Here is a 57,671-nt window from a genome sequence, read left to right as displayed (position 1 = left end):
CCACAAAACCAAGACTTATTAGTAAGATAGGACACTGGAATACGTTCATTGACACGACGCTCTACAAGTTCAACAACCCGGCGTCTTTCTCTATAAGTAAGTCGTCCATTAGACATATCTATATTACTATCTATCGGCAAAAACAGCATAGGTAAAACTAGTTGCACAGCTTCGTCCCAAGCATTATCTGTTCCGTGACCATACCAGAGATTAGCTTCCGAAAAACAACTGACTGACCAACGCAAAAAATCATTAATAGTCTTAAGCTCTTGAATTGCCTCATTAAAAATAATTTTCTCCACTTATCCCTCCAGAATCATTTAATTCATCTGCATCGTTAGATCATAGTAATCCACGAAAAATATGAATACAATCACATTCAAAGACAGTAAAATAACATTGTTAATCTTCATCACTCATTCCTTAATACTACGAATATCACAATTACATGATAACCAAAATACAATTACATATATATCTTATAAAGATAATGAGAATATAATTCATTCTCTTTCATGAATAATATGAATCATGTATAGAACAATTCAGAGTATATACTATAATGAGGTATAATATAGATAGACTTAATAATACAATTCTTGCTTTAGATACAAACTAAGAGATTAAGATATAGATATACAAATATTTAGCGCAGTTAGCACATGAATTAACGATTATAAAAAATATATGAAGAAACACAACAACACACATCTCTGATACAAAAAGAGACTAATCAATCTCATTTTGATCTTAACGATTGATGCCACATACCTTCTTATTAAATAATATTAAAAAACACAAGCGTTCTATCTTTGTAAAACAATTTCATTGTCATTGCCATCTACATATTATTCTCAACAAAATCTACAAACAGGATTTAAAACACGAAATCCACTTTTTTAATACAGGAACATGGTCTCAATGAAATTACAACCTGCAAAATCCATATCCTATATAAACCCTGCCGACTTATTCCCGCTATAATTTCTACCACGCCACAATAAACAATGCAAACACAAACATGACTACTCCTTTAGATTCTGTAAAAGAAGTGAAGGGTATCATAGTTAAAGAGTAATCATTTTTAGAAAAAATTAATGTAATTAATATTAAGACACAACGCTTCTTATATATCCTGAACCTTAATCTCCATCAATATAATTGAATACTATTCCAATAAAATGACTTAATATTATCAATCACTTATAATCTATACTATAATAAAAAACATATTGTATTATATAAATAATTAGATTTTTTATATAAGAAGAAACATTAGATTTTAAAAAATATTACTTGTAGATAAATATTATGATTTATATATCAAATCCATAACAGACAATTCTAACTACAAACATAATTCTATAAACATCGACATCAGCGATATAATTAGTTTTTCTTCTAAAAATTCATAACTAAGGTTATAATTTAAAGAAACCAACTTAACCCGATATAAAGATCTATATACCTATCCTCGGCCTATAACAAGCTGTTGCAACATGCAATGATTTTTGTTAAATAATAATATAAAGAATATTATCAGGTTGTCTGTTAAAACCAGTCTATATAAATAGAATCACTTAATAAAATAAACAGAACAAAGATAGCGTAATATCTCATCCTGTGCTATCTATAATCATCATATCTGTGCGATTTTATATAAAATGACTCTCATCCATAAAAATATTTATAAATCTTCTCATTGAGAAGAATAATACGCAAGAATCTTCATTTTAATCACAATTAAATTCAACAGGCTATTACTATTCTAATTTTAAAAATATAAAACCACTTAATTATAAAAAGGACACACCCTCTATATAGAAATAGCATAATATTATGCTATATCGAGGTACCAATATGACTAAATACTTACTAATTTTTAGTAGCACAGTTTTAATGAATAATTTTGTATTAGTCAAATTTCTTGGCCTGTGCCCCTTCATGGGAGTTTCTAAAAAATTAGAAGCCGCGATTGGTATGGGACTAGCAACAACATTTGTGATTACGCTTTCTTCAATGTTATCTTGGATAGTTAATTATCTTATTTTAATACCGCTGCATCTACATTATTTACGTACAATAACATATATTCTTCTTATTGCTAGCGTGGTTCAATTTACTGAACTTATGGTTCATAAAACTAGTCCCAATCTCTATCGAGTTCTAGGTATTTTTCTTCCTCTTATTACAACTAATTGTGCTGTTCTTGGTGTGCCATTATTAAGTATGAATCTCCACCATAGTTTTATGGAATCAGCTATCTACGGATTCAGTGCATCTATCAGCTTTTTATTAATTATAGTCTTATTTTCCGGAATGAGAGAACACTTAGCATTTGCAGACGTTCCAGAGCCATTTAAGGGATCATCTATTATGCTTATCACTGCTGGCTTGATGGCAATGTCATTTATGGGCTTTACTGGTCTCGTCAAGTCATGATCTATACACTGTGTGTAGCAATAGGAGCGCTGAGCGCATTGAGCTTAATATGTGGTGCTCTACTCGGTTACGCGTCAAAGTATTTTATAGTAAAAAAAGATCCGATTATCGATCAAATCGACAATTTACTTCCACAAAGTCAATGCGGACAATGTGGTTATCCCGGCTGCCTCCCCTATGCAAACGCCATTAGTGTTAATAATGAAAATATTAATAAATGTGTACCAGGTGGCACTGAGACCATGCTGCAAATAGCAGATATGCTTAATATTGAGCCACAACCTCTATCTAATAGCAGCACAGAAAAATACCAGAATATCGTTGCATGGATTAATGAGAATAACTGTATTGGCTGTACTAAATGCATTCATGTTTGCCCAGTAGATGCCATTATTGGATCCAAAAGGGTTATACATACAGTATTTAGCGATATCTGCACCGGATGTCAAAAATGTATATCTCATTGTCCCACGCAGTGTATTGAAATGCACCCACGGATTACAAAACCTCATTATTGGCAATAACAGCCCTTTTTTACTTACAAAATTACTTGGGTATAAACCATGTGGAATATTTTTAAAAAAATTAAAAAAAATAAAATATGGGATTTTCCTGGAGGAATTCATCCGCCAGCAATGAAAGAAAAATCTAGCAATATACCTATTCGCCAAATACCACTACCAAAAGAATTTATTATACCACTGAGACAACACCGCGGACCTGAAGGTGAACTTAGCATTCGACCTGGAGATACAGTATTGCGTGGCCAACCTCTGACAATCGGCCATGATCGATCTCTACCAGTACATGCTCCAACCTCTGGAACCATTATTAAAATACAAACACATACGACAGCGTTTCCCTCTCCTCGATCAGAAATGTGTATATTTATGGAATCAGATGGTCAAGATCGCTCGTGTCCGATGCATTCACTGAATAACTATCAAAAATTTAAGAGAGAAGAAATCATAACACGCCTGCATGAAGCAGGTATAGCTGGATTAGGAGGGGCTGGTTTTCCAACGGATAGAAAACTACGAAATAATATCAAAACAATTCATACATTAATTATTAACGCTGCCGAATGTGAACCATATATTACTTCTGATGACCGTTTAATACAGGAACATGCGCATGAAATCGTAGAAGGTATCCGTATATTGGCATGGATTTTACTTGCTAAAAAGGTCCTGATAGGAATAGAAGATAATAAATTAAAATCTATTACTTCCCTAAAAACCGCCATAAATAACAGTACCGATTTACATGTCTGCGTTATACCAACTAAATACCCATCAGGAGGAGCAAAACAAATTACAAAAATTCTAACCGGAAAAGAGGTTCCTCACACAAGTCACACCTCTGATATTGGTGTATTAGTACAAAATGTTGGCACTGTTTTTTCAATAAAAAGAGCCATAATAAATGGAGAGCCTCTAACAGAACGCGTTGTAACTCTTAGTGGAGAATCTCTGAGAAACCCAGGAAACATCTGGGCGCGACTTGGAACACCAATTAGCCACCTACTAAAATATACTGGCTTTACCCCTGAAAATAAACAGATAATAATCATAGGCGGCCCACTAATGGGATTTACTATACCTATTGATAACGTTCCACTAGTTAAGACAATAAATTGTATTGTTACTCCTTCTACTAACGAAATTGGTAAAGATAAAGTAGAAAAAAACTGCATTCGTTGTGGAATTTGTGCTGACGTTTGCCCCGCTTTATTATTACCACAGCAGCTATACTGGTTTAGTAGAGGAAAGGAACATGAGAAAGCCCGTCAATATCATATTAACGACTGTATTGAATGTGGCGCTTGTTCTTATGTATGTCCTAGCCAAATTCCATTAGTACGGTACTTCCGTCAGGAAAAAGAAGCTATTTGCACAATGCAATCAGAAAAAGAACGTACGGTACTTGCTAAAATCCGTTTTCTATCCCGCATACAACGAATAGAAAAGGAAAAATATCAAAATAAGAAGAATCTACGTCAGGTAGTTTATGATAAAAAAGTTGATTAACATCTCTTTGATAAAGAAATGTTAAGGTACTACAAAGCATTCAAGAAAATTTATTTTAAAATATATAAATATAGACTAAAATCAAATCATTACATAAAAACTTATTAAATATTTTACCTTTGACTAATCCATCTTCTATCCCCATGGTCAAGAACCCAAATCATCAACACATACAGACCCAATATTATAAACCCAACACAAAGAAACTAAGATCTAGCCTCTAAAATATAAAAATAAAAACAATGAAAATACCAATACAAGTAGAAAGATATTAATATAGCATCATTACTTTTTCTATAGATAGATAAATCAAAAGAACTATCCATATCTAAAACACTTAAACAATACTGAAATTAAATATCCTCTAGGACACTCAATTACATGGCTTTTCGTATTGTTAGCTCTCCTTATACACATAACCAAAACAGAACTAGCCGAATAATGCTATTTGTTCTGCTTGCTACACTACCTGGAATCATTACACAATACTACTTCTTCGGCTGGGGTAATCTTATACAAATATTGATTTCCAGTATCATTGCAACTATAGCAGAGGCAGTTATTCTTTACCTACGTCAATATCCAATTATTGAGACATTAAAAGACAATTCAGCGCTCCTCACCGCTTTACTACTTGGTATAAGTATCCCACCCTTAGCCCCATGGTGGGTCATAACTATTGGTACACTATGCGCTATAGTCATTGCTAAACACCTTTATGGCGGTCTCGGCCAGAATCCATTTAATCCTGCCATGGTTGGTTATGTCATACTATTGATCTCATTTCCTGTACAAATGACCAATTGGTTACCCTTTAAGAACACGCATAATATCACAGGTAGTTTTATTGAAAGTCTAGATATAATTTTTCATTTTGATACTATTTATGCCCCAAGTATCACACCAAAATTTCAGTTAAATATTGATGGGTTTAGTCAGGCAACACCATTAGACAGCTTTAAAACCAATCTCCATTCTAAACATACCCAGGAACAACTTTTAACAGATTCGATGAATAAACAAAAAATGGAAGTTAATTTAGAATATAGATGGATAAATGCTGCTTTCTTATGTGGAGGCCTTTTCTTATTAATAACACGCATAATCTACTGGCAAATTCCAGCGGGATTTATTGGATCACTCACCCTCTTTTCTGCACTAGGATACTTTTATGACCCAGAAATTTTACTACCCCCAATTACACACCTCTTTTCTGGCGCCACAATGCTAGGTGCATTCTTCATTGCCACTGATCCAGTTACTGCTTCTACTACTAATTACGGTCGATTGATCTACGCTATATTAATTGGCTTAATGACATGGCTAATTCGCAGTTATGGAGGATATCCAGATGGTGTAGCCTTTGCAGTATTATTAGCAAATATTTGTGTACCTTTACTTGATTATTACACAAAACCTCGCGCTTTCGGGCGCGCTCGAAAGAAATAAAATCATGCTAAATACTATAAGAAAAAACAGCCTCACATTAGCAATTTTTGCTGCAATCACTACAGGGATGACAACCATGATTCACGAATTAACTTATACTATTATTCAGAATCAAAAAATTCTCAAACAACAACACCTTCTAGATCAAGTCATCCCCCCTGCACTATATAATAATCATTTACAAAAGACCTGTTATTTTGTTTCCAACCCCGCGTTAGGAAATAATGAATCACACCGTTTATATATAGCGCGCATGAATTCCATACCTGTTGCTGTAGCAATTGAAACAACCGCTCCCAACGGTTATTCAGGCAATATTAAAATGATTATAGGAGCTAGTTTTGAAGGCGTTATATACGGAACTCGCGTGATAGAACATCATGAAACACCAGGACTAGGTGATAAAATTGAACTACGTATTTCTAATTGGATTACCAGCTTTAATGGTAAAAAAGTCTTTGATGATAACAACAATCGGTTTGCAATAAAAAAAGACGGAGGCGATTTTGATCAATTCACTGGAGCTACAATTACCCCTCGCGCCGTTTTAAATTCAGTCAAAAAAACAACTATTTACATTAAAACCTTACCAGCTCAACTTAATTCACTGCCCAGGTGCCCCGAGACACAACAGTAAAAAATCAAATAATTATATCATAGATACTTATTTGTGCTGACTAATTCTAGTAATTCTTTCGCGATTGATAAAATTCACTAAAATAAGGATATTTTTATGAAAAAATGATATCCTAACTATTTTGATATGATAAAAATAAACGTACAATATATAATATATTTAGTAAATATAAAATTTACTTAATATTTCATATATCTATACTATACGAATGATCAGTAATCACCATTTATTATTAATTTTATCTATCTATTCTACAGTAATTTAGCAAAAACTATATTACACGCAGTACACAAAATGTGTATTTTGTAAAATAATTTGATATAGATCAAATTGTTTTGATCATAATTATCCGTAATAACTCTGTGTTAAAAATAAATCTATCAATCTATCCTATAACTCATATCATAATACACTAAGCTTAATTCATTAGTTAGTCTAATCTATTCAATATATACCAATAGATACAGCCTGTTCTGATCTATGCATAAAATTACTATTATTAATTCTAATAAACGTTTAACCCAATATATGACACTGGGACACCATCTCTATATCTAGCATGCATATCTAAAATACATACGAATCACAATAAGAAATAATAGTGACAATAAAAAAACCATTGTTAATACAATATTAAAAAAATAATTAAGATAGTTAAAGTTATCTATATCAATCTTAGATGTACAATCTCGTTTATATAATTAAATATTTAAAAACACTAGCGTCTCTTAGAACTGATCATTGATCATTGTATCATATGATATATTATTAAAATCAGCATCTAATTACAATTTCATGCCTTTCTCGCCTAAATTGAGATCATTTTTTTAAAAAATAAATATTAAATAATCATTCCTTCAAATTAATTCTAAACTGATACTCACAAAAAAACAAAACAGTCCTTCTCTAAAATTCAGCAATATTTTTACCATCCAACTCTTTTATGAAAAAAACCAAAAAGCAATCACACCAACCATCGACCCAACCAGTCCTAAGATAGTTTCCATGACAGTCCATGTGATTAATGTTTCTCCTTCAGTAGCACCAGTAAAGCGAGAAAATAACCAAAAACCGGCATCATTGACATGACTACACACAATCGAACCACCTGCTATACAAATAGCCAAAGCTGCCATTTGTGCGCCAGAATAATGTAATAATTCAATTACCGGCATAAGCAGACCCACTGCAGTGAGGCATGCAACTGTCGCAGAACCTTGAATAATTCGCACTGCACCAGCTAACACAACACATGATATTGACACTGGTAGCCCAATACCAGTTAATAAATTACCTAATTCTGGACCAACGCCAGAATCTATCAATATCTGCTTAAATACACCACCAGCCCCAATCACTAAGAGGATCACACCAGCAGGTTGTAGTGCTGTAGTGCAAATCTGCATGATCTTTTCTTTTCTGATCCCTTGATAAGGAGCTAATCCGTAAATAGCTACTAAACAAGAAAGTAAAATAGCTGTAAATGGATGACCAATGAGCTGAAACCACGCATACAAATTAGTACCAGAAGCAGCCCAATGTAAACCACAAGTTTTAATAGCCACTAAAATAAGAGGAAATAAAAGTAATGCTATACTCCACCCAAATGAAGGAAGTCTTTTAACATCTATCTGAGATTTGTTATCTAGATCTAACTGCATAAACTTAACACGTTGACTAATATAACGACCAAATACAGGGCCTGCAATTAACATACCCGGAACTGCTGCGCACAAACCTAATAAGAACATCCAGCTCAAATCTACATGCATTTGTGATGCTAATAACATTGGAGCAGGACCTGGAACAAGAAAGGCAGCAGCAGCAGCAACCCCAGCAAACAAAGGAATAACTAACTTCACCAAGTTTTCACCAGTACGGTTTGCCACTGCAAATGCAATACTGATTAATAGTACCACTGCAACTTCAAAAAATAACGGAAGAGCGCAAATTAATCCAGCACAACCCATAGCATAAGGTGAGTGACGTGCACCAAACCTCTTTAATATATACAATGCAATTTGATTAACCGCACCACCTTCATATAATATTTTTCCAAACATCGCGCCTAAGGCTACAACAATAGACAGAAAACCAAGGGTACCACCCATACCTTTTTGCATAGTATTGCCAATTTGTTCTAATGGCATACCAGACAAAACCCCTGCACAAAACGATACAAGTATTAATGCTACAAAAGCATGCATACGTGCTTTCATAACTAAAAAAAATAAAAGAAACACTGAACCAACTGAAGTTAATAGTAAACTAAATATATTCATGCAACCCCACTTATATTATGATTTTTAATCACTTTTTCTATAGTTTTTAATGTAATAGAAATCACTTCATCTATAGGTGGATAAATATCAATAGAGAATACATCTTTTTCTTCAGCTTCAGGCGGCTCTAAAACAGCAAATTGAGTGCGGAGCATCTGTGGTTGAAAAAAGTGCCCTTTTCGCGCCTGAAGACGTGACTTTATGATATTAAAATCACCCCTAAGATAAATAAAAAAAAGATTGGAATGACCAGATCGTAAAATATTGCGATAACTTTTTTTTAATGCAGAGCAGACAATTAATGAAACCTGATTCGTGCACTGCATGGCAAAGGCAGCAGCGTTTATGGATTCTAACCATGGACGTCGATCATCATCATTAAGCGGGCAACCCGAAGCCATTTTTTTTATATTAGATCGAGGATGAAGAAAGTCACCGTCAAGCACAGCAGCTTGTAGCTTATAAGCAACTGTATTTGCAACAGTTGATTTACCACTGCCAGATACACCCATAAAAACAAAAAGATAATGATGTAAAGAGACTGTATGCATTAATATTGCTCCGGTATGATTCTCGACTACATGCTCGAAGATACTACCGATTATAATGTTTAGGGTAAAATTAAGAATATAAGGATATAATAAAAACTTATATATCAAGACAAATTAAAATTAAAATAACAAATAAAATGAAAGATTAAAAGATAAATTAAAATAATAAAAATTGTGTTTCATTATTAAAATAAATCATGAGTCTATATCCATATATACTGATGATAAATGATAAATTAATAAACAAACACCATTTACCATCAACCGATAAAATATGTTTTCTAAACATCTACAGTTACCATATAGATAATTAATAATCCTCAATCAAATTTTTAACAATGTTATGTTTTTCAAGTTTTATAATATTTTATATCCTCAATATTATATCCTAAATACTCATGTATAGTTAAGTTTAAGCTTACTTAAGACAAGCGTCTTAGATAAATTAAAGATATCAAATCAAAGGTTATATCCTCAATAACCAATTCAAGATACATGCATGTTCTGTCTAATCCATGCCAAAAATACATAAATAATGTATATACTATAGTAATTTACTAATTTTCAGCTAAATAATTTACACCGTATTTATGCAATATTAAAGACAGGTTATAGTATGAAGCAATAAAAAAATTAAAAAATAATCTAATCAAGACACTTCTCTTTATATGATTAATTCATCAATCTAAAATTGAGTCGATATGCGTTAGTTAAGCTGAAAATATTGAAATTTACTAGCCTAATACCACTAATTATAGACTACATAGACAATAATCTTCTCAAAAATGGAAGAATTATTATTAATCACCCTCGCTTTACTGGATAAAGAGATTTGGAATTGAATGAATATAATTAGATTACCATTATCAAGATACAGACCACATCAAGATACAGACCACAAAAACAATATACACATTATTAATTAGATCAAACTAAACATTATTCAATTAATACCTTAAAACAAACTAAACAAATTCAATCGCTCTTTGCAAAAATACAGAAAAGAATAAATCATATACAAATCAGATGATAATCAAATCATCGATCCAACTTGATAACTTAGACAAGTAAGGTTCATATGAATTATGATAAAATAATTGAATTATGATAAAATAACATTTAACTTAGTACTTAAAAACGTCATAATAAACATTATCTTCTTGAATAAACAAACAATTTACTACTAATCACTATCTCAATACACAGTCTACATATAAAAATAATTGAGTAATACCTCTAATCTAGACTCTTCCTTCTGTTGAAATATAACAATAGTTAAAAAAATTATTCTATAAAACTTTACTAGTTTCAAATAGAGCTACTTTAAAACCGCTTCTAGCTGCATGAAATTAAATCTCACTTAAAAACTAGAACATACTTTGTTCTACTTAAAAAGTTTGTTATGCTTAAATTTTCGTCAAATATAATAATAGTTTCAGAAAAAAGAAATAATAATTGCTACACTAAAAACTAAATAAATAATAAATTATAAACTACTTATTAATAGACTTCTCAGAAACTATGGTTAAAAACCATGACTAATTATCTTTTAATGAGCTATAAAAAATAAAAAAATCAACATCGGAATTAAAGATTATTAATGCTTATTAATGATTGACTAGCATTTTATAAAAAGTATATTTATATTTTATTAGTCTGCATACTCAAATCAACTCACATCAATGACGCAGGGTAAGGTAAATCATGTCTGTAGAAGAACTCTCTACATCACCGAAGGAATACATTACTCATCATCTAGAACACCTTCGAATCAATCTGAATAATCTAAAAATTATGCATGCAAATGATGAAATAAGCACATTTTGGATTTTAAATATTGACTCCATATTTTTCTCTGTTATATTAGGTATATTTTTTTTGACTTTATTTCGTTATGCAGCTACATTCGCAACAACTGGTGTACCTGGAAGGTTGCAGGCTTGTATTGAATTAATAATTCATTTCATCGATAAAAACGTACGCGAAATGTACCATGGAAACAGTGCAATCATTTCTCCGCTAGCTTTAACTATTTTTGTCTGGGTCTTCCTAATGAATTTGATGGATATATTACCTATAGACCTCCTACCATCAATAGGAGAGCATTTCTTATTTCACCTTCCAGCATTAAGAATAGTCCCTTCTGCAGATGTTAATATTACCCTTTCTATGGCAATAGGAATATTTTTGTTAATGCTATTTTATAGTTTTAAAATAAAAGGAATAAGAGGTTTTAGTACAGAACTCATACGCAAGCCATTTACCCACCCAGTGTTCATTCCAATTAATCTTATTTTAGAAGGTGTTAGCCTTTTATCTAAACCTATATCTCTCGGTTTGAGACTTTTTGGTAACATGTATGCAGGAGAATTAATCTTTATCTTGATTGCAGGCTTACTTCCATGGTGGTCGCAGTGGCTACTCAGCGTGCCATGGGCAATCTTTCATATCCTCATTATTTCTCTTCAAGCATTTCTTTTTATGGTTCTAACGATTGTCTATCTTTCAATGGCATCCGAAGAATAAGAATATTGATATAATTTTATAAAAGAAATATAGCTCTATAATAATAAAAGAGTATATGATAATATAAAAGAGTATATGATTTAATATTAGTATTAATATTGTTTAAAAAAAATATAAAAACATGGAGATTATGATGGCAAACCTCAATATGGATCTACTATACATGTCTGCTGCTATTATGATGGGCCTTGCAGCTATTGGTGCTGCAATTGGTATTGGCATGTTGGGAGGGAAGTTTCTAGAAGGTGCTGCGCGTCAACCAGACTTAATACCACTACTCCGTACACAATTCTTTGTGATTATGGGTTTGGTTGACGCTATCCCAATGATAGCAGTAGGATTAGGATTATACATGATGTTTGCCGTTGTATCATAAACATCAATTTATGTAGTCTAGTTCTCTAACTTTACCACAATTAATAACGCCGCGACCCTAAATACAGAAAAAGGCAATAGTTTATTTTACTAGGAGGTGCCTTTCAATGGACATTAATGCCACTATCCTTGGCCAAGCTATCGCATTTATTGTATTTGTTGGATTCTGTATGAAATATGTATGGCCGCCACTAATGACCGCTATTACACAACGCCAGAAGGAAGTTTCTGACGCCTTCACTGCCGTCGAACATGCTAAAAAAGATTTAGAACTATCAAAACTTAACGTAGTTAACCAAATTCAAACAGCAAAAAATAACGCGCGGATTATTTTAGAGGAAGCATACGAAAATCGTGCACAGCTTTTAAACGAAGCAAAAGACTCCGCTATGCAAGAGCGTAAAAAAATACTTACTGAGGCACAAGCTATAATTCATAAAGAACGTCAACGCATGCGTGAGGAGTTGCGCCAACAAGTTACAGAACTTATTATGTCAGGAGTCCAACAAATAATAGAACGATCTTTGGATGAAGCAGAGCATGGGAATATCGTAAAAAAAATAATCGATGAGCTATCATAATGAAAAATAAAACTCTCGACTCAATGACACTAGCTCGTCCTTATGCAAAAGCAGCATTTGATTTTTCTATCAGACAAAACTGCCTGGACCAGTGGCAAAAAACATTAACATTTACTGCATTAGTGGTATCCTATCCATCGATTCAGACTCTAATATCAAAACCTCTAGCACCTTACGTTATATCGGACATTTTTATAAAAATATGTGGAGATCATCTAGATCACCATGTGCAAAATTTCATAAGGATATTGTCTGAAAATAAACGTTTATCGCTTCTTTCTAACATATTGGAGAAATTTATTCAACTTCGTACTAGATATGAGGCCATTATTGATCTGGAAGTATTATCTGCTAAAAAACTAAATGTTATGCAGATGAATAACATTCGAACAACTATGGAAAAACATTTATCCAGTAAAGTTAAAATCAATTATATAATTGACACATCGTTAATAGCCGGCCTTGTCATACGAATGGGTGACATAGTCATTGATGGTAGCATACGAAATCGAATTGAACAACTAACTAAAGTCCTTAAGTCTTAAAAGGAAAGAGTAAATGCAATTAAATGCCACTGAAATTAGTACATTAATCAGAGAACGTATTGCTCAATTTAATATCGTCAGCACAACTCACAACCAAGGAACTATTGTTTCTGTAAGTGATGGCATTATTCGCATACATGGCCTAACTGATGTCATGCAATCTGAAATGATCAGCCTTCCCAATGACTGTTATGCCATTGCACTCAATCTCGAACGCGACTCTGTAAGCGCAGTAGTGATGGGGATATATACTAATCTATCTGAGGGCATGATAGTTAAGTGCACAGGACGTATTCTCGAAGTGCCAGTGGGGTCTGGTTTATTAGGCCGTGTTGTTAATACTCTAGGAGAGCCTATTGACGGAAAAGGAAGTATTAACAATGACGGTTTTTTACCAATAGAAACCATTGCACCTGGCGTAATTGACAGAAAAATGGTTGACCAACCTCTCCAGACAGGATATAAAGCAATTGATGCAATGATTCCTATTGGACGAGGGCAACGCGAGTTAATCATTGGTGATCGACAAACTGGTAAAACCACAATCGCCATTGATGCAATAATAAATCAACGCAATTCTGGTATAAAGTGTATTTATGTTGCGATTGGTCAAAAATCATCTACTATTGCAAATATAGTTCGAAAACTAGAAGAAAATGATGCGATATCTAATACGATTATAGTTGCAGCTACTGCGTCTGAACCCGCAGCTTTGCAATATTTAGCTCCATACGCTGGCTGTACTATGGGCGAATACTTTCGTGATCACGGTGAAGACGTATTAGTGGTATATGATGACTTATCCAAACAAGCTGTTGCTTATCGACAAATATCTTTATTACTTCACCGACCTCCAGGTCGAGAAGCCTTTCCTGGTGATATTTTTTACTTACACTCTCGTTTACTAGAACGAGCTTCCCGCGTAAATGAAAATTATGTAGAACAAGTTACCCATGGCAAGGTAAAAGGAAAAACTGGCTCTTTAACAGTTCTGCCAATTATTGAAACGCAGACAGGAGATGTATCTGCCTTTATACCTACTAATGTAATCTCAATTACTGATGGTCAGATTTTCTTAGAAACTAGCTTATTTAATTCTGGTATCCGACCAGCAATTAATCCAGGAATCTCAGTCTCTCGAGTAGGTAGCGCAGCTCAGACTCCCATTATAAAGATATTATCTAGCGGAATTCGTACTGCTTTAGCACAATATCGTGAACTGGAAGCCTTCTCACAATTTGCTTCAGATTTAGACGAGGTTACTCGAAAACAATTGAATCATGGTCAAAAAATAACTGAATTACTAAAACAAAAACAACATCTACCGATGTCTGTGGCAGAGCAAAGCCTGATGCTCTTTGCTGCAGAGAATGGATTTTTAAATGACGTGAACCTACAAAACATAGGTGGTTTTGAGAAATCACTGCTAGAATACGCTCATTGTAAATACAGGACACTATTAACTAATATTAATGAATCTGGCAATTTTAATAATGAAATAAAAGAACAAATAAACCATCTATTAGAGCAATTTAAACAAAAACAATCCTGGTAAGATCCTCTATTGTTATATTCAGAGTATAATAAATAGGACCTTGCGGAGAAGCTTATGTCTAGCGCAAAAGAGATACGAAATAAAATCCTCTGTGTACAAAAGACACAAAAAATTACTAAAGCAATGGAAATGGTTGCAGCTTCGAAAATGCGTAAATCCCAAGAAAGAATGGCTATGAGCCGTCCTTACGCCGAATCTATACGAAAAGTGATTACCCATATCACTTCAGGAAATTTAGAATACAAACACCCTTACTTAAATATTCGCAATGTTAAGAGAAGAGGATATATAGTCATATCTACTGATCGTGGACTATGTGGAAGTTTAAATTTTCATCTCTTTAAAAAACTATTGATCCATATGAAGAGCTCGTATGATAAAAAAATAGAAAATGATCTAGCTATTATAGGATTAAAAGGAGGGGTGTTTTTCAGATCAATTGATGCTCATATAGTCGCTCAACTACATGGTATAAACGATAAACCAACTCTATCTGACTTAATAGGTCCTGTTCAGGCAATGCTGCATTTGTATAATAAACAGCGTATAGATCAATTATATCTCGTTAGCAACAAATTCATTAATACTATTTCTCAGTCCCCAGAAATAGTAAAACTACTACCTTTATCTCCTGAAGACAATTCTACTAATGTAATTTCAAACAAAACATGGGATTATCTATATGAACCTGATCCAAAAACTTTATTAGAAACATTGCTACAACGTTATATTGAGTCTCAAGTCTACCAATCTGTCGTAGAGAACTTAGCGAGCGAACAAGCAGCTCGCATGCTTGCAATGAAAACTGCCACCGATAACGGTGAGGATCTCATCAAAGAATTACAACTAGTATATAATAAAGCGCGACAAGCTGGTATTACTCAGGAATTAACCGAGATTATTGGAGGAGCCTCTGCTGTTTAACTCATAATTAAAAAAAACTCAAAATATAAAATATATAGAACAATCTTAAATAGATATCCAATCTATGATAAACTTCTCAACTATTTGAATAACTAATCCTAATCTTCTCACTAAGATATAACTGAATCAGATAAAATAAAATAAGATCACAATTAGAGGATTAATACATACATAGAGGATTAATAAATGAGTACCGGGAAAATTATTCAAGTAATCGGCGCAGTGGTAGATGTAGAATTTCCTCAAGAAACTATACCAAAAATATATAACGCACTTGAAGTCTATATTCGTCAAACACGCCTAATCTTAGAGGTACAGCAACAATTAGGCGGTGGGGTAGTTCGTGCTATAGCTATGGGTTCATCAGATGGATTAAAACGCGGTGTTACAGTATTAGATCTCCAGCATCCAATTCAAGTTCCAGTAGGAAGCGCGACACTTGGTCGAATAATGAATGTACTTGGCGAACCAATCGATATGAAAGGAAACATTGGTGCCAAAGAACGCTGGCCCATTCACCGACCCGCCCCTGCTTATTCAGAACAAACTAGCTCTCAAGAACTGCTAGAAACTGGAATTAAGGTGATTGACTTAATGTGTCCCTTTGCGAAAGGTGGTAAAGTAGGATTATTTGGTGGTGCGGGTGTAGGAAAAACTGTGAATATGATGGAGCTAATTCGGAATATTGCAGCTGAACACTCTGGCTTTGCCGTATTTACTGGTGTGGGTGAAAGAACCCGTGAAGGAAATGATTTTTATCATGAAATGATTGAATCAAAAGTAATTGATAAAGTTACGCTGGTCTATGGACAGATGAATGAGCCCCCCGGAAACCGTCTTAGAGTTGCTTTAACTGGTCTGACTATAGCTGAAAAATTTCGCGATGAAGGCAAGGAAGTACTATTGTTTATTGATAATATTTATCGCTACACTCTAGCTGGCACAGAAGTATCAGCACTCTTAGGACGTATGCCTTCTGCAGTAGGATACCAGCCCACGCTAGCAGAAGAAATGGGTACGCTACAGGAACGAATTACCTCAACACGCACTGGCTCCATTACATCAATTCAGGCTGTCTATGTTCCTGCAGATGACTTGACTGATCCATCCCCAGCTACAACTTTCTCTCATTTAGATGCTACTGTAGTACTCAGTCGTCAAATTTCTGCTCTAGGAATCTATCCAGCCGTAGATCCTTTAGAATCAACCAGTCGTCAACTAGACCCTCTTATTGTTGGACAAGAACACTACGATACAGCATGCGGTATTCAATCACTTTTACAACGTTACAGAGAACTAAAAGATATCATTGCTATACTTGGTATGGATGAGTTATCAGAAGAAGATAAGCTAGTTGTGACACGAGCTCGAAAGATACAACGTTTTCTTTCTCAACCATTCTTTGTTGCAGAAATATTTACTGGCGCACCTGGAAAATACGTATCGTTAACAGACACTATACGTGGATTTAAAGGTATAATGGAGGGTAAATATGATCATCTTCCTGAACAAGCTTTTTATATGGTAGGTGTGATTGACGAAGCATTAGAAAAGGCTAAGACGTTTTAATAAAATTAAAAAAAGAAAGAACCGCATGAGAGATATTCAAAATACTGCACTAAAGTACTACTACATCAACTTGATAAGAAGGAGCTTTCTATGACCCTAGGTTTTCAGTTGGACGTTGTTAGCGCAGAACTTCAAATATTTTCTGGTATTGTACAAAGCATCCAAGTCTCAGGAAGCGAAGGCGAGCTGGGTATTAGGCCCCACCATACCCCAATCTTAACAGCAATCAAACCAGGAATGGTTCAAATACTTAAAAAAAATGGTAAAAAAGAAATTATTTATCTCTCTGGTGGTATATTAGAAGTGCATCGTAATATAGTGATGATTTTAGCTGATTCTGCTATTCGGGGACATGACTTGGATGAACAACGCGTGGTTTCTGCAAAAAAAGAAGCTATGGAAATCATAAAAAAACATGATTGTGACAGCGACGTTCTAGAAGCATCTATCAAATTAACGAAAGCATTAGCACAATTACGTGTAATTGATATAATTAAAAAAGAAAGCATATATATCAAAAATCTAACCAATATTGTGCATTAAAATACCATGAAAGAATCTCTAAAGTGCAAAAAATAACAAATCTTCTTGTCAGTCCTCTAAAAAATTCCTACCTCAATCTGCATCAAGCAGATTTATACCTTAGTTTTAACGATTAATTGTAGGCTACATATACAAAAAATGGATTATAAGCTTCACTTGAGATAAAATCATAGTACTAATAGAAAAAATTCTAAAAATATCTCATAATCACCAATAATCTCAAGATCATTACTAATTACTTTCCTTATACTATAATAATTTATAAAGTGATTTTCTTATCATGGTTATAAAAGAACGTCCGGTTTAAAACTAATACATCATCCTCATATCTGAAGAACGCTACATCTTTACTCCAAGTTATATGTCATTACAATTAATGCTTCTTCTCCTCTAATCTAAACAAAAAAAATATTCATGACCCCTTGAAAGAATGCAAAAGTGACCATACTTATGATCATAAGAGAGTTATAAACCTATTGTTATCCTAATTTCTAATTTTCATTACATTGTACTCAGAGGAGAATTATAAATGAATATTCGCCCATTACACGATCGCGTAATAATAAAGCGTGAAGAAATTGAATCTAAATCGGCAGGAGGAATTGTATTAACTGGATCTGCAGCAGGAAAATCTACGCGAGGAAAAGTCTTAGCAGTTGGTAATGGACGTGTATTGGAAAATGGCAACATAAAACCATTAGATGTTAAAATAGGTGATATCGTTATTTTTAATGAAGGATATGCAGCAAAAACCGAAAAAATTGATAATGAAGAAGTTCTTATTCTTTCAGAGAATGAAATTCTCGCGATTATTGAGGCATAAAACACGCCATTGACGAAACTTAACTACATGGAGAAAACACAAAATGGCCGCTAAAGACGTCAAGTTTGGCAATGATGCTCGTGTAAAAATGTTACGCGGTGTAAATATATTAGCCGATGCAGTTAAGGTTACACTAGGACCTAAAGGTCGAAATGTAATCCTAGATAAATCTTTTGGTGCCCCCACCATAACTAAAGATGGGGTGTCTGTAGCTCGTGAAATCGAACTTGAAGATAAATTTGAAAACATGGGCGCACAAATGGTAAAAGAGGTTGCATCTAAAGCTAATGATGCCGCAGGTGATGGGACCACTACAGCTGCTGTTCTAGCTCAATCCATTGTAAATGAAGGACTAAAAGCCGTTGCAGCCGGAATGAATCCAATGGATCTAAAACGCGGTATAGATAAAGCGGTGATTGCAGCTGTTGAATCGCTTAAAAAACTGTCATCACCGTGTTCTGATGCAAAAGCCATTGCTCAAGTCGGTACTATATCTGCAAACTCTGATGAGACCGTAGGGGCGTTAATTGCAAAAGCAATGGATAAAGTCGGAAAAGAAGGCGTTATTACTGTCGAAGAAGGAACTGGTCTCCAGGATGAATTAGAAGTTGTTGAGGGCATGCAATTCGATAGGGGTTATTTATCTCCATATTTCATAAATAAACCTGCTACCGGTTCTGTAGAATTGGAGTCTCCTTTCATACTTTTATCAGATAAAAAAATCTCTAATGTAAGAGAAATGTTACCTCTCCTCGAATCAATAGCTAAAGCAAGCAAACCATTACTAATAATTGCAGAAGATATTGAGGGAGAAGCACTAACTACATTAGTGGTTAATAGTATGCGTGGAATTGTTAAAGTAGCAGCAGTTAAAGCACCTGGTTTTGGTGATCGACGTAAAGCTATGTTACAAGATATTTCTGTTCTTACAGGTGGTTCTGTAATTTCAGAAGAAATTGGGATGGAGCTTAAAAATACAGTTCTAGAGGATCTAGGTCAGGCAAAACGCGTTTTAATTAGCAAAGATACTACCACCATCATTGATGGTGCAGGAGATAAGCTAGCTATTTCAGGTCGAGTGACTCAAATTAATCAACAAATCAAAGAAGCCACTTCAGATTATGATAGAGATAAACTAAAAGAGCGTATGGCTAAACTTGCAGGTGGTGTAGCTGTACTCAAAGTAGGCGCAGCAACTGAAATTGAAATGAAGGAAAAAAAAGCACGAGTAGAAGATGCTTTGAATGCTACTCGGGCTGCAGTAGAAGAGGGTGTAGTTGCTGGTGGTGGTGTAGCTCTAGTACGAGTCGCTTCAGAGCTTTCAAGTCTTCGTGGTCAAAACGAAGATCAGAATGTAGGTATTAAAGTCGCCCTTCGTGCAATGGAATCTCCAATGCGTCAAATTGTTGCCAATACAGGAGCAGAATCATCTGTAGTAACTAATTCTGTAAAAGCAGGAGTAGGAAACTACGGTTATAATGCTCAAACGGAAGAGTATGGTGATATGATTGAACTAGGTATTCTCGATCCTACTAAGGTAACAAGATCCGCATTACAATATGCAGCTTCTATTGGGGGCTTAATGATTACCACTGAATGCATGATCACTGATCTACCTAAAGGTGAGACACCTGAAGCTGGACCAAGTGGAGGTATGGGTAACATGGGCGGAATGATGTAAGTTTGATTTTTTATCAAGCCCCCTTCTTTTTTTATCAACCCCCCCCTTCTTTAAGGGGGGGGTTGATTTTTTAATTCATACTTAACTTAATACGTCATACAGAAGAATTAACCAATATATCAACATTCCTCAATACAACTGTCATAAGATTATGAAGATAGAAAGTTGTTACAGACCCGTGTTGATAGACGAGACTAAACACTTCTAGTGACTGTATCTAAACCACTAAAAATCATAGCTAAAGTGAAAAAACTTAAAACTAAAAAGAATTATATTATTTTCTCTTTAAAAAAAAGACCGGAACCTTATTAAATTGACGATACAAAGCTATCCAACTATAAATTTTACCATATTTAATAAAATACATCCTATCCATTAATCACTTGTAAATAATTCATCTAGATATCAAAAAACTCACTATCTTCTGATACCTCAACTGTCAATTCACCACGTAAGTTCTTCTGCATAAGATCTCGAATCTCTTCACTAGTTAAGTTCTTGCTCAATAGATAATATAGCTTAGCTAAAGCCGCCTCTACACTAAGATCTGCCCCTCCAATCACACCCGCGCATGCCAATCTGTGTCCAGACATGTATCTTCTCATGTTAACCTTACCAGAAACACACTGTGTTACATTAACAACAACTACACCACGCTGAGTAGCACCCTTTAATTCATCTAAAAACTCTTTATTTTGAGGTGCGTTACCCATTCCATATGAGCGAATGATCAAAGCTTTCATAGGTTCTCTAGTAAAAGAACGCACTACTTGAGCAGACATACCTGGATAAATTGTAATAATTCCAATAGACTGTGAGAAAATAGGATGAACCACTAGCTCTCCTTCTGATAAAGGTAGAGACTGAGTATTAAAAACCCTAATCCTTGGACCTACTTCTAGTAGTGGTGGAAAATTAGGAGAAGCAAAAGCGTTAAAACGATCAGCATGCACTTTAGTGGTTCGGTTACCTCGATATAAGGTGTTATTAAAAAGTAATGTTACTTCATGAATTGGATACTTTGCAGCAATAAATAGCGCATTAATTAAATTATTTGTTCCGTCTGATCGGAACTGTTCCAGTGGAATTTGGGCTCCTGTTATAATCACTGGTTTTGTTAGATTTTCTAACATAAAAGAAAGCGCAGAAGCAGTAAATGCCATGGTATCTGTGCCATGTACAATAACAAATCCATCATATAAGTGGTAATTATGATAAATATCATCGGCAATCATTTGCCAATTTTTTGGTTTAATATCTGCAGAATCAATAAGAGGATGATATTCATTCATAGTAAAATTAGGCATAGTTACTTTGTAAGAATCCAACATATTATCTAGCTGATTTTTCAAATAACCTGATACCGGAATACAACCATTATGAGAATAATGCATACCAATAGTACCCCCTGTATATGCGACATAAATGGATTTTTTTTGCATTCGAGCTCTCAAAAATAACTGTCAAAAAATCTTAGCTATGAATGAACCCCTATCAGACACCCTCAGAGCGGTCTGTATAATCTTTTTATTTTTTTAAAAAAACTAAGTGTTTACTTTATATCACTACGACAACTGGTGCAAAGAGCATAATGATCCTTAGAATCATAAGGAAAATATCCTCCGAAACCAGATTTATTGCTTATCTCTTGGAAACCATCTAAGATTTGTGTTGATGAGCTCATTTGAAAAAAATGCATTAAAAGAGCTAGATTCGCAGGAATCTCAACTTCACTAAAAAACATATCTAGTAATCCTGGTCTATCTTTATACCAACTAATCTGCGGCTTAGTTAGTTGTGCTAACTCTGCAGCCTTCATTACTGCATCATCAAAATCACCTAATGCATCTACTAATCCATTATCTTTTGCTTCACGCCCAGTCCATACATGTCCCTGTGCTATCTTATCAACCTCAGTAATAGTTTGATGACGCGCTTTAGCTACTAAACTGATAAATCGTTGATAACCATGCTCTATACGCAATTGAATTATTTTCTGAACTTCTTTTGGTAAAGACTTAGTATTCATTACTTCAGCTAAACCAGATGTTGCCACTCCATCAACATGTATACCAATGGCACCTAATGAGTTCTCTATAGTATTCAATACGCTAAAAATTCCAATAGAACCAGTAATAGTATTTGGATCAGCTATAATGTAATTTGCTGGTATTGAAACCCAGTAACCACCTGATGCAGCTACACCCCCCATAGACACTACTACAGGTTTACCTGCATTCCGTGCAGCAGCTAACTCTTCACGAATACCTTCAGATGCTGTTGCAGTGCCTCCAGGGCTGTTAACACGAAATATAATAGCTTTTATTTTTGGATTGAGACGTGCTGAGCGAATTTCTAATATACTGGCTTCACTAGAAACACAACCTGTTTTAGTGTCACGATCCATAATAGCACCACTAACCATGATCACTGCTATATTATTATTATCACTACTGGTATTTTTAAGCTGGTAATCATAAATATTAATACCATGATAATTTTTTATCTCTTCATTCCATCCAAATACCTTTACCAAAGCCTTATCAACAAATGAGGGCGAAGCTAATTCATCCACTAAATGCATATCTTTAGCATACTGAGCAGAGTCACCGTGTAACTGTTCTAACCTATACACTTGCTCCTGTACGCTTGGAAAAATTTGTTGAATATCAAGATGTCGATTCTCAGCTAAAGTACATAAATAATTATGCCATAGCTCACCCAGCCATATTCTATCGATCTCACGCGCCTCTGATGACATATCATCGCGTAAAAAAGGTTCTACAGCAGATTTATATCTTCCTACACGAAATACATGAGAAGTAATTTTTAATTTCTTTAATAAACTGTGATAATACATGCTATTTGTAGAAAAACCATGCAAATCTACCTCCCCATCTGGAGACAAATAAATTTTATTAGCAAAGCTTGCAAGATAGTATTGAGCCTGACTATAACTAGATCCAATAGCAAAGATTGGTTTTCCACTGGTTCTAAACTCACGCAAAACTTTACCAACATAGTGTAATGATGGCTGATCGCCACCAGAAAAGTTATCTAAATCGAGTACCATGCCGGTAATCTTGGGGTCATCCTTAGCTTGACGAATAGTAGAAACTAGATGAAATAATGAATGTTCCTTAATGTTTTCACTATTATTGCCTAATATCTGTCGGCCTACCTTATTAAAGAACTTATGACTATTAGTCGGCTTATCGACTAACATACCACTCAGATTAACAATAAGGGCTCCTTTACTTAACTGAGAAATTGTATTAAGTTTTTCATACTGCATCCAAATTCCACAACATAAAAAAACTAAAAAAATACAAACAACATTTAAAATTACTTCACGTATCAAAGTTAAAACTCGCCAAATCGAGTGAAAAACTTTAATAATAACTTTCCATACCATATGCATTAGCTCTCCACCAATAACCTATATTGCTCGACGCGATGAGAAATACGAGCTGCTAAGTAATTAAAATTCATTATGCATTAACCTAATTATAGTGTAGCTTGATAAGATTTTTTTATCTTTGGAGCCAACATTTTTATGTAGAATGATAATAAGTTATATAACACTAGATGATAAAAATCACTATAGCAACTCTCTATTACTATCCATATATAATATTACCATTAATTTAAAGAAAAAATTAAAATATAAAAAAATTCAAGACCCAACAAATACCTAGTAATTCTAGAAAACATGGAATTTAAAGACTAATTAATAATTTATATGATTGCCGTTTAAAAAACATTGAATCTATAATAAATACAAATTTAATAAACAGAAGAAACATTTATCTACATTTCTAAAATTAATCTAGCGATCGTGTTGTTGAATTATAAACAACATGATGTTTCTCTGGTTCGCTAAAACGACTATTCACTCTAATCATAGACTACAACTAAGTAATTTTAATAAAATAAACTAAAATACAAATAAAGAATAAGAAATTAATTCTACATTTCCATAAAAAATTATTAATTTATATTTTAATGTTCTGCGCCATTATTTATGCCAAAAATAGCGCGTGTTCAATGCACCAATTGGTTTAGTGACATAAATAAAATATTAATTCACTACTCGTCATATTAACTAAAATAAAATTACGTATCATTGTCTCTCTCGTAATCTATATTGTCATATTATTCTCAAACTTATAATATTTTAAAAATTTATATTATATGAATCAAAAATACAGAACTACTTATTCTCGAGCATAAAAGAATAGAATTTTTCTTCGTACAATACATATAATGATCTTATGCATCTGATAAAAAATGATAAAAACTCTATCTTTGCCATTGTTCTTACGAAAGAAACTTAAATTAAATTAATATATATAGTTTATATAAGCTATATATATTAATTCTAATGTCTATTAAAAATAGATATACAAATATTTTTTAAAACAAGTATTTAATATTTCATAGAGATTTAAACTAATTTTAAAAAATAGATATTATGCAATAATCTATGATATTTATCTAAAAATACCCAATATATTGCAGTATACAACTGCACCACACTAATATTATTTACTCTCTATTGTTATTTTCTATTTCCTATATCCTCTTCATATCATAACATCATAGACAAACAATAATATTACTTACTAAATAAATCTTATCTTGGTTCTAAACTAAAACAAGATAAACTTTTTCTTTCTATCGAAAGATGTCTTAAATATATCAGATCTCTATCCTTTTATTTTATTTATAAATACAATATAATATGCAATATATATAGACTGATATAATACTGATCTAAATTAGATTATGCATTCTCATATAAATATAAAAAAATTATTTTATACAATTATAAAATAATGCATATGCTAGATAATAGATAGAAAAATCTCCAATATCTATATCGCTATTCATAGCAATTTTCGATTAATGAAATATTATATTATATAACTTTAAAAAAAATTTTTACTTTTATTAATAAATTGTAGTGCATGGAAAAATATTCTATAATTAATTTATATTCAAAATATTTAAGTCAGTGTTTTATCTTAAAATACACACATACATACATTAATACCTTAATTACATACTCAATCATTGAACTTAATTATAAATGTTTTATTTTTTATATCTATAAAAGATCACAACATTGATATATCATACTTAGATAAGCATTGAAATACAATTAATATCTATATTTCTAGTTATTCTCATAAATAAGATCACCCTAATACCTAACCAGTGGTATTTGCTTACAAAAAATGCTTCTAAATAAAAAATGAAACTATACCACATTTAAAAAATTAATAAAAAACGATGAATATCCATGGTTAGATAAATCATAACAACATATTATACTATACAATATTACACCATAATAGAAAAATATCTATGATACCACAGGCATCATACATCATGTAGCTATGATAAATCACTTAGTTATGTGCACCACGACCATGATAGAAAAATCACTATATAAATAACATACTTTCTTGATCATCTAACTAATAATAGAGCGTCTTTACTAAAATTTTTGTTATAGAAATTGCATATAATTATATTTATATATACATATACATTTATTTTCTTTCAATACGCAAGACAATTGTGATTTCTTTAACAAAAATAAAAGAAGATCACATCAATTATCAAGAAATAAAAAAATAATTTAATTTAGAATTTGCATAAAAAATTATAATTTGTAGAAACTCTATAATCTTATAACAAATGATTAAAATTTATATACCATAACAACATAGGATGTCAACTACATACATGAAATTCATAGTGATCTGAACCGCTACGTATTCTTCCAACATTAATAACCTGTCTATCGTAAACAAAATAATTATGATTTATGAACGAATGTTTCTCTTAAATTATTCAGCGCTATAAAAAATTAAATATAGGTAATCTATATCAAGCTCACTGTAAAAATACAAGAAAACAATATAGGAAGAGAACAAAAAGTTATATAACGATTCTTTGCAGATCTCATCAAAAACAAAGAAATATAATAGATTTTTTATCATTCTCATTATAATAGATAGAAACGTAATTCTACTCCACTAATAATGTTAAAATGATATATTCCATTATAGTAATACTCAATTCAATAACTGAAATCAATGTTCACATTATTGATAATCATTAATTAAAAATTTCTATAATTAGTGTTTCTAAAGGTAAAACTGATGAAGATCTTACCTCTTTCTTGGAAAGAACGTTTTTCTGGAATATCACGTCTATATGGACAAACTGCATTATCATTATTTTCTGAAAAACACATCTGCGTTATAGGGATTGGAGGGGTGGGGTCATGGGCGGCCGAGGCGCTAGCTCGAAGTGGTATTGGTATGTTAACTTTAATCGACATGGATGATATATGTATTAGCAATACCAATCGACAAATTCATGCAATAGAAACAAACTTAGGCAAACCAAAAATTGCAGTCATGGCAAAACGTATCTCAGAAATAAATCCTGAATGCTGTGTAACCTGTATTGATGATTTTATTACTGTAAATAATACCTCTATCTTATTAGACTATAATTTTAGTTATGTTATTGATGCCATTGATAACGTGAGAGCAAAAGCGGCGCTACTAGCATTATGTTGTCGTTCTAATCTACCAGTCATAACTATTGGTGCCGCAGCTGGACAAATTGACCCATTACAAATACAAGTTTCTGACTTAACAAAAACAATCTACGATCCATTAGCATCTAAGGTCCGTGATCGACTTAAATATGATTTTCAAATCATACCTAATAGTAAAGGGAAGCTTAACATTGATTGTGTATTTTCAAGTGAGCGCTTACGCTATTTTCACGAGAATGGTTGCATATCCCATTCACGAAGAAACATTAAATTGCAAAAAGGAATGGATTGTGAAAAGGGACTAGGTACAGTAACTATGGTTACTGCTACTTTTGGCTTTATTGCCGTGTCACATATTTTAAAAAAAATATTATATAAAAACCAAGACACTATATGATCAAAAAATTATCATGTAAAACTACTCTACCACTGAACAAACGAGGAGAAAAAATAATAATACATCATTTAATAAATCAATATTATAATTAACAAGCTACAAACTCATATATATATAAATCTTAATACAAGTTTATAGTTTAAACAATAAACCATCAAAAATAGATCATCATTATGTATTTGGTACAATCTGCACATCCAATCAACTAACCATAAACCTCAGACTTGCTTAATATTAATTAATTTAGAATCGATGTTTATCTTCTCTGTGAATATGATTCATTTAAAATAGATTATACAAATCAAAATATTATATTAATTAATATGAACCCTGTATCACAATCACCAATTTTAATTCATTTTTTTATTATTTTTACATTGTAAAACAAAATATTGACAATGCAAGAAGTTAACTAGTCACGAGTGGTTGGACTCGTATCTTAAACTATAAGATAAAACAAATAAAATTACGTTAGAAGTAAACATTTATTAAACATGACTACAAGTAATCTTAGTGACATCTGAAAGTAATTAGATCACCAAACACAGTCCTAATAAATCACACACTAATAGTAAAAATTATTTAAACACATACAAGATATTACACTGATTATTGAAAATAGCTCAATGTAAAAATTTATGAATATCCCGCTTCAGGCAATCGCTTTCCATCTAACCACGCAGCACCATTATCCATGATTAAGCGACCATCAATAAACCAACTAATTGCTTTAGGATAAATCACATGCTCTACACATTGAACACGTGTAGACAAGGAAGATACAGTATCTCCTCTAAAAACTGGTACTTTAGCTTGTAATACAACCGGCCCTTGATCTAATTTTTTAGTGACAAAGTGCACTGAGGCACCGTGTTGATTATCTCCATTCTTAATAACCTTCTGATGAGTATGTAATCCCGGATAACGTGGAAGCAAAGACGGATGAATATTAAGTATTCGACCATAATAATATTCAACAAATTCTATACTAAGAATGCGCATATACCCAGCCAAAATAATTAGATGCGGTTGGTAATAACCTATTTCGTTTCGCAAGCGATCATCAAATTCATCTTTATTAGAATACCTGGATTCTAAAACGACATGAGCAGGAATCTTAGCTTTATGAGCGCGATTTAAAGCAGTTGATTCAGGCTTATTGCTAAAAACAGCAACTACCCTACCTGCAATCAACATATCACAACATGCATCCAAGATCGCCTGCAAATTACTTCCATAGCCAGAAACTAAAACAACAATACGTTTCATGTATGAATGACAACACGATCAGAGGAACTAGATGATTTAATAAAACCTATTTTCCACGCTAATTCTCCAGCATTACTCATCATATGTAAAACCTGGTCTAATGAAGAGGGATCTATTATAATAACCATACCCACGCCACAATTAAAAGTACGATACATTTCAAAAGGATTCATATAAGAAGACTGTTGAATCCAACAAAAAATAGGTGGCCAGTCCCAACTTGACGCCTCTATTACAGCTTGAACATTAACTGGTAACACACGAGGCAAATTATCTAATAACCCCCCACCGGTCACATGCACAATCGCATGAACATTAATCTGTTCAATTAAAGTTAAAATACTTTTTACATAAATCCGTGTTGGTGTCAACAGAATCTCTGCTAATAACTGCCCATTAAGGACAGAAGTATCTATACTAATTTTAGTATGCTCTACAAGTTGACGAACTAATGAATATCCATTAGAGTGTAAACCAGATGAACCAAGAGCAACCAGAACATCGCCATCTCTGACTTTATAACCATCAATAATACCTTCTTTTTCAACTATGCCTAAAGAAAAACCTGCTAGATCGCAATCTTCTCCACGATACATACCGGGCATTTCAGCAGTTTCACCACCAACTAAAGAACAACCAGACTCTAAACAACCCTGAGCTACACCTGTCATAATCCTAGAAGCGATATCAATATTTAATTTACTCACAGCATAGTAATCTAAAAAAAATACTGGTTCTGCACCCAAAACAATTAAATCATTCACACACATAGCAACCAAATCAATACCAATCGTATCATAAGACTGTAATTGCATAGCTAATCGAAGTTTAGTCCCAACTCCATCGGTGCTAGAAACTAAAATTGGATCACGATATTTTTTTGGTAAAGAACATAAAGCTGCAAAACTACCTAGTTCACCTATCACTTCTGGACGACGAGTTTTTTTTGCTATACCTTTAAGTCGACTAATTAACACATTACTAGCATCAATATCTACGCCAGAATTTTTATAACTAAAAACAGTAGTATCACTCACCATGCCATCCCCATTTGATATTTATGAAATAAACAAAATTTCACGGCATTACACCCTATATAGACCAATCAACGAACAATTAAATCACAACAACCTCTATAATATTAAATTTCATATACTTTAAATAACATATTACCTGCACATTCAAATTATATAAAAAAATTTATCTTCACACATTTCACTTAACTAATCTTATAGAAGACATTAATATGTATTCCACGTCATGTAAAAAAGTGATAAGTCATAAAATAATCACACCCAGATCTTTAAGGTAATATTCTTAAATTAATGACTCTGATCCCAATTATGACCTACACCAATATTAACAGATAAAGGTACGTCAAGTTTAATGACACCTTCCATCAATTTACGAATCTGTACAGAAGTTTCTTCTATAACATCTTTCCATACTTCAAAAACCAATTCATCGTGTACTTGCATAATCATTTTAACTTTACAAGCATCTTGAGTTAATAACCATGTATCCACATCAATCATTGTTTTTTTAATAATATCTGCTGCAGTACCTTGAATTGGGGCATTAATGGCAGAGCGTTCAGCTTCTTTACGACGAATCATATTAGTAGATGTGATATCTGGAAAATAAATACGACGCCCATTTAAAGTGGATACATACCCCTTTTCCACCACTTCTCTTTGCGTCTTCATTATATAATCCAATACTCTTTGGTATTGTGCAAAATAACGATCTCTATATTTCTTAGCTTCCTTTATACTTATATTTAAGTAACGTGCTAAACCAAAAGAACTCATACCATATATTAAACCAAAATTAATTGCTTTAGCGATACGACGTTGTTGTTGACTAACAGCGTTGATCGCAACACCAAAAACTTTTGATGCCATGGAACAATGAATATCTTGTTCTTTAGAAAAGGCTAATAAAAGATTCGGATCTTGTGATAAATGAGCTACAATGCGCAATTCAATTTGTGAGTAATCAGCTGATAAAATATAATAATTTTTTTCTGCAATAAATGCTTGTCGGATACGACGACCTTCACCACTGCGTATCGGAATATTTTGTAAATTAGGATGACTAGATGAAAGACGACCAGTAATGGTCAAAGCCTGATGATATGAAGTATGAATACGATTACTAGTTGGAGTAATCATCAGTGGTAATTTATCAGTATAAGTTGATTTAAGCTTAAATAAACTTCGATATTCTAAAATAATCTCGTAAAAAAAATTTTTTTTTGTTAAATCTATTAATGTATCTCTTGTGCCAGAATAGAGAACATCTGATTTGTTTTTTGTAGAGTTAATATTTTGTAAATCATATATAATTGCTTGAATTTGTTTGGGTGACAAAAGGTTAAAGGATTTTCCTGCCAATTTATGCGCTTCTTGTTCTAAGCCATGAAGACGATCACTTAGTTCCTTAGAGTGCATCTTCAGAATGCTACAATCAATTAGAACTCCATTATTTTCTATTCGTGCAATTACAGGTGCAAGAACTGTTTCAATGTTTTCAAAAATATATCTAAGTTCTAGATTTTTTTCTAACTCCATAAATAGTTTAAAATATAATTTAAGTATAATATCAGCACATTCTGCTGCATAATAAGTTGCTGTATCTAATGGTATTTTATAAAAATTCAGGTTATTCCTTCCTTGTTTATTGATCTCCGTTAATGTCATTGTTTTATGATTTAACCAAAATTCTGCTAGTTTCAATAAATCATTGCTACGCCATCTGCTGTTTAATACATAAGATGCTAGCATTATATCAAATAATGCGCCCTGAAGAACAATATTATGCTTCTTAAAAATCTTCTGTATATAATGAAAATTATGCCCAACCTTCATTATGTTTTTGTCCTCAAATAGAGGCTTTAAACACGAGAGAACATAAGAGCACTCTAACTGAACTGGTGCATTCAAGTAGTCATGTGCTATTGGTAGATAAGCAGCATGACCCAAGGTAATTGCTAATGACAATCCAATAATATTGGTATTTAATTTGCTTGATGAATGAGTGTGTAAAGAAAATGAAAAAAATTTTTTATTTTGTATAGTTTTGAGCCAAAATGACAATACTTGTTTATCTAAAATACTCGAATAATTAGATAACAATAATTCATGAATAGATGCTGGTGAATCTCTCTCTTTCAATACAAGAGAAGAATTTGGTATAGCTATTGTTTCTTTATGAAAGGAATCTAACCACCATGGATCTTTCTTTAAGTACACAACCCATCTTCTCAGTTCATAACATACCAAAAGTTTTATCAACTCTTTTATAGATGGAGATCTCTTAATTAACTGATCACTAGTCCATTCAAGTAATACATCAGTTTTAATAGTTGCTAATTTGTAAGAAAGAAACGCTATTTCTTTATTGATTTCTAGTTTAGACATTAGTGTTTGAGAGCCTCGACAAGAAAGCAAGGCAACTTTCTTTAAATCTGAATAAATGTTAATAATCCCACCAAGTTCTTGTAACAAAAACTGAGCTGTCTTCATACCAACACCAGGCACCCCTGGGATGTTATCAGATGAATCGCCCATTAAAGCAAGAAAATCTATGATCAGTTCTGGAAGAACTCCATATTGTTCTAAGACCTCTTTTGGTCCCATGATTGTATGATTTACTAAGTGAATTAACTTGATATTTTCAGTAACCAACTGAGCCATATCCTTATCATTAGTACTAATTAATACATTAAAACCATATTTCTCTGCCTCCAAAGCGAGAGTACCAATAACATCATCTGCTTCAACACCAGGAATAACTAGAAGAGGTATTCCCATTGCTTTAATAATCTTATGCAGTGGATCAATTTGTACTTTTAATTCTTTCGGCATAGATGGACGATATATTTTATATTCTACAAAAATATCATCACGAAAAGTTTTTCCTTTCGCATCAAAAATTACAGCCACATGACTAGGCTTATATTTTAGAAATAAACGACGAAACATGCTTAATACGCCATAAATGGCTCCAGTTGGAAAACCAGAGTTATTAGTAAAAGAAGGAAAAGCGTAATAAGCACGATATAGATAAGAAGAGCCATCTACTAAAATCAATAGATTTTTTTCAATCATAGTCATAAATAATTAATATTATCTTTTTAGTTTAATAAAATAAATATGAAGCAAATCGATTCATACCTCAGTTAATTTAACCTGTTGCAATATATTCACTTCTTCAATAATAATAGAATATATAGTCGATAAGTTATAGACACATTACCCTGTATACTAACCAATCACTCAACTAATTCCAAATAACTGATATTCTTTCGTATCACCGTAAAATAACAAATCAAATCTAATACAGTAAAAATACGATTTTATCGTAAATAATTTTACTGAAACCTGATTTATTGATATCTGTATTATAGATATTTGTAATATAGGAGTTCGATCATACATTTAAAAATAAAAATTTATTTTAATAAATAAAATTAATTCTTATTCTGAATCTTTCCTATGTAAATATAATATATTTCTAAACCTTTCTAATACTGCAAGATACAATGACAATCTTCCTGAATAAAAAATAATAATATTAAACTTTTCTTTCTTTTTTCACGCAAAAAATGTCACCATACTATCAAGTATAGTGATCGTATAGTTATGCAAACCATTCTACCACTCTCTAAAACAGATAGGGTATAGATATAACAATTAAGATTGTAAAACTTTTGACATTTATCATAACTTATAATAACTAGAAATTGGTACACTATACTATTTTAATTTATTTTACACTCTAATATCAGATGAATGAATCAAGTATAACTGATATATCTAAACCAACATATTTAGAGAAAGTTTATTAACAATCTTATTAATTTTCTAACTGATCTATGCTCCTTTTTAAGATGACTAAAATTGACTATACATATAAATTTAAAAATTGATTGCATGAGATAAATTCATAAGTAAAATTTGTAAAAATTGAACATGCTACAAAATCCACAATAAAATTAAAGACAACCTGATGGCAATGAAGCGAAAATTAAATAAAATTCATAATAGATATAGAGAAGTCATATATTTTTTATGAATTAATAATGACGGTATGCTCGCATAATCATAATAATCCCGACTATCATCATTGGAATAGATAATATTTGTCCCATACTTACTCCATAAAATAAACCTAACTGGACATCAGGCTCGCGAAAACATTCAGAAATTATACGTAAAAAGCTATAACTAATTAAAAAAAGTCCAGAAACAGACCCTATAGGCCTATTTTTATTCATAACAAAAACATTAAGAATAATAAATAATAAAACTCCCTCTAAGATTAACTCATATAATTGAGATGGATGTCTCGGTAAACTACCATAAGTCAACAATACATCCTTCCACTCGTTATGTATTTCTGTCAAACTTATATCTATATTGCGTGAACCAGGAAACAACATAGACCAAGGTAAGTCAAAGTTTACCCGCCCCCATAGCTCACCATTAATATAATTTCCAAAACGTCCTGCCCCAAGACCAAAGGGGATCGTTGGTGCTATAAAATCTGACACTTGTAAAAAATGACGCTTCGTTCGGTATGAAAAAATTAATATAGCTAATATTACTCCAATTAACCCGCCGTGGAATGACATGCCACCATTCCATATTTTAAATATATCTAATGGATTGTTAAGAAAAAACGGAAGATTATAAAATAAAACATAGCCTAGACGACCTCCGAAGAAAACTCCAAAAAAACTAACATATAGAAGGAGATCTATATCATCCTTTTCCCAAGAATGACGATAATAAGAAACTCTCCGCATAGCCATCCATCGCACAAATATAAAACTAATTAAATACATTAACCCATACCAATGTAAAGAAACTGGACCAAAAGAGAACATCACTGGGTCAAAATGCGGAAAAGATAAATAATGATTACTCATCAAACACCATGATAATAATGAATATAATTAACCATGCCTTAATATACCAATAATGAATATACACATAAAACGAGTATATAGAAATAAATTAGATTACTCTCTCATGAGAGTTGTATGTCATAAAAAATTATTTTTATAAAAAATAATAATTATGAGAAAAATCACAAAATTCAAAAAATAAAAATATATAGAATATAACGACTCTGTAACATATTTTATAAATTATTTTGTAAATATTTTCACCCCCTCAGTAGTACCAATCAAAGCCATATCTGCTCCACGATTCGCAAATAAACCAACAGTCACTACACCAGTCACAGCATTAATCTCTTTTTCTAACAAAGTTGGATCACTTATATCAAGATGATATACATCAAGAATAATATTACCATTATCAGTAATAACATTTTGACGATATTGAGGTAATCCACCAAGTTGCATTAATTGACGTTCTACGTATTTTTGTGCCATAGGAATTACTTCGATCGGCAAAGGAACATGCCCTAAAACATTAACCTTCTTAGATTCATCAGCAACACAAATAAAATAATCAGAGACTGCTGCAATAATCTTTTCTCTCGTTAAAGCTGCTCCTTTTCCTTTAATCATTTGTAATTTATCATTGATCTCATCTGCACCATCAATATAAAGAGATAAGATCTTAATCTTGTTAAGGTCTAAAATAGGAATACCATAAGATGCCAACCTAGCACTCGACACTTCTGAGCTTGATACCGTTCCAGCAATTTGATATTTTATTGATGCCAAAGCATCAATAAAATATGCAATTGTAGAACCCGTACCGACTCCAACAATCATTCCAGGCATAACATATTCTAACGCAGCCCACCCAGCAGCCTTTTTAAGCTCGTTCTTCATCATCATCAAGTTCCATCTTTTTAGCACGATATTTTGAACAATGTTGTTATTGAAAAAATGTTTATCAACACCATTCTTAATTAAATTCTGACATAATTCACTTCATATCGTCTAAAGATTATCTTTTGGCTTTTTTCTTATAATAGTATAATTTTACTCAGTAAAATATTTCTGATCAATTTTTTTATTCATATATTTAAAAAATACTAAAATAAAAAATAAAACATGAAAATAACTAAATTTAAAAATATTTTAATGTTTAAATGAATTTAAAACATATATAATAATATTTTTTATTATTATATAATAATTTATTTAATCCTATTTCTCATTTGAATGCATAAGTTTAGGAAATGTTCTAAAAAATAAATGAATATAGTGAGTTTTATCTTATTAACTAATCGATATCAATTTAGATATTGTATATTTTTTTATATTTATAATAATTCTAATTATTCTTGATTATAATATGTTGATAATATATATACACAATCGTTATGTATTCATAAAGATATTAATCTCGTTTATTATATTGGACAAAACTAATATTGCTTTCTAATGAATATAAAATTCAAGTTAATACTTATTTTAAATTTACGCTACTATTAGAAAAAAATAACACATCCCATGACATATCTATTATAATTTTTATTTTTTAAATCAATTAATCTATCATTTTTATATAATATTATCTTTATTTATATTATCTATATTACTGAATGTGTTAATCGTTAACCAATTAAAATACCTAACACACAGATAAACTTATCTCTGTTATTTAATTTTGTAAATAACAAAACTTAGTTTATAGTAAAATATAAATTATTTTAAAAAATCAATATTAATTATATCAATATAATTTCATTATGCATAGTTTATAAACAAATCTCATTCAGCATATATATAGTATAGTGACATTATTAATACATGATATTAATTATTTATTTTTTTTAAAATAACATTTTAAAAGATAACCATTCATTATAAAACTGCGCTTATTATAAAGAAAACAGTACAATATACTCACTACATCAAAGATTATTTAATTGTTCTTTTTTCAAAATAAGCATAACATTCAAGTAATTTTTGTTATATTTCATTATCGATAGATTAAATTTAATCTTAATGCTAGTTGAAAATCCTTTTTCTGGTGCACACTCTATTTTTAGATGAATTATTAAAAATTAATAAATTATTTTATTACAGAATACTGGAGACGACATTGACTGATCCCTCTGACCTATACTGGATGCATCATGCACTTTTGCTAGCATATTACGCTCAGTATCATAGAGAAATTCCCATCGGAGCAGTATTAGTGATTCATAATCATCTAATCAGTAAGGGTTGGAATCAACCTATTCGCCTGAATGATCCAACCGCACATGCTGAAATAGTCGCTCTACGAGAGGCGGGTAGAGTTATACAAAACTATCGTCTAGTCAACTCAACTTTATATGTCACAATGGAACCATGTCTTATGTGTTTTGGTGCTATCATACATAGTCGAGTGAAAAGATTAGTATATGGAACCTCTAATACGAAACATGAAACAATTCGTACCTTAAAATACATCCAAGAAACACTAAAAGTACATCACCATATCCAAATTGAGTCTGGAATTTTAGAGAAAGAATGCAAAATAGTGCTGAATCAATTTTTTCGCTATCAACGAATAAAAAAAACCAATCTTATCTCATAATTTATTAATTCCAATTCAGCCTTTTATAAAAAGGCTATTTACATTATTATGGCAATTGTTTTTTTACTTAATATTTAATTTGTTAAAACAAAAAACCTTTCTTGTCTTCTATAAATAAGCGCTTAACCTGAAAACTTATTTATTAAAGTATTGTTACAGATACTAAATAATGATTATTACCCTCTCTAAAAACTCTATACCATATTCCATAAACCTTAACCTAAAATTATATACATCAATATATCTAAAAATAACAAAAAAGATTACAAAATTAACAAATATTAATATTTCATATCCCCACTTCATTCAGTTAAGCACTGTTTCATTAATTCTATATAATATATAATAAAAAAATTAAATAAATTAAATAACATAGAAATTTTGATATATCTCTTTATCATCTTTTAACTGTATAATGACTGCCAAAACATAAAGTAAAACAACTATTTCATTCTATTTTATCTCCGTATAACTAAATCTAACACACATAATGAATTTTTTAATAAAAAATAATCTTCCTCCTTAAGAAGATGTTATACATTCTGGATATATCGAAATTTGAAGGTTTAAAACTGTTACTTTATAAAAAGTAATTACTCAATGACTTTGTATCATACACATCTCATACCAAGTATGATTTGATTTATAGAAGTTTATTAAAATACAAAAATAAAATAAATACTTAATAATATTATCTCAGCATGCCTGTTAAAGAGATAATTAACTTCAACACAAATAATTAAAATTACATATAAAATATATGATTCAGATGAATTTATTTAAGTAATTGACATCGTCTCTAAATCTTTCATTTAAAAATAAAAAAATCCTAATGTCGTAAGACTAGCCTCGTGACAGTTACAAATTCTGACAAAATAAAAAAATCCAATTTGTATCAAAAATTAAACAATAAAAAAATAAAATTACTAAATTATTCAAATAATAAATATATCTTTCTGTATACAATTGATGTCAATTACAATGCGTTTATCCACTCATATTTTTATGTAATCACATATAATATTAAATAAAATATTTTAATTTTTCCTCTAAGATCAGCCCATCCTATAACTCTTACATAAGAATAAATTCACCCTGTTAGACATCAACGTATCAATAAAGTATTACATAACCTTCATTGCTTTGCTAATATAAACATAGTGTGTTATATGTCATATTCGTTATAAATAAGCTATTGATTCAAGTAATTGATTACTATACGATTATTAAATATTGTATTATTTAAATCTCTTTTTTGCTTTATTCTCATAAGTTAGGCAACTCTAAATATCTATGAATCTCAAATTAATCTAAAGATATAAAAACGAAATTATTCACTGATGATTGCATTCTTCTAATAAACTCAAGAATGAATCTTAAACATGAATAATAGGCGCTACACTATATTAAAACTTCACTTTTATAAAGTTAAAAACCTATGAACCAAGGTTCATAAAAAATGACTTAATTTCCTCTAGAAAACTAATATTTATTATAAAGTAATTATGAAATATATAAACTCCAGTTTGTTCTTATAGAACGCAACCACCCCTTATCTCTACTATAATAATTAAAATTTTCTACACCAATAACCAATAAAAGAACAACAACCGATTTTACTTAGCTACAATCAGTTACAATCTTACCAGTAAGAAAATAAGAAAGGTCATGACCTAATAATGAAAAAAATAATTAGATAGTTATCAAATAATCATTTATAAAATTCTTGTAATAAAATAAAACATAGAACATCACTGGTCAACAGTGACACACTTGTAAGTTAGCCACCTATCAAAATAAATACCGATCAAACAATTTTGTAAAAAATTTAAAAAATTATAATAATCTATACTTAAATACTTGAATTACCATAATTCAATATACCTCTTTTGAATATAAGAGACCTTTTATGATAAAAATTTTACGCGGTCCACCCGCTTTATCTACAACTCTGATTAAAAAATTACTAACATACTTTAAAGAAGAACATCTCCCTCTGCAAAATATTTATGCTGAGTATATCTATTTTATTCAAATTCAAACACCTTTAAATATTACAGAGCAATTATGTTTAGAACACTTATTACAAAGTAAACCCTCATTGTTTAAAGAAAACTTACCGACTGGAAAATTACTTCTAGTAACTCCTCGTCTGGGAACTATTTCTTCATGGTCTTCAAAAGCCACAGATCTAGTCAGAAGTTGTTCTTTGACTAAAATCCTTCGCATAGAACGTGGTAAAGCCTTTTATATTAAATCTAGAAAACTAAATCAAACAGAATGGAACTATTTAGTATCAAAATTATACGACCGAATGATAGAGGCTTCTTTTACTAATTTTCAAAATATTAAACAACTATTCATTCAAAACAAACCCGCTCCAATGCAATATATCCAGATCCTAGAAAAAGGACGTACAGCATTAGATCAAGCCAATATCTCTCTAAATCTCCTTTTATCTGAAGAAGAAATACAGTATTTAATGACAGCATTTACAAATCTTCGCCGTAATCCAACAGATATTGAACTTTATATGTTTGCTCAAGCTAATTCTGAACACTGTCGTCATAAAATATTTAATGCTCATTGGTGTATTGATGGGAAAATACAATCAAAATCACTCTTTGATATGATACAGAATACTGTAAAAAAAAATCCAAATTATATACTTTCAGCATACAACGATAACTCAGCTGTGATGGAAGGTGCTCCCTCAAATCTATTTTATGCTGACCAAAAGGGTTTTTATAAATTTAATAAAAATAATGTACATATCTTAATGAAAGTAGAAACACATAACCACCCAACTGCCATTTCTCCAAGACCAGGAGCTGCAACTGGTTCGGGTGGTGAAATTCGCGATGAAGGGGCCACTGGAAGAGGAGCGCAACCGAAAGCTGCTTTATCAGGTTTTTCTGTATCTAATCTTCGTATTCCAGGGTTTGAACAACCGTGGGAACAAGATTTTGGCAAACCCAATCATATTTCTAGTGCCTTAGAAATAATGATTGAAGCACCATTAGGGGCGGCAGACTTTAATAATGAATTTGGACGCCCTGTATTAAATGGTTATTTTCGTACTTATGAAGAAATGGTTAATAGTCATAATGGCAGTGAATTACGTGGATATCATAAGCCTATCATGCTAGCAGGTGGTTTGGGTCACATTCTCGAAGAACACATTCAGAAAAGTAGAATTCATGATGGGGATAAATTTATTGTCTTAGGCGGACCAGCAATGAATATTGGACTAGGTGGTGGCGCTGCCTCTTCCTCATCTTCTAACCGATCTAATGTTGATTATGACTTTGCGTCTGTCCAACGTGACAACCCAGAAATGGAGCGGCGATGTCAAGAAGTAATTAATCGTTGCTGGCAGCTCGGATCTAATAATCCAATCATATTTATTCATGATGTTGGAGCCGGTGGTCTATCTAACGCCTTACCAGAAATGATACATCACGGACCATGCGGTGGTCGTTTTTATTTACGCAATATCTTAAATCATGAATCTGGTATGAGCCCATTACAAATATGGTGTAATGAATCCCAAGAACGCTACGTTATGGCAGTTTCTCCTAAAAATTTAAAGCTATTTGATACTATATGCCAACGTGAACGAACACCTTATGTAATTATTGGAGAAGCAATTAAAGAAAAAAAATTATCACTAATTGACAACTATTTTAATAACACTCCTGTCGACATACCCCTGAGTCTTTTATTGGGAACATTTCCTAAAATGACGCGCAATGTAACCAGTTACAAAACAATAGGGTCACCTTTACAGTATGAACACATCTCTCTATCTGATGCCGTATATCGCATTCTGCATTTACCTGCCGTTGCCGAGAAGACTTTCTTAATTACAATTGGAGACCGCTCTATAGGAGGCATGGTTGCGCGTGATCAAATGATTGGTCCATGGCAAGTGCCTGTCGCAAATTGTGCAGTCACTAACGCAAGTCTATATCATAATAGTTATCATGGCGAAGCAATGGCAATAGGCGAGCGCGCCCCAGTATCTTTACTAAACTTTTCCGCATCCAGCCGACTAGCTATTGGGGAAGCGCTTACCAATATTGTAACTGCGCAAATTGGTTCAATCACGCGCATTAAGTTATCCGCTAACTGGATGGTGGCAGCTGGCCATCCTGGTGAAGATGCTGGCTTATATGCTGCAGTCAAAACTGTTTGCGAAGAATTATGTCCTGAGCTAGGAATTGCAATTCCAGTCGGAAAAGACTCCATGTCTATGAAGACAAAGTGGAATCAAGATGATGAAAAACGAGAAGTTATTGCTCCTTTATCACCGATTATGACTGCATTTTCTTATGTGGAAGATGTACGAAAAACTGTTACACCACAATTGCAAACCAATGATAACGCAATAATTTTTATTGATCTTGGTAATGGTGTAAATGCTCTTGGTGCGACTGCATTTGCGCAGGTTTATCGTCAATTAGGCGAAATTACTGCTGATGTACGCAATGTTCAACAACTTGTCAATTTTTGGAAAGCCATTCAAAAACTAGTGACTTTTAAAAAACTTCTGGCCTATCATGATCGATCAGATGGTGGTTTACTAGTTACATTAGCAGAAATGGCTTTTGCCGGTCATTGTAGTGTCTTAATTGACATAAAAGACTTGAGTAACGATATCTTTGCAGCTCTATTTACTGAAGAGCTCGGAGCTGTAATTCAAGTATCGAACAACGACTTAAGTGAAGTTAGACAAATTTTAAAAGATTATAACTTAAATCATTGTAGTTATCTAATAGGCCAAGCAGTCAAAGGAAACCAATTCATCATATCTAGGGGTCAATCAATTATATATAAAGAACGTCGCACAACGCTCCGCGCCTGGTGGGCAGAGACAACTTGGAAAATACAACGCTTACGTGATAACCCAGACTGCGCAGATCAGGAGCATCAAGCTAAATTAGATAACCATGACCCTGGGCTTAATGTAGTTTTAACTTTTGATCCTCAAGAAAATATTACTTCAACATTAATAGCAACCAGAAAACGACCTAAAGCAGCAATTCTCCGTGAGCAAGGTATTAACTCACATATCGAAATGGCTGCTGCGTTCCATTATGCCGGATTTGAAGCAATTGATATACACATGAGTGATCTCATAGAAGGAAGGTCTACATTAAACGATATAAAAATATTAGTTGCTTGCGGTGGTTTTTCTTATGGAGATGTACTAGGTGCTGGCTCGGGATGGGCAAAATCTATTTTATATAATAACCGCATGCGCGATCTATTTGAAGATTTTTTTCATCAATCAGAAACGCTAGTACTCGGTGTTTGTAACGGCTGTCAGATGCTCTCAAACCTCCGAGAACTTATTCCTGGAAGTAAGGAGTGGCCTTATTTTATACGCAATAAATCCGATCGCTTTGAAGGACGGCTAAGTTTAGTGGAAGTGTTGAAAAGTAAATCCCTGTTATTTGATGGTATGACAGGATCGAAAATACCCATAGTCGTTGCACATGCCGAAGGTTATGCCAAAGCTCGAAATAAAACAAATCTAACACAATTAGAAGAGAAAGATTTGATCACCCTTAGATTTGTTAATAATTTTGGCTATCCCACGCAAAAATATCCTGCCAACCCAAATGGTTCTCCCAATGGAATTGCTGCTATAACCAATGAAAACGGCCGTGTTACTATTATGATGCCGCACCCAGAGCGAATATATCGCACAATTAATCATTCGTGGCACCCTGATACATGGGGAGAAGATAGTCCTTGGATGAGACTGTTTCGTAATGCTCGCAAACAAATAGGTTAAACGTATATCAAAATCAATCATCATGAAGATGATAAAACATATAAGATACTGAAAATAAGATACTAAGTATAATAAAATATATTTTTTGTGATTTAAATATCAATAACAAATAACTAATTTAGATTAATTAGAATTTTTTTACACCAAAACCATCAAAAAGTAATCTTTTATATTATAATAAAATTCTTCATTCTTATCATGCAACAAATACTTTATTTTATCTACCGAGGGTATTATGGTAACAATTCGATTAGCTCGTCATGGGGCAAAAAAACGTCCGTTTTATCAAGTAGTAGTCACAAATAGTCGCTCTCCTCGTAATGGTCGCTTCATTGAAAAAGTGGGTTTCTTTAACCCAATTGCTTCTGGTTATGCTAAACCACTCGTGCTCAATATAGAACGGATTGATTATTGGATAAAACAGGGGGCATCAGTATCGGATCGTGTTAAAGCATTAATTAAGAAAATTAAAAAAATCTCATCAGATTAAACCATGACCAACATCAACAAAAAGTTAATTAAAAATATTCCATCTAATCCATTAATCATTGCGATCACAGGTTCCGCTTACGGCGTGCATGGTTGGATTAGAGTTTTTCCATTTACTGAAAATCCAATTAGTATATTTGATTATCAACCGTGGTTTGTAAAAAAAACACATCAGTGGGGAATTCTAATTCTAGAAAAATGGCAATATCACCACCAAAATATTATCATGAAAGTAGAAGGTATTAATGATCGCAATACCGCAATAGAACAACTCAATTATTGTCAGATTATAATAGAAGCTAACCAACTTCCAAAATTAAAAGAAGGAGAATATTACTGGAAGGATCTTATTGGATGTCAAGTGATAAATCTAAACAATAATATACTTGGAAAAGTGAATAGTATTATGGCAACTGGATCAAATGATGTTTTAGTTATTAAAGTAAACGAGAAAAAAAAACAAAAACAAACAGAACGACTCATCCCCTTTTTATATCAAAAAGTAATAAAAGAAATAAATCTTCCTAACCGAACCATTTATGTAGATTGGGAGATAGAATTCTAATGAATTCTGTAGATAAACTTGTTCCTCAGGACATAAAAATATGGATTGGTGTTATTAGTCTCTTCCCTCAAATGTTCCAAGTGATTACCGACTATGGAATAACTAACCGCGCAGTTAAAACTGGTATACTGTCTATTAACACTTGGAATCCCCGTGATTTTACTAGTGATAAACGCAAGACCGTAGATAAAAAGACCTATGGTGGCGGACCGGGAATGTTAATGACCATAGAACCATTGAAAAGAGCCATTCATGCAGCCAAAAAATCTAGCGGGACAAACGGAAAAGTAATATACCTATCCCCTCAAGGTCATAAGTTAAATCAACAAAAGGTTTATGAACTCGCAACTAGTAAAAAATTAATTTTAGTCTGTGGGCGCTATGAAGGCATTGATGAACGTCTAATTCAAACAGAAATAGATGAAGAATGGTCTATTGGGGATTACATACTCAGCGGAGGCGAATTACCTGCTATGGTCATGATTGACTCTATCTCCCGATGTTTACCGGGAGTATTAGGAAAGAAAGAATCCGCTGAACAAGATTCTTTTTCAGATGGTTTTCTTGATTATCCACACTATACTCGTCCAGAAATCTCAGAAGGGATCGGGGTCCCACCCATCTTACTATCCGGAGACCATAGTAAAATTCAACGCTGGCGCCTGAAACAAGCCATAGGATCTACATGGATTAAAAGACCTGAACTGTTAGAAAACAGAACACTAACTGAAGAACAAAAAATATTACTGTCTGAATTTAAAATTGAATATATACAAAATAAAAAAAAATAAAGATATAAATCAATTTATTTTCTACAATAATCTATATAATTAAAATAAGGTAGTTTACCATGACAGATGTTATTCAACAAATTGAACAAGAACAAATAAAAAAGAATGTACCAATATTCCGTCCAGGTGATTCTTTAGAAGTTATGGTTTGGGTTTTTGAAGGTACCAAAAAACGCCTTCAAGCATTTGAAGGTGTAGTAATTGCAATTCGTAAGAAAGGACTAAATTCAGCATTTACAATACGAAAAATATCTAACGGAGAAGGTATAGAGCGCGTATTCCAAACCCATTCTCCCATTATTGATCGTATTAATATTAAACGCCATGGTGCTGTGCGTAAAGCTAAACTTTACTACTTACGCAAACGCACTGGAAAATCTGCCCGGATTAAAGAGCGTCTTAACTGAAGATTACAACATTTTCTTTTAAATTGCGAAAAATTAAGGACAGTTTCATCCATTCTATTTTAAAATAGAATAACTTATCGATACTACTGAATATCTAGTAGTATCTATACCATAAGTATAGACTAGTAGATTTTTTCAGCAATCAGAGCTTTATTAAATGTTATCTTTATAACACAAAGAACAAGAAATTGCATAATAAAAAGAAACCCTCAATCATAAAATATGTCAGGATATTAGATCCATGAAGTATACCAATAAGTAATAAATTACAAACACCTTATAATAAGTGATTCTTTTACGATTCTTCTTAGACCTCTAGACCAAGTTATACATGATTATTTTATTTCATAGACATAACAAATGATAATATACAAAACTTATCGATACTCTTTAATAAAAAAATTAAATTTTCATACCATATTTAATACTTGTTAAGTAGAACACCTCCTTGTCTACCAATCTATATAACTTAGAATAATTTAAGAATTCACTTATTATGCCTTACGATAAAAATATTAAATAATCTTTCATAAAAGATATAAATAATGTTATAGACATGAATAGATCTTTACCATTAACACCTCTCCAAGCCGTAGTAATGAAAATATATCACTCTAATAAAATTATATAACTCAACGCGCAGGATTTAATACAATCAATATATAAAAAAACTATGTTCTTATCTATCTAATGAAACCTTCCTTACATGTATGAAAATAACTGCACAGGTCTTATGAACCAATAATAATCTATAATAAATACTATTAGAGTGAATATAGAAATACATGTTCTCATTTTATGAAGATAACAGATATTGGTATATCTTAATGTCTATGGTGTTCAGTTACTTTTTTACTACAACTCAATTATGACCTAAAAATTGCATTACATATTGAGAAAAAGAAAATTATATTTAATAATATACTGATCTGATTTTATCGAGATACAGTATTGTAGTATACACTAATAGATTAATTCAATCTATGAAGCTCCATATACATAAATACACATAGATCTCTTATTATCACTACTACGGTATCTTATATGAGCACTTACTTAATTGGTGATGTTCATGGCTGCTATCATGAACTCAACCTACTACTCTCTCAAGCAAAATTTAAACCTCACAAAGACCAAATATGGTTAACTGGTGACTTAATTGCAAGAGGACCCAGCTCTCTCGACGTTTTACGTTTTCTCTGTAATCTAGATAACTGTGTTAAGGTAGTCCTGGGCAATCATGATCTACATCTTTTAGCAGTATACGAAGGGCTGAGAAAGACTAGAACTACAGATCATCTTCATGATTTACTGGAAGCTCATGACATAAACGAAATAATAAACTGGCTTCGCCATCAACCTCTTTTGCAAATTGATGAAGAACGAAAAATTATGATGTCACATGCGGGTATTGCACCACAATGGGACGTAAAAACTGTTAAGTTATGCGCTGAAGAAACCCGGAAAGCACTTCAAGGTGACGACTACCTACCGCTTCTAGGCTTACTCAATAATAACCTATCTAATTACTGGTCGCCTGCACTAACCGGTATGCAAAAGTTATGCTTTAATATTAATGTCTTCACCCGTATGCGATATTGTCACCCTACAGGTCAACTAGACCTTATCACTAAAAAAATACAAGATCACTCATCTTCTATTCTGATACCATGGTTTAACATGCCTTTACCTGTTGCACCTGACTATACTATAGTTTTTGGTCACTGGTCGACGCTCAATGGACTAGGAACACCAGATGGTATCATTTGTCTCGATACTGGTTGTTGCTGGGGAGGATGTCTTAGTATGTTAAGATGGGAAGATAAAAAAATTTTTAAACAAAAATCCCTTTCTTATAAAAACTATAGACTTTGACTCAATAAAATTTTTTAATAATCAGAACAAAGCTATCCATCTGACTACATACTATTTATTAAAATAAAATAACCATACGTTATATAGAAAGAAATTTTCCATATAAACTATTATTAAATCATATTTATGTCTAATAAATAATGAAGTTATCAGAACTTCTATTTAACTTAGAATAAGTTATCCTATGAACAACTTGCACAAAACAACCATATAAGTCAATCTATTATTTTATTATCTCTTTAGAGTCAGTCTGATGCATGCACAGTACTTATTAGTATAATTAAAACGTGTAATCAGATCTTTAGTTTTCTCGAAGATATGGATAAAAAAAATAATTTATTAATAAATTTCAATTAATAAGATAAAAAATAGAAAAATTATCCATTCCGTTTATCTGTCGCCTGATATTAGATATCAACATATAAACTCGTTCTTAAAATTTTAATAATTCATTTTTATTTAACTATGCACTATACCTTCTTTCTGCTGAATCTAAATATTCCTCTAAATATGTTAAAATATAAGTCCTTATTTATAGAAACTTTATATTGATGGCACGTTGTTTATAAAACATAGGTCACAGAACATCTTTAATTCAATCCTTAAATATATAAAAATGAGAATCTACACTTTTTAATTAAAATTACAGAGTAATCATGGAGAAAGTATCAGAACAGCATATTAGATTAAGATCTTAATAGACTAAAATTTTTATTCCAAAGTATTTATAATATTACGTGAAATTAACCAGACTTTAAACAATACAAATGTTAATTAAATAATCAGTGATTTAAGAAAATAAACAAAATTATTATATTAGAAAATAACTATATTTTATAAAAAAAATAACAATAATAATTTTAATTATTTTATCCCCATTCAAGATATAGCATAATTTAAACCCTTTCTTAAAAATCAAAATTAATTATTCTAATCAGAATTAGATATAGATTAGCGATAGAATATCAACCATTATTTAGTTATTCATTCCATTCATTTATGACCTTATACATCAATTTTACAATATATAAAAATAATGTATTGACATAGAATCTTCTTTTAGGAAAGTTATGATATGCATACAAGTTTTCATGTTATTCTATGTAATCCATAAAATCATGTGACATCATCAAAAATCTTCTTATATTCTTAGCATTAACTATCAATTATAACAAATAATTTTTAATTATTTAATTAATGCATGTAAAACTACATTATAAAAAAATATAAAATAAAAATAATTTTTTTATAAAATGATACTTACTATTCCTCAACAGTTAGTAAATCACATTTTTATTTTTTAATATAAACGGCAACTGCATTACCACGCTTCAAAATATAGTAGATTTCTCTCTATATTCATAATACACGCATTGAATAAAACATAGGATGTTATCCTACATAATATAAAATTACTAACTAAAATATAATAAATTCCTAGAATTTACAATACCATCCTTCCATCTATCCACTAAAGTGATTCTAAATATTACTATATGTATGAAAGTTGTTGGTCAATACAAATACAAGATAACCATATATCCTTGTTCATCATTGAAAATCATGAACGTTTCATCATATCAAAAAACTCATCATTGGTTTTGCTCATGGCTAATTTATCAATTAAGAATTCCATCGCGTCAATTTCTCCCATAGGGTGCATAATTTTACGTAATATCCACATTTTCTGCAGCTCTTCCGATACAGTTAATAATTCTTCCTTTCTAGTTCCAGAACGATTATAATCAATAGCAGGAAATACACGTTTCTCAGCAATTTTTCGCGCTAAATGCAACTCCATATTCCCTGTTCCTTTAAACTCTTCATAAATGACCTCATCCATCTTAGAACCAGTATCTACCAAAGCAGTAGCAATAATCGTTAAACTACCCCCTTCTTCTACATTACGTGCAGCACCAAAGAAACGCTTGGGACGATGTAACGCATTCGCATCTACACCACCAGTCAAAATCTTTCCCGAAGCCGGGACAACAGTATTATAGGCGCGGGCTAAACGAGTAATAGAGTCTAAAAGAATAATTACATCTTTTTTGTGTTCAACTAACCTTTTAGCCTTTTCAATGACCATTTCAGAAACCTGAACATGACGCGATGCAGGTTCATCAAAAGTTGAAGCTATCACCTCACCTTTCACTAAACGTTGCATTTCAGTTACTTCTTCAGGACGCTCATCAATTAACAAGACCATAAGAACACACTCAGGGTGATTACAAGCAATGCTTTGTGCTATATTTTGAAGTAACATGGTTTTACCGGCTTTAGGTGGAGCGACAATTAATCCACGCTGACCACGTCCAATAGGCGATGCCAGATCTAATACACGAGATGTTAAATCTTCAGTAGAACCGTTACCTATCTCCATTCGCAACCGCGAATTAGCATGTAGTGGGGTTAGATTTTCAAAAAGAATTTTATTACGTGCATTTTCGGGTTTATCATAGTTAACTTCATTGACTTTTAATAAAGCAAAGTATCGCTCCCCTTCTTTAGGGGGGCGAATTTTTCCTGAAATCGTATCTCCTGTACGTAGGTTGAATCGCCGAATCTGACTAGGTGAAACATAAATATCATCTGGGCCAGCAAGATAAGAGCTATCACTAGATCGAAGAAAGCCAAAACCATCCTGAAGTATCTCCAAAACACCGTCACCAAAAATGTCTTCGCCGCTTTTAGCATGCTGTTTAAGTATGGAAAAAATAATATCCTGTTTACGTATGCGCGCTAAATTTTCCAGCCCCATTTTTTCACCAAGAGTGATTAGGTCGGAAACCAGCGTATTTTTTAAGTTGGTAAGATTCATAATGGTGGGTTCTGAGTTTTTAAACTTGAGGACATATCTTGAATCATATGTAATAACTAGCAGGATTTTTTTATCTAAAAGCTATTAATATAATTTTCTTCTCGGATAATCTACTAATAATAGCTCCAAAAATAACTATTAAATCAGAGGTAATAATAAAAAAGAAAAATAATTATACCAATCTTTAGAATCAGATGATGAAAGATAAGCTATGATGAAATTGTCCCTATAATACTAAGATTTCTCTCTATATGTAAATTCAGTACGGTTATATATCATTTAAAGTATATATCTAATACTAAAGCAACCATCACCATAGCATGCTTCATTCTGATCGTCCAGATTTCAGAAAAAAAATCGTATGATAATATTAAAAAATAGAATATTTCTCTTAACGTCTTAGTTTAAATGTACATCTAAAAAGTCACTTAGTTGTCTTTTAGATAAAGAACCAACTTGAGTTGCAATAACTTGACCTTCTTTAAAAAGAAGAAGAGTCGGAATGCTCCGAATACTATATTGTGGCGCCGTACACGGATTTTTATCAATGTTTATTTTTCCAATAATTAACTTATCTTCGTATTCAATAGAAATTAAATCTAGAATAGGGGACAGCATTTTACATGGACTGCACCATTCTGCCCAAAAATCAACTAATATAAATCCTGTGGATTTAATAACATCCTTCTCAAAACTAGAATCAGTCAAGTTAATAATTTTATTGTTCATCGTTTCTCCAAAAACATTGGGTTAGCATGATTATTGTTAATAATAACAATGGGATATACATAGAAGTAATCATTGAAAATAATAGAAAATATTATTGCGACATATTTTCTTAATAATCAAAAATGATCATATTAGATTTTTCCCTGAAGCTCTCTTTTACCATGGAAAACGGCCCGAGACCCTAGCACCTCTTCAATACGAATCAGTTGATTATACTTAGCTACGCGATCAGAGCGACTCATGGAACCAGTTTTAATTTGACCAGCAGAAGTCCCAACCGCTAAATCAGCAATCGTTACATCCTCAGTCTCCCCAGAGCGATGAGAGATAATTGTAGTATACCCTGCACTTTTTGCGATCTGAATAGCAGATAAAGTCTCGGTTAAAGAACCAATCTGATTTAATTTAATTAAAACAGAATTAACAAGACCTTTTTTAATTCCTTCCTTAAGGAAGGTAGGGTTAGTTACAAACAAATCATCACCCACGAGCTGTATCTTATCGCCTAAAATTTGAGTTTGATATAAAAACCCCTCATGATCAGATTCATCTTGACCGTCCTCAATGGATATAATCGGGTATTGCTTGGTTAAACTCTCTAAAAAGTGTGTAAATTCTTCTGAAGAAAAAGATGTTTTTCTATCGCCAAGCATAACATATTGACCATTTTGATAAAATTCAGATGCTGCACAATCTAAAGCTATTGTAATATCTTTGCCTAATATATATCCTGCAGTTTTGACAGATTCTACAATAAGATCTAGTGCTGCAATCGTAGATTTGAGGTTAGGCGCATAACCTCCTTCATCTCCTACAGAAGTAGGTATACCCTTGGATTTCAGTATTTGTGCTAATATATGAAAAATTTCAGCTCCTATCCGGACTGCTTCTCTTAAAGAATGTGCGCCAATAGGCTGAATCATAAACTCTTGTATATCTAGATTGTTATTAGCATGCTTACCACCATTCAGGATATTAATCATTGGCAAAGGCATAGAGAATTGACCTGGATTATTTACAAGCTCAGCAATATGTGCATAAAGAGGCATTCCCTTAGAAGCAGATGCAGCTTTAGCATTAGCTAATGATACAGCTAAAATAGCATTCGCTCCAAGTCGTGATTTATGCTGAGTGCCATCCAAGTCTATCATTATTTGATCAATACGTGATTGATCTTTAGCATCATTCCCAATGATATGCTTGGTAATCAGTCCATTAATAGAATCGACTGCTTTCATGACGCCTTTACCAAGAAAACGCTTTTCATCATTATCACGCAACTCTAAAGCCTCTCGGGACCCAGTTGAGGCCCCAGATGGAACTGATGCAAGCCCAACAAATCCACCCTCTAAGTGCACCTCTGCTTCAACAGTTGGATTACCACGTGAATCAATAATTTCTCGGCTAATAACTTTTATAATTTTGGACATTGGTCTATCTCAGAAACTAGATAAATGAAAACGAGAAAATATCTCGACCTTGTATATTATGAATATGCTGGTAATATACCTGCAATATCTTTATTTTTTATATTTTCCTGATATACACTAGCTGCATGAATAAATCCACTAAATAATGGATGAGCATCTCGAGGAGTAGAAGTAAATTCTGGATGAAATTGACAAGCTACAAACCAAGGATGGCTTGGAAGTTCAATGATTTCAACTAAATGATTTTCCCCGGAATAACCCGCTACAAGTAAACCAGCTTCTTCTATTTTTTTCAAAAATCTCTTATTTACTTCATAACGATGCCGGTGACGCTCAATGATAGTGCTAGAACCATACAACTTACGCGCTAGACTGCAATCAGCTAACTGACACTCCTGATTACCTAATCGCATCATGCCACTTAAACTACTTGACGTTATCTTCTTATCTGTAGAACCTTTTTCATCATACCACTCAGTAATAAGAGCAACTACTGGATATTGACAATGAGGAAAAAATTCAGTTGAATGTGCGTTTGCCATATTTGCCACATTGCGAGCAAATTCCATTAAGGCTACCTGCATTCCTAAACAAATACCCAAATAAGGAATATTGTTTTCACGAGCATATTGCGTTGTAATAATTTTACCTTCTACACCTCTATAGCCAAAACCACCAGGAATTAAAATAGCATCTAGGTCTTTTAATAAACCTACTCCATTAGCTTCAATATCTTCTGAATCAATTAACTTAATATGAACGGTAATGCGATTTCTTAATCCTCCATGCTTTAAAGCTTCAATGACTGATTTATAAGCATCAGGTAACGTAGTGTATTTTCCGACCATCCCTATATTTATAACGCTATTTGGATGAGATTCTTGATAGACAACCTGGTCCCAATCTCTGAGATTAGCTGGTGGTGTATGCAAATTAAAACTTTTACAAATATACTCATCTAATCCCTGTGATTTTAAAATACCTGGAATTTTATAAATAGAACCAACATCTATTAGCGAAATAACTGCTTTCTCTGGTACATTACAAAATAAAGCAATTTTAGAACGTTCATTATCAGGAACTGGATAACTAGACCGACAGATCAATACATCTGGTTGAATACCAATCGATAAAAGCTCTTTAACTGAGTGCTGAGTTGGCTTTGTTTTTACCTCGCCTGCTGCTGCCATATAGGGAACCAGTGTTAAATGAATATATATTGTATTCGCACGTCCAATGTCACCCGCCATCTGACGAATAGCCTCAAGAAATGGTAACGACTCAATATCACCAACGGTACCTCCCACTTCGACTAAAACTATATTATATCCCTCCCCACCTATGATTATTTTTTCTTTAATAGCATTAGTAATATGAGGAATAACTTGAACAGTTTCTCCCATATAATCTCCATGCCTTTCTTTATAAAGGACATCAGAGTAAATACGACCTGCAGTAAAATTATTACGACGACTCATGCGTGTACGAATAAATCGCTCGTAATGACCAAGATCTAGATCTGTTTCCGCGCCGTCACCAGTTACAAACACTTCACCATGCTGAATGGGGCTCATGGTTCCTGGATCAACATTAATATAAGGATCCAGCTTTATAATAGTCACTAGAAGACCTCTGGCTTCCAGTGTGGCCGCTAACGAACCAGCAAAAATTCCTTTGCCCAAAGAAGAAACAACCCCACCTGTTACAAAGATATAATGTTTTGTCATACTTAACCTGAGAATATCGATTTTAAAAACAATGTAATAATTTCTTAAATATAGGTTAATATCCAGATTCTCATTATTAAAAAATATGCATGTTAGCTGCCATATTTATAAACAATATTAATATAATTAAGTGTCATATCGATTTAATCTATATATTTTTCATCACATTACAAATTATACGTAATTTAATTTAATAAAATATTTAATTTAAGTGTGATAACAAAAAATTTTGAATTAAAAAACATCTTAAATTCTATTAAAACAAATCAAATATCAAAAATCGAGATAGATCAATTGATCTAAAGTGGTTATTAACCATATATAATATTAATTGTTGTATCATAGAATGTCATTACTGTAATGTTTTTTCCTTAATTTTCTTAATATATTAAAAATCATATTATATTAATAAAGTTATAAAACAATCTAATACATGTTTATCCTATATTAATAAAAAATTCTGACAGATTAGATAAATGACAGATACAGTATTATCGATATAAGATTCTTAATCTTATATATTAAAACAATATATTGATTTTAAAAATCATTTTTTTTAAAAATAACATCAACTCAACTAACATTCCAATAAATAAATAATCTATAAATGTATTTAGAATTCAATATAAATCTTTTTTTATAACAATACTATTGAAAATATTTAAAAACTAAAAATAATAATCTATAGATTTAGAATCAAAATTTATAACCAGCATTATGATACGCACAATGCAGTTCTTACCCATTCAATTCTATATCTATAATCAAAAAAGATGAAAAATTAAACAATCAAGTTTTACTTACACAACAAACTCTTTATATATTCTATATATATAACTGATATAGATAAATTTATTTATTAAAAATGGTATAAAATTATTATGAATATTAAATATAAAAACTTTCATTAGATTCTGAAAGACCACTAAAACAAAATATACACTATCAACTTATATAAAGACTTCTACTATATTATAACCCCCTAAATTAAAAACAGAAAATTACTATAGAATGTTATAATATTGAATTAACCATCTTTCATAGATCATGACAATTGCATGTTTTTAAAATTTAAACTAACTTTTAAAAATATAATTACTATACATTATCATATATATCTCACAAATGAATTAATTAATGTCATGTATCGTAATATAAAATATTAAAAATAAAAAATTAAATTACGTTTGACCAATTATTAATGCGCTATGATTGATTTTTACCGATCTAACTTAAATATAGAGAAAAGTCCGAGGTCTATTTTTATTTAGTAAAAATTTTAATTGTTATAAAAATATTTTTTTATTATCAATAATATTATTATTAACTTTCTATATATAGTAGTTACAATATATAATAAAATTATAAAATATAAATTAACTTTTCATATAAAATATACACCTAGCATATAAAATAAAATTTTTATCACAAAATACATATTTTATTATGTAATAAATTGATATTATCCATAGTATTTATACTATGTCACTGATGTTGACTATAAATGAATATAAGTAACGCATAATAAAAACTATTCCAACTTGATATATTTGATATATATACAGTATTTTATTCATAAAACCATTTAAATATATTGTTTATCTAAGTAATTATATTCATTATTCTCTAATCAACGATCCATGATTTTTTAAATAAATAATCAAACTTGAAATAGTTGATGGTGTAATTCCAGGAATACGTGATGCTTCGCCAATTGACGCTGGTTTATAATCTTGAAGTCTAGACACTGCCTCAATAGATAATCCGTTAATTTTTTTATAATCCACATCAGCAGGCAACAAGGTTGATTTGTAACGGATGTGTCTATCAACCTCTCGTTGTTGTCGAACGATATAACCTTCGTATTTAATTTGAGCCTCTACTGATTCTACCACTTGGCGATCAGCTATATCCGGTCCAAATCCTGTCAGATTCATTAAGTGCTGGTAGGTGATTCCAGGACGTCTTAATAGATCCTCATAGCTATGATTATTTTTTAATCTTCCAGGAAGCAAGTTATTCATCACAACCGACTCTGTGTTACCAGGCAATATTTTCATTGAACGCAGACGTTGCCGTTCTTTCTCAATATTGTCTATCTTCGTATTAAATCGTTTCCAACGTATATCATCAATTAAACCTAAATTTCGACCAATCTCAGTTAAACGAAAATCAGCATTATCTTCACGTAATATTAAACGATATTCCGCGCGAGAAGTAAACATACGATAAGGTTCAGTCACACCATGCGTACAAAGATCATCAACTAAGATACCTATATAAGCTTGATCACGTCTTGGTATCCATCCATCTTTTCCCATTAAAAACTGACTAGCATTCAATCCTGCCAAAAGACCCTGTGCAGCAGCTTCTTCATAACCAGTGGTTCCATTAATTTGACCGGCAAAAAATAATCCTTGAACATATTTGCTTTCTAATGTTCTCTTTAAATCAGATGGATTGAAAAAATCATATTCAATAGCATAACCTGGTCGTGTGATATTTGCTTGCTCCATGCCTTGTATAGAGCGAATAAGTTTTATTTGTATGTTAAATGGTAGGCTAGTAGATATACCATTCGGATAAATTTCATTACTAGTTAATCCTTCTGGTTCTAAAAATATTTGATGTGAATTTCGGTCACTAAATCGCATGATTTTATCTTCGATTGAAGGACAATAGCGAGGGCCAGTTCCTTTAATTTTACCACTATATATGGGACTATAATGAAGATTATCACGGATAATATCATGAGTTTTTTCATTGGTTTGTGTTATATAACAAGGTACTTGTTTAGGAGGTTGATATAAGTCATCTAAAAATGAAAAAAAAGGTAATGGATTATCTCCAAATTGAGGAGGTAGTACATTAAAATTAATAGATCGTTTATCAATACGCGGAGGAGTTCCTGTTTTTAACCGTCCAATACGCAATGGAAGTTCGTGTAGTCGACGCGCAAGAAGAGAGGATGACGGATGAGCCGCCCGACCTCCGATATTAGTTTTCATGCCAACATGAATCTTTCCATCTAAAAAAGTACCCACAGTTAAAATAACTACTTTAGAATGAAATTCTACTCCTATTTGAGTGATTACACCAATTACTTGATCATGATCTATTAATAAATCGTGTACATCTTGCTGCATTATTAATAAATTAGGTTGATTTTCCAGTGCATAACGTACCGCCTGACGATATAACATTCGATCGGCTTGCGCTCTAGTAGAGCGTACAGCAGGACCTTTTCTTGCATTCAGTTTTCTGAATTGTATCCCAGATTGATCAATAGCACGACCCATTATCCCACCTAATGCATCTATTTCTTTAACTAAATGTCCTTTTCCGATTCCTCCAATAGCCGGATTACAAGACATCTCTCCTAAAGTATCAATATTATGGGTTAGTAATAATGTTTTGTGTCCTATACGAGCTGCAGCCATCGCCGCTTCGGTTCCAGCGTGACCGCCACCAATTACAATGATGTCAAAAGGCTCGGTATAAAACATAGAGAACTACCTCTTAAATATGTAAACAGTATTTAATTGATATTATAAGATCTTTCTAGATTGTTTTGCATCAAATATTTATATTTAATTCTATTAATAATAAATCTTTTAAAAAATAAATAAATAATAATTATTATTATATATGGCAGCTTTTTCTGTGGGTAAGTTCAATTTTACTTTATTAATCAATCATTTAATTGATTTAATTAACTGTGTATTACCTGTGAATTATTATGATATAACCTGGGAATAA

General features: G+C 32.0%; 38 protein-coding genes (1 of these 38 running past the window's edge). 23 read left to right on the top strand and 15 right to left on the bottom strand.

The window, feature by feature from the left end; translation table 11 throughout:
* Positions 1-302 carry the beginning of a 50S ribosomal protein L3 N(5)-glutamine methyltransferase gene (gene prmB / locus HACICURV3402_RS00190; protein ID WP_157992374.1) on the bottom strand. It extends 634 nt beyond the left edge of the window, so the window shows 302 of its 936 coding nt (coding positions 1-302); it begins with the start codon at positions 300-302; its stop codon lies beyond the left edge, outside the window.
* A 1,558-nt stretch (positions 303-1,860) separates the two neighbouring features.
* On the opposite strand from prmB, the gene rsxA reads away from it, so the two are divergent.
* The 5 genes from rsxA to rsxG all read left to right on the top strand — a co-directional run bounded on the left by rsxA (position 1,861) and on the right by rsxG (position 6,558).
* Positions 1,861-2,442 (top strand): electron transport complex subunit RsxA, encoded by a 582-nt coding sequence (rsxA, locus tag HACICURV3402_RS00185; RefSeq protein ID WP_157992373.1) that lies wholly within the window; start codon positions 1,861-1,863, stop codon positions 2,440-2,442.
* Entirely contained in the window at positions 2,442-2,966 is a 525-nt protein-coding gene (rsxB, locus tag HACICURV3402_RS00180; RefSeq protein ID WP_157992875.1) for an electron transport complex subunit RsxB, read from the top strand. The genes rsxA and rsxB overlap by 1 nt, the downstream gene beginning before the upstream one ends.
* A gap of 39 nt (positions 2,967-3,005) precedes the next feature.
* A complete protein-coding gene (gene rsxC / locus HACICURV3402_RS00175) occupies positions 3,006-4,472 on the top strand; it encodes an electron transport complex subunit RsxC (protein WP_157992372.1) in 1,467 nt (488 codons plus the stop codon).
* Between the two features lie 381 nt (positions 4,473-4,853).
* Positions 4,854-5,921, top strand: coding sequence for an electron transport complex subunit RsxD (gene rsxD, locus HACICURV3402_RS00170; protein ID WP_157992371.1), 1,068 nt, complete (start codon positions 4,854-4,856; stop codon positions 5,919-5,921).
* Positions 5,922-5,925: 4 nt separating this feature from the next.
* Positions 5,926-6,558, top strand: coding sequence for an electron transport complex subunit RsxG (gene rsxG / locus HACICURV3402_RS00165; RefSeq protein WP_157992370.1), 633 nt, complete (start codon positions 5,926-5,928; stop codon positions 6,556-6,558).
* Positions 6,559-7,499: 941 nt separating this feature from the next.
* Here rsxG and gntU read toward each other — a convergent pair.
* Complete coding sequence (gene gntU, locus HACICURV3402_RS00160; protein ID WP_157992369.1) at positions 7,500-8,840, bottom strand: gluconate transporter; 1,341 nt, start codon at positions 8,838-8,840, stop codon at positions 7,500-7,502.
* A complete protein-coding gene (gntK, locus tag HACICURV3402_RS00155; protein ID WP_157992368.1) occupies positions 8,837-9,391 on the bottom strand; it encodes a gluconokinase in 555 nt (184 codons plus the stop codon). The genes gntU and gntK overlap by 4 nt, the downstream gene beginning before the upstream one ends.
* Before the next feature lie 1,704 nt (positions 9,392-11,095).
* Between gntK and atpB the strand changes: the two genes are divergently transcribed.
* The 10 genes from atpB to groL all read left to right on the top strand — a co-directional run bounded on the left by atpB (position 11,096) and on the right by groL (position 20,513).
* Positions 11,096-11,917 (top strand): F0F1 ATP synthase subunit A, encoded by an 822-nt coding sequence (gene atpB, locus HACICURV3402_RS00150; RefSeq protein WP_157992367.1) that lies wholly within the window; start codon positions 11,096-11,098, stop codon positions 11,915-11,917.
* Positions 11,918-12,050: 133 nt separating this feature from the next.
* Positions 12,051-12,293 carry a F0F1 ATP synthase subunit C gene (atpE, locus tag HACICURV3402_RS00145; protein ID WP_157992874.1) on the top strand — a complete coding sequence of 81 codons (243 nt, stop codon included), beginning with the start codon at positions 12,051-12,053 and terminating at the stop codon, positions 12,291-12,293.
* A gap of 106 nt (positions 12,294-12,399) precedes the next feature.
* Positions 12,400-12,873 (top strand): F0F1 ATP synthase subunit B, encoded by a 474-nt coding sequence (locus HACICURV3402_RS00140; RefSeq protein ID WP_157992366.1) that lies wholly within the window; start codon positions 12,400-12,402, stop codon positions 12,871-12,873.
* The gene (locus HACICURV3402_RS00135; protein ID WP_157992365.1) at positions 12,873-13,418 is read left to right on the top strand and encodes a F0F1 ATP synthase subunit delta; all 546 of its coding nucleotides are present in this window, start codon (positions 12,873-12,875) and stop codon (positions 13,416-13,418) included. The genes HACICURV3402_RS00140 and HACICURV3402_RS00135 overlap by 1 nt, the downstream gene beginning before the upstream one ends.
* A gap of 13 nt (positions 13,419-13,431) precedes the next feature.
* Positions 13,432-14,973 (top strand): F0F1 ATP synthase subunit alpha, encoded by a 1,542-nt coding sequence (gene atpA / locus HACICURV3402_RS00130; protein ID WP_157992364.1) that lies wholly within the window; start codon positions 13,432-13,434, stop codon positions 14,971-14,973.
* A gap of 54 nt (positions 14,974-15,027) precedes the next feature.
* Complete coding sequence (atpG, locus tag HACICURV3402_RS00125) at positions 15,028-15,897, top strand: F0F1 ATP synthase subunit gamma (protein ID WP_157992363.1); 870 nt, start codon at positions 15,028-15,030, stop codon at positions 15,895-15,897.
* 186 nt (positions 15,898-16,083) lie between these two features.
* Positions 16,084-17,466 (top strand): F0F1 ATP synthase subunit beta, encoded by a 1,383-nt coding sequence (gene atpD, locus HACICURV3402_RS00120; RefSeq protein ID WP_157992362.1) that lies wholly within the window; start codon positions 16,084-16,086, stop codon positions 17,464-17,466.
* Between the two features lie 90 nt (positions 17,467-17,556).
* Positions 17,557-18,009: a F0F1 ATP synthase subunit epsilon gene (locus tag HACICURV3402_RS00115; RefSeq protein ID WP_157992361.1), complete on the top strand. Its 453-nt coding sequence runs from the start codon at positions 17,557-17,559 to the stop codon at positions 18,007-18,009.
* A 529-nt stretch (positions 18,010-18,538) separates the two neighbouring features.
* Entirely contained in the window at positions 18,539-18,832 is a 294-nt protein-coding gene (locus HACICURV3402_RS00110; RefSeq protein WP_157991749.1) for a co-chaperone GroES, read from the top strand.
* A 43-nt stretch (positions 18,833-18,875) separates the two neighbouring features.
* Complete coding sequence (groL, locus tag HACICURV3402_RS00105; protein WP_157992360.1) at positions 18,876-20,513, top strand: chaperonin GroEL; 1,638 nt, start codon at positions 18,876-18,878, stop codon at positions 20,511-20,513.
* A 398-nt stretch (positions 20,514-20,911) separates the two neighbouring features.
* Here groL and ansA read toward each other — a convergent pair whose 3' ends face one another.
* Positions 20,912-21,955: an asparaginase gene (ansA, locus tag HACICURV3402_RS00100; RefSeq protein ID WP_157992359.1), complete on the bottom strand. Its 1,044-nt coding sequence runs from the start codon at positions 21,953-21,955 to the stop codon at positions 20,912-20,914.
* Between the two features lie 110 nt (positions 21,956-22,065).
* The gene (sppA, locus tag HACICURV3402_RS00095; protein WP_157992358.1) at positions 22,066-23,934 is read right to left on the bottom strand and encodes a signal peptide peptidase SppA; all 1,869 of its coding nucleotides are present in this window, start codon (positions 23,932-23,934) and stop codon (positions 22,066-22,068) included.
* Between the two features lie 2,752 nt (positions 23,935-26,686).
* On the opposite strand from sppA, the gene tcdA reads away from it, so the two are divergent.
* Positions 26,687-27,490, top strand: coding sequence for a tRNA cyclic N6-threonylcarbamoyladenosine(37) synthase TcdA (gene tcdA / locus HACICURV3402_RS00090; protein ID WP_157992357.1), 804 nt, complete (start codon positions 26,687-26,689; stop codon positions 27,488-27,490).
* 636 nt (positions 27,491-28,126) lie between these two features.
* Here tcdA and purN read toward each other — a convergent pair.
* The 5 genes from purN to rpiA all read right to left on the bottom strand — a co-directional run bounded on the left by purN (position 28,127) and on the right by rpiA (position 35,576).
* Positions 28,127-28,759 (bottom strand): phosphoribosylglycinamide formyltransferase, encoded by a 633-nt coding sequence (gene purN, locus HACICURV3402_RS00085; protein WP_157992356.1) that lies wholly within the window; start codon positions 28,757-28,759, stop codon positions 28,127-28,129.
* Positions 28,756-29,796 (bottom strand): phosphoribosylformylglycinamidine cyclo-ligase, encoded by a 1,041-nt coding sequence (gene purM, locus HACICURV3402_RS00080; protein ID WP_157992873.1) that lies wholly within the window; start codon positions 29,794-29,796, stop codon positions 28,756-28,758. The genes purN and purM overlap by 4 nt, the downstream gene beginning before the upstream one ends.
* 285 nt (positions 29,797-30,081) lie before the next feature.
* Positions 30,082-32,877 carry a DNA polymerase I gene (polA, locus tag HACICURV3402_RS00075; protein WP_157992355.1) on the bottom strand — a complete coding sequence of 932 codons (2,796 nt, stop codon included), beginning with the start codon at positions 32,875-32,877 and terminating at the stop codon, positions 30,082-30,084.
* 962 nt (positions 32,878-33,839) lie between these two features.
* Complete coding sequence (gene lgt, locus HACICURV3402_RS00070; RefSeq protein ID WP_157992354.1) at positions 33,840-34,694, bottom strand: prolipoprotein diacylglyceryl transferase; 855 nt, start codon at positions 34,692-34,694, stop codon at positions 33,840-33,842.
* Positions 34,695-34,916: 222 nt separating this feature from the next.
* Positions 34,917-35,576 (bottom strand): ribose-5-phosphate isomerase RpiA, encoded by a 660-nt coding sequence (gene rpiA / locus HACICURV3402_RS00065; protein WP_157992872.1) that lies wholly within the window; start codon positions 35,574-35,576, stop codon positions 34,917-34,919.
* Positions 35,577-36,795: 1,219 nt separating this feature from the next.
* On the opposite strand from rpiA, the gene tadA reads away from it, so the two are divergent.
* The 7 genes from tadA to apaH all read left to right on the top strand — a co-directional run bounded on the left by tadA (position 36,796) and on the right by apaH (position 47,205).
* Entirely contained in the window at positions 36,796-37,275 is a 480-nt protein-coding gene (gene tadA, locus HACICURV3402_RS00060) for a tRNA adenosine(34) deaminase TadA (protein WP_157992353.1), read from the top strand.
* A 1,909-nt stretch (positions 37,276-39,184) separates the two neighbouring features.
* Positions 39,185-43,078, top strand: a complete 3,894-nt coding sequence (gene purL, locus HACICURV3402_RS00055) for a phosphoribosylformylglycinamidine synthase (RefSeq protein WP_157992352.1) — start codon at positions 39,185-39,187, stop codon at positions 43,076-43,078.
* A gap of 235 nt (positions 43,079-43,313) precedes the next feature.
* Positions 43,314-43,568 carry a 30S ribosomal protein S16 gene (gene rpsP / locus HACICURV3402_RS00050; RefSeq protein WP_157992351.1) on the top strand — a complete coding sequence of 85 codons (255 nt, stop codon included), beginning with the start codon at positions 43,314-43,316 and terminating at the stop codon, positions 43,566-43,568.
* A gap of 3 nt (positions 43,569-43,571) precedes the next feature.
* A complete protein-coding gene (gene rimM / locus HACICURV3402_RS00045) occupies positions 43,572-44,132 on the top strand; it encodes a ribosome maturation factor RimM (protein WP_157992350.1) in 561 nt (186 codons plus the stop codon).
* Between the two features lie 38 nt (positions 44,133-44,170).
* On the top strand, positions 44,171-44,923 hold the full coding sequence (gene trmD / locus HACICURV3402_RS00040; protein WP_157992871.1) for a tRNA (guanosine(37)-N1)-methyltransferase TrmD: 753 nt from the start codon (positions 44,171-44,173) through the stop codon (positions 44,921-44,923).
* Positions 44,924-44,982: 59 nt separating this feature from the next.
* Positions 44,983-45,330 (top strand): 50S ribosomal protein L19, encoded by a 348-nt coding sequence (gene rplS / locus HACICURV3402_RS00035; RefSeq protein WP_157992349.1) that lies wholly within the window; start codon positions 44,983-44,985, stop codon positions 45,328-45,330.
* A 1,044-nt stretch (positions 45,331-46,374) separates the two neighbouring features.
* Complete coding sequence (gene apaH / locus HACICURV3402_RS00030) at positions 46,375-47,205, top strand: bis(5'-nucleosyl)-tetraphosphatase (symmetrical) ApaH (RefSeq protein WP_157992348.1); 831 nt, start codon at positions 46,375-46,377, stop codon at positions 47,203-47,205.
* 1,561 nt (positions 47,206-48,766) lie between these two features.
* Here apaH and rho read toward each other — a convergent pair.
* The 5 genes from rho to mnmG all read right to left on the bottom strand — a co-directional run bounded on the left by rho (position 48,767) and on the right by mnmG (position 57,418).
* Positions 48,767-50,026, bottom strand: a complete 1,260-nt coding sequence (gene rho, locus HACICURV3402_RS00025) for a transcription termination factor Rho (protein WP_157992347.1) — start codon at positions 50,024-50,026, stop codon at positions 48,767-48,769.
* A 399-nt stretch (positions 50,027-50,425) separates the two neighbouring features.
* A complete protein-coding gene (trxA, locus tag HACICURV3402_RS00020; RefSeq protein ID WP_157992346.1) occupies positions 50,426-50,755 on the bottom strand; it encodes a thioredoxin TrxA in 330 nt (109 codons plus the stop codon).
* 131 nt (positions 50,756-50,886) lie between these two features.
* A complete protein-coding gene (gene eno, locus HACICURV3402_RS00015) occupies positions 50,887-52,185 on the bottom strand; it encodes a phosphopyruvate hydratase (protein ID WP_157992345.1) in 1,299 nt (432 codons plus the stop codon).
* A gap of 56 nt (positions 52,186-52,241) precedes the next feature.
* On the bottom strand, positions 52,242-53,912 hold the full coding sequence (locus HACICURV3402_RS00010; RefSeq protein ID WP_157992344.1) for a CTP synthase: 1,671 nt from the start codon (positions 53,910-53,912) through the stop codon (positions 52,242-52,244).
* Between the two features lie 1,619 nt (positions 53,913-55,531).
* Complete coding sequence (gene mnmG / locus HACICURV3402_RS00005; protein ID WP_157992343.1) at positions 55,532-57,418, bottom strand: tRNA uridine-5-carboxymethylaminomethyl(34) synthesis enzyme MnmG; 1,887 nt, start codon at positions 57,416-57,418, stop codon at positions 55,532-55,534.
* Positions 57,419-57,671 lie beyond the last annotated feature (253 nt).

Source organism: Candidatus Erwinia haradaeae (assembly GCF_900698925.1).
GTDB classification, from domain to species: domain Bacteria; phylum Pseudomonadota; class Gammaproteobacteria; order Enterobacterales; family Enterobacteriaceae; genus Erwinia_E; species Erwinia_E haradaeae_I.
This window is presented reverse-complemented; position numbering and strand designations above follow the sequence as displayed.

Coding starts and splice junctions, on each gene's coding strand:
- rsxA (WP_157992373.1), top strand. CDS start 1,861: ATGACTAAATACTTACTAATTTTTAGTAGCACAGTTTTAATGAATAAT.
- rsxC (WP_157992372.1), top strand. CDS start 3,006: ATGTGGAATATTTTTAAAAAAATTAAAAAAAATAAAATATGGGATTTT.
- rsxD (WP_157992371.1), top strand. CDS start 4,854: ATGGCTTTTCGTATTGTTAGCTCTCCTTATACACATAACCAAAACAGA.
- rsxG (WP_157992370.1), top strand. CDS start 5,926: ATGCTAAATACTATAAGAAAAAACAGCCTCACATTAGCAATTTTTGCT.
- gntU (WP_157992369.1), bottom strand. CDS start 8,840: ATGAATATATTTAGTTTACTATTAACTTCAGTTGGTTCAGTGTTTCTT.
- gntK (WP_157992368.1), bottom strand. CDS start 9,391: ATGCATACAGTCTCTTTACATCATTATCTTTTTGTTTTTATGGGTGTA.
- atpB (WP_157992367.1), top strand. CDS start 11,096: ATGTCTGTAGAAGAACTCTCTACATCACCGAAGGAATACATTACTCAT.
- atpE (WP_157992874.1), top strand. CDS start 12,051: ATGGCAAACCTCAATATGGATCTACTATACATGTCTGCTGCTATTATG.
- HACICURV3402_RS00140 (WP_157992366.1), top strand. CDS start 12,400: ATGGACATTAATGCCACTATCCTTGGCCAAGCTATCGCATTTATTGTA.
- HACICURV3402_RS00135 (WP_157992365.1), top strand. CDS start 12,873: ATGAAAAATAAAACTCTCGACTCAATGACACTAGCTCGTCCTTATGCA.
- atpA (WP_157992364.1), top strand. CDS start 13,432: ATGCAATTAAATGCCACTGAAATTAGTACATTAATCAGAGAACGTATT.
- atpG (WP_157992363.1), top strand. CDS start 15,028: ATGTCTAGCGCAAAAGAGATACGAAATAAAATCCTCTGTGTACAAAAG.
- atpD (WP_157992362.1), top strand. CDS start 16,084: ATGAGTACCGGGAAAATTATTCAAGTAATCGGCGCAGTGGTAGATGTA.
- HACICURV3402_RS00115 (WP_157992361.1), top strand. CDS start 17,557: ATGACCCTAGGTTTTCAGTTGGACGTTGTTAGCGCAGAACTTCAAATA.
- HACICURV3402_RS00110 (WP_157991749.1), top strand. CDS start 18,539: ATGAATATTCGCCCATTACACGATCGCGTAATAATAAAGCGTGAAGAA.
- groL (WP_157992360.1), top strand. CDS start 18,876: ATGGCCGCTAAAGACGTCAAGTTTGGCAATGATGCTCGTGTAAAAATG.
- ansA (WP_157992359.1), bottom strand. CDS start 21,955: ATGCAAAAAAAATCCATTTATGTCGCATATACAGGGGGTACTATTGGT.
- sppA (WP_157992358.1), bottom strand. CDS start 23,934: ATGCATATGGTATGGAAAGTTATTATTAAAGTTTTTCACTCGATTTGG.
- tcdA (WP_157992357.1), top strand. CDS start 26,687: ATGAAGATCTTACCTCTTTCTTGGAAAGAACGTTTTTCTGGAATATCA.
- purN (WP_157992356.1), bottom strand. CDS start 28,759: ATGAAACGTATTGTTGTTTTAGTTTCTGGCTATGGAAGTAATTTGCAG.
- polA (WP_157992355.1), bottom strand. CDS start 32,877: ATGACTATGATTGAAAAAAATCTATTGATTTTAGTAGATGGCTCTTCT.
- lgt (WP_157992354.1), bottom strand. CDS start 34,694: ATGAGTAATCATTATTTATCTTTTCCGCATTTTGACCCAGTGATGTTC.
- rpiA (WP_157992872.1), bottom strand. CDS start 35,576: ATGATGAAGAACGAGCTTAAAAAGGCTGCTGGGTGGGCTGCGTTAGAA.
- purL (WP_157992352.1), top strand. CDS start 39,185: ATGATAAAAATTTTACGCGGTCCACCCGCTTTATCTACAACTCTGATT.
- rpsP (WP_157992351.1), top strand. CDS start 43,314: ATGGTAACAATTCGATTAGCTCGTCATGGGGCAAAAAAACGTCCGTTT.
- rimM (WP_157992350.1), top strand. CDS start 43,572: ATGACCAACATCAACAAAAAGTTAATTAAAAATATTCCATCTAATCCA.
- rplS (WP_157992349.1), top strand. CDS start 44,983: ATGACAGATGTTATTCAACAAATTGAACAAGAACAAATAAAAAAGAAT.
- apaH (WP_157992348.1), top strand. CDS start 46,375: ATGAGCACTTACTTAATTGGTGATGTTCATGGCTGCTATCATGAACTC.
- rho (WP_157992347.1), bottom strand. CDS start 50,026: ATGAATCTTACCAACTTAAAAAATACGCTGGTTTCCGACCTAATCACT.
- trxA (WP_157992346.1), bottom strand. CDS start 50,755: ATGAACAATAAAATTATTAACTTGACTGATTCTAGTTTTGAGAAGGAT.
- eno (WP_157992345.1), bottom strand. CDS start 52,185: ATGTCCAAAATTATAAAAGTTATTAGCCGAGAAATTATTGATTCACGT.
- HACICURV3402_RS00010 (WP_157992344.1), bottom strand. CDS start 53,912: ATGACAAAACATTATATCTTTGTAACAGGTGGGGTTGTTTCTTCTTTG.
- mnmG (WP_157992343.1), bottom strand. CDS start 57,418: ATGTTTTATACCGAGCCTTTTGACATCATTGTAATTGGTGGCGGTCAC.